The 57,671-nt window shown below is 34.2% G+C and carries 48 protein-coding genes, 4 pseudogenes, 1 riboswitch and 2 other annotated features (1 of these 55 running past the window's edge); of the genes and pseudogenes, 9 read left to right on the top strand and 43 right to left on the bottom strand.

What is annotated here, in order from left to right:
* The 3 genes and pseudogenes from BAQ49_RS12430 to BAQ49_RS12420 form a co-directional block, all read right to left on the bottom strand.
* Positions 1 to 803 carry the start of an FtsX-like permease family protein gene (locus BAQ49_RS12430; protein WP_071745565.1) on the bottom strand. It extends 1,081 nt beyond the left edge of the window, so 803 of the gene's 1,884 nt are visible here — the first part of the coding sequence; its start codon is at positions 801 to 803; its stop codon lies beyond the left edge, outside the window.
* Positions 804 to 817: 14 nt separating this feature from the next.
* A complete protein-coding gene (locus BAQ49_RS12425; RefSeq protein ID WP_071745564.1) occupies positions 818 to 1,585 on the bottom strand; it encodes an ABC transporter ATP-binding protein in 768 nt (255 codons plus the stop codon).
* A gap of 270 nt (positions 1,586 to 1,855) precedes the next feature.
* Positions 1,856 to 2,080, bottom strand: a pseudogene (locus tag BAQ49_RS12420) (IS3-like element ISBt2 family transposase); the annotation flags it as partial.
* Between the two features lie 201 nt (positions 2,081 to 2,281).
* Here BAQ49_RS12420 and BAQ49_RS12415 point away from each other — a divergent pair.
* A complete protein-coding gene (locus BAQ49_RS12415) occupies positions 2,282 to 2,698 on the top strand; it encodes a DUF1259 domain-containing protein (protein WP_071745563.1) in 417 nt (138 codons plus the stop codon).
* A 235-nt stretch (positions 2,699 to 2,933) separates the two neighbouring features.
* Here the strand turns inward: BAQ49_RS12415 and BAQ49_RS12410 are convergent, their stop codons facing one another.
* The 8 genes and pseudogenes from BAQ49_RS12410 to BAQ49_RS12380 all read right to left on the bottom strand — a co-directional run.
* Positions 2,934 to 3,215: a gamma-type small acid-soluble spore protein gene (locus BAQ49_RS12410; RefSeq protein WP_071745562.1), complete on the bottom strand. Its 282-nt coding sequence runs from the start codon at positions 3,213 to 3,215 to the stop codon at positions 2,934 to 2,936.
* A 278-nt stretch (positions 3,216 to 3,493) separates the two neighbouring features.
* Complete coding sequence (gene hblB / locus BAQ49_RS12405) at positions 3,494 to 4,894, bottom strand: hemolysin BL regulatory component HblB (RefSeq protein ID WP_071745561.1); 1,401 nt, start codon at positions 4,892 to 4,894, stop codon at positions 3,494 to 3,496.
* Positions 4,895 to 5,156: 262 nt separating this feature from the next.
* On the bottom strand, positions 5,157 to 6,284 hold the full coding sequence (gene hblA, locus BAQ49_RS12400; protein WP_071745560.1) for a hemolysin BL binding component B: 1,128 nt from the start codon (positions 6,282 to 6,284) through the stop codon (positions 5,157 to 5,159).
* 37 nt (positions 6,285 to 6,321) lie between these two features.
* Entirely contained in the window at positions 6,322 to 7,542 is a 1,221-nt protein-coding gene (gene hblD / locus BAQ49_RS12395; protein WP_071745559.1) for a hemolysin BL lytic component L1, read from the bottom strand.
* 66 nt (positions 7,543 to 7,608) lie between these two features.
* Positions 7,609 to 8,928, bottom strand: coding sequence for a hemolysin BL lytic component L2 (gene hblC / locus BAQ49_RS12390; RefSeq protein ID WP_071745558.1), 1,320 nt, complete (start codon positions 8,926 to 8,928; stop codon positions 7,609 to 7,611).
* A 140-nt stretch (positions 8,929 to 9,068) separates the two neighbouring features.
* Positions 9,069 to 9,224: a hypothetical protein gene (locus BAQ49_RS32910; protein WP_165616042.1), complete on the bottom strand. Its 156-nt coding sequence runs from the start codon at positions 9,222 to 9,224 to the stop codon at positions 9,069 to 9,071.
* Between the two features lie 983 nt (positions 9,225 to 10,207).
* Positions 10,208 to 10,522, bottom strand: coding sequence for a DUF2247 family protein (locus BAQ49_RS12385; RefSeq protein ID WP_414646250.1), 315 nt, complete (start codon positions 10,520 to 10,522; stop codon positions 10,208 to 10,210).
* Positions 10,523 to 10,548: 26 nt separating this feature from the next.
* Positions 10,549 to 10,694 (bottom strand): annotated as a pseudogene (locus BAQ49_RS12380) (TetR/AcrR family transcriptional regulator); the annotation flags it as partial.
* A 158-nt stretch (positions 10,695 to 10,852) separates the two neighbouring features.
* Here BAQ49_RS12380 and BAQ49_RS12375 point away from each other — a divergent pair.
* Positions 10,853 to 11,350 (top strand): DAPG hydrolase family protein, encoded by a 498-nt coding sequence (locus BAQ49_RS12375; protein ID WP_071745556.1) that lies wholly within the window; start codon positions 10,853 to 10,855, stop codon positions 11,348 to 11,350.
* A 268-nt stretch (positions 11,351 to 11,618) separates the two neighbouring features.
* Here BAQ49_RS12375 and thrS read toward each other — a convergent pair whose 3' ends face one another.
* The 9 genes and pseudogenes from thrS to BAQ49_RS12330 form a co-directional block, all read right to left on the bottom strand.
* On the bottom strand, positions 11,619 to 13,538 hold the full coding sequence (gene thrS, locus BAQ49_RS12370) for a threonine--tRNA ligase (RefSeq protein ID WP_071745555.1): 1,920 nt from the start codon (positions 13,536 to 13,538) through the stop codon (positions 11,619 to 11,621).
* 44 nt (positions 13,539 to 13,582) lie between these two features.
* Positions 13,583 to 13,804, bottom strand: a binding site (T-box leader).
* A gap of 35 nt (positions 13,805 to 13,839) precedes the next feature.
* Positions 13,840 to 14,061: a binding site (T-box leader), on the bottom strand.
* A gap of 122 nt (positions 14,062 to 14,183) precedes the next feature.
* A complete protein-coding gene (gene rluF, locus BAQ49_RS12365) occupies positions 14,184 to 14,891 on the bottom strand; it encodes a 23S rRNA pseudouridine(2604) synthase RluF (RefSeq protein WP_071745554.1) in 708 nt (235 codons plus the stop codon).
* Positions 14,892 to 15,335: 444 nt separating this feature from the next.
* Positions 15,336 to 15,701: pseudogene (locus BAQ49_RS12355) on the bottom strand (VOC family protein).
* Between the two features lie 93 nt (positions 15,702 to 15,794).
* Positions 15,795 to 16,430: a YdbC family protein gene (locus BAQ49_RS12350; protein WP_071745552.1), complete on the bottom strand. Its 636-nt coding sequence runs from the start codon at positions 16,428 to 16,430 to the stop codon at positions 15,795 to 15,797.
* Positions 16,431 to 16,432: 2 nt separating this feature from the next.
* The gene (locus BAQ49_RS33530; RefSeq protein ID WP_244159094.1) at positions 16,433 to 16,585 is read right to left on the bottom strand and encodes a hypothetical protein; all 153 of its coding nucleotides are present in this window, start codon (positions 16,583 to 16,585) and stop codon (positions 16,433 to 16,435) included.
* Positions 16,558 to 16,818 (bottom strand): PhzF family phenazine biosynthesis protein, encoded by a 261-nt coding sequence (locus BAQ49_RS12345; RefSeq protein ID WP_244159093.1) that lies wholly within the window; start codon positions 16,816 to 16,818, stop codon positions 16,558 to 16,560. Before BAQ49_RS12345 ends, BAQ49_RS33530 begins: the two co-directional genes overlap by 28 nt.
* A 60-nt stretch (positions 16,819 to 16,878) precedes the next feature.
* Positions 16,879 to 17,697, bottom strand: coding sequence for a nucleotidyltransferase (locus BAQ49_RS12340; protein ID WP_071745551.1), 819 nt, complete (start codon positions 17,695 to 17,697; stop codon positions 16,879 to 16,881).
* A 402-nt stretch (positions 17,698 to 18,099) separates the two neighbouring features.
* Positions 18,100 to 18,486, bottom strand: a complete 387-nt coding sequence (locus BAQ49_RS12335; protein WP_071745550.1) for a DUF4440 domain-containing protein — start codon at positions 18,484 to 18,486, stop codon at positions 18,100 to 18,102.
* A 149-nt stretch (positions 18,487 to 18,635) separates the two neighbouring features.
* On the bottom strand, positions 18,636 to 18,980 hold the full coding sequence (locus tag BAQ49_RS12330) for a hypothetical protein (protein WP_071745549.1): 345 nt from the start codon (positions 18,978 to 18,980) through the stop codon (positions 18,636 to 18,638).
* 131 nt (positions 18,981 to 19,111) lie between these two features.
* Between BAQ49_RS12330 and BAQ49_RS12325 the strand changes: the two genes are divergently transcribed.
* Together BAQ49_RS12325 and BAQ49_RS12320 are read left to right on the top strand one after the other, a co-directional pair.
* Positions 19,112 to 19,675: a hypothetical protein gene (locus tag BAQ49_RS12325; RefSeq protein WP_071745548.1), complete on the top strand. Its 564-nt coding sequence runs from the start codon at positions 19,112 to 19,114 to the stop codon at positions 19,673 to 19,675.
* A gap of 217 nt (positions 19,676 to 19,892) precedes the next feature.
* Positions 19,893 to 20,013: riboswitch (glycine riboswitch) on the top strand.
* Between the two features lie 107 nt (positions 20,014 to 20,120).
* Positions 20,121 to 21,488, top strand: coding sequence for an alanine/glycine:cation symporter family protein (locus BAQ49_RS12320; RefSeq protein ID WP_071745547.1), 1,368 nt, complete (start codon positions 20,121 to 20,123; stop codon positions 21,486 to 21,488).
* Between the two features lie 272 nt (positions 21,489 to 21,760).
* On the opposite strand, the pseudogene BAQ49_RS32240 reads toward BAQ49_RS12320, so the two are convergent.
* A pseudogene (locus tag BAQ49_RS32240) lies at positions 21,761 to 22,258 on the bottom strand (DinB family protein).
* 14 nt (positions 22,259 to 22,272) lie between these two features.
* Positions 22,273 to 23,040, bottom strand: coding sequence for a DUF3891 family protein (locus tag BAQ49_RS12305; RefSeq protein ID WP_071745546.1), 768 nt, complete (start codon positions 23,038 to 23,040; stop codon positions 22,273 to 22,275).
* A 203-nt stretch (positions 23,041 to 23,243) separates the two neighbouring features.
* Here BAQ49_RS12305 and BAQ49_RS12300 point away from each other — a divergent pair, with 203 nt between their 5' ends.
* Positions 23,244 to 23,516, top strand: a complete 273-nt coding sequence (locus BAQ49_RS12300; protein ID WP_071745545.1) for a non-specific DNA-binding protein Hbs — start codon at positions 23,244 to 23,246, stop codon at positions 23,514 to 23,516.
* A gap of 44 nt (positions 23,517 to 23,560) precedes the next feature.
* Here the strand turns inward: BAQ49_RS12300 and BAQ49_RS12295 are convergent, their stop codons facing one another.
* The 10 genes from BAQ49_RS12295 to BAQ49_RS12250 all read right to left on the bottom strand — a co-directional run bounded on the left by BAQ49_RS12295 (position 23,561) and on the right by BAQ49_RS12250 (position 40,355).
* Positions 23,561 to 24,103 (bottom strand): cold-shock protein, encoded by a 543-nt coding sequence (locus tag BAQ49_RS12295; RefSeq protein WP_071745544.1) that lies wholly within the window; start codon positions 24,101 to 24,103, stop codon positions 23,561 to 23,563.
* A gap of 29 nt (positions 24,104 to 24,132) precedes the next feature.
* Positions 24,133 to 24,888, bottom strand: coding sequence for a 4'-phosphopantetheinyl transferase Sfp (gene sfp / locus BAQ49_RS12290; RefSeq protein ID WP_071745543.1), 756 nt, complete (start codon positions 24,886 to 24,888; stop codon positions 24,133 to 24,135).
* A 64-nt stretch (positions 24,889 to 24,952) separates the two neighbouring features.
* Positions 24,953 to 26,395, bottom strand: a complete 1,443-nt coding sequence (locus tag BAQ49_RS12285; RefSeq protein WP_071745542.1) for an MDR family MFS transporter — start codon at positions 26,393 to 26,395, stop codon at positions 24,953 to 24,955.
* On the bottom strand, positions 26,395 to 26,619 hold the full coding sequence (locus BAQ49_RS12280; protein WP_071745541.1) for an MbtH family protein: 225 nt from the start codon (positions 26,617 to 26,619) through the stop codon (positions 26,395 to 26,397). Before BAQ49_RS12280 ends, BAQ49_RS12285 begins: the two co-directional genes overlap by 1 nt.
* Positions 26,616 to 33,776, bottom strand: a complete 7,161-nt coding sequence (locus tag BAQ49_RS12275; protein ID WP_071745540.1) for a non-ribosomal peptide synthetase — start codon at positions 33,774 to 33,776, stop codon at positions 26,616 to 26,618. Before BAQ49_RS12275 ends, BAQ49_RS12280 begins: the two co-directional genes overlap by 4 nt.
* A gap of 33 nt (positions 33,777 to 33,809) precedes the next feature.
* Positions 33,810 to 34,703, bottom strand: coding sequence for an isochorismatase family protein (locus BAQ49_RS12270; protein ID WP_071745539.1), 894 nt, complete (start codon positions 34,701 to 34,703; stop codon positions 33,810 to 33,812).
* A 31-nt stretch (positions 34,704 to 34,734) separates the two neighbouring features.
* Positions 34,735 to 36,351 (bottom strand): (2,3-dihydroxybenzoyl)adenylate synthase, encoded by a 1,617-nt coding sequence (locus BAQ49_RS12265; RefSeq protein WP_071745538.1) that lies wholly within the window; start codon positions 36,349 to 36,351, stop codon positions 34,735 to 34,737.
* 12 nt (positions 36,352 to 36,363) lie between these two features.
* Positions 36,364 to 37,563, bottom strand: coding sequence for an isochorismate synthase DhbC (dhbC, locus tag BAQ49_RS12260; RefSeq protein ID WP_071745537.1), 1,200 nt, complete (start codon positions 37,561 to 37,563; stop codon positions 36,364 to 36,366).
* Positions 37,564 to 37,740: 177 nt separating this feature from the next.
* Positions 37,741 to 38,526, bottom strand: a complete 786-nt coding sequence (gene dhbA, locus BAQ49_RS12255; RefSeq protein ID WP_071745536.1) for a 2,3-dihydro-2,3-dihydroxybenzoate dehydrogenase — start codon at positions 38,524 to 38,526, stop codon at positions 37,741 to 37,743.
* Between the two features lie 626 nt (positions 38,527 to 39,152).
* Positions 39,153 to 40,355, bottom strand: coding sequence for an L-lactate MFS transporter (locus tag BAQ49_RS12250; protein ID WP_071745535.1), 1,203 nt, complete (start codon positions 40,353 to 40,355; stop codon positions 39,153 to 39,155).
* Between the two features lie 646 nt (positions 40,356 to 41,001).
* On the opposite strand from BAQ49_RS12250, the gene BAQ49_RS12245 reads away from it, so the two are divergent.
* Complete coding sequence (locus BAQ49_RS12245) at positions 41,002 to 41,187, top strand: YkvS family protein (protein WP_000646796.1); 186 nt, start codon at positions 41,002 to 41,004, stop codon at positions 41,185 to 41,187.
* A 58-nt stretch (positions 41,188 to 41,245) separates the two neighbouring features.
* Here the strand turns inward: BAQ49_RS12245 and BAQ49_RS12240 are convergent, their stop codons facing one another.
* On the bottom strand, positions 41,246 to 41,545 hold the full coding sequence (locus BAQ49_RS12240; RefSeq protein ID WP_071745534.1) for an ArsR/SmtB family transcription factor: 300 nt from the start codon (positions 41,543 to 41,545) through the stop codon (positions 41,246 to 41,248).
* A 383-nt stretch (positions 41,546 to 41,928) separates the two neighbouring features.
* Between BAQ49_RS12240 and BAQ49_RS32905 the strand changes: the two genes are divergently transcribed.
* On the top strand, positions 41,929 to 42,102 hold the full coding sequence (locus BAQ49_RS32905; protein WP_071745533.1) for a hypothetical protein: 174 nt from the start codon (positions 41,929 to 41,931) through the stop codon (positions 42,100 to 42,102).
* A gap of 86 nt (positions 42,103 to 42,188) precedes the next feature.
* Here BAQ49_RS32905 and BAQ49_RS12230 read toward each other — a convergent pair whose 3' ends face one another.
* The 4 genes from BAQ49_RS12230 to BAQ49_RS12215 form a co-directional block, all read right to left on the bottom strand.
* Positions 42,189 to 45,278: an AAA family ATPase gene (locus tag BAQ49_RS12230; protein WP_071745532.1), complete on the bottom strand. Its 3,090-nt coding sequence runs from the start codon at positions 45,276 to 45,278 to the stop codon at positions 42,189 to 42,191.
* Positions 45,275 to 46,432 (bottom strand): exonuclease SbcCD subunit D, encoded by a 1,158-nt coding sequence (locus BAQ49_RS12225; RefSeq protein ID WP_071745531.1) that lies wholly within the window; start codon positions 46,430 to 46,432, stop codon positions 45,275 to 45,277. The genes BAQ49_RS12230 and BAQ49_RS12225 overlap by 4 nt, the downstream gene beginning before the upstream one ends.
* A 15-nt stretch (positions 46,433 to 46,447) precedes the next feature.
* Positions 46,448 to 46,687 (bottom strand): DUF2584 family protein, encoded by a 240-nt coding sequence (locus tag BAQ49_RS12220; protein ID WP_002085739.1) that lies wholly within the window; start codon positions 46,685 to 46,687, stop codon positions 46,448 to 46,450.
* Between the two features lie 182 nt (positions 46,688 to 46,869).
* Positions 46,870 to 47,127, bottom strand: a complete 258-nt coding sequence (locus BAQ49_RS12215; protein WP_001119412.1) for a hypothetical protein — start codon at positions 47,125 to 47,127, stop codon at positions 46,870 to 46,872.
* 359 nt (positions 47,128 to 47,486) lie between these two features.
* Here BAQ49_RS12215 and BAQ49_RS12210 point away from each other — a divergent pair, with 359 nt between their 5' ends.
* Complete coding sequence (locus BAQ49_RS12210) at positions 47,487 to 48,539, top strand: enoyl-CoA hydratase/isomerase family protein (protein WP_071745530.1); 1,053 nt, start codon at positions 47,487 to 47,489, stop codon at positions 48,537 to 48,539.
* A gap of 143 nt (positions 48,540 to 48,682) precedes the next feature.
* On the top strand, positions 48,683 to 49,315 hold the full coding sequence (locus BAQ49_RS12205; RefSeq protein WP_071745529.1) for a LysE family translocator: 633 nt from the start codon (positions 48,683 to 48,685) through the stop codon (positions 49,313 to 49,315).
* 70 nt (positions 49,316 to 49,385) lie between these two features.
* On the opposite strand, the gene BAQ49_RS12200 is transcribed toward BAQ49_RS12205, so the two are convergent.
* The 6 genes from BAQ49_RS12200 to mmgD all read right to left on the bottom strand — a co-directional run bounded on the left by BAQ49_RS12200 (position 49,386) and on the right by mmgD (position 57,238).
* Entirely contained in the window at positions 49,386 to 50,846 is a 1,461-nt protein-coding gene (locus BAQ49_RS12200) for a CoA-acylating methylmalonate-semialdehyde dehydrogenase (RefSeq protein WP_071745528.1), read from the bottom strand.
* Positions 50,847 to 50,882: 36 nt separating this feature from the next.
* Positions 50,883 to 51,773, bottom strand: a complete 891-nt coding sequence (locus BAQ49_RS12195) for an NAD(P)-dependent oxidoreductase (RefSeq protein ID WP_071745527.1) — start codon at positions 51,771 to 51,773, stop codon at positions 50,883 to 50,885.
* A gap of 16 nt (positions 51,774 to 51,789) precedes the next feature.
* A complete protein-coding gene (locus BAQ49_RS12190; protein ID WP_071745526.1) occupies positions 51,790 to 53,499 on the bottom strand; it encodes an acyl-CoA dehydrogenase FadE in 1,710 nt (569 codons plus the stop codon).
* Between the two features lie 155 nt (positions 53,500 to 53,654).
* A complete protein-coding gene (gene prpB / locus BAQ49_RS12185) occupies positions 53,655 to 54,563 on the bottom strand; it encodes a methylisocitrate lyase (RefSeq protein ID WP_071745525.1) in 909 nt (302 codons plus the stop codon).
* A gap of 18 nt (positions 54,564 to 54,581) precedes the next feature.
* Complete coding sequence (gene prpD, locus BAQ49_RS12180) at positions 54,582 to 56,018, bottom strand: 2-methylcitrate dehydratase (protein WP_071745524.1); 1,437 nt, start codon at positions 56,016 to 56,018, stop codon at positions 54,582 to 54,584.
* 98 nt (positions 56,019 to 56,116) lie between these two features.
* Positions 56,117 to 57,238 carry a citrate synthase gene (gene mmgD / locus BAQ49_RS12175; RefSeq protein ID WP_071745523.1) on the bottom strand — a complete coding sequence of 374 codons (1,122 nt, stop codon included), beginning with the start codon at positions 57,236 to 57,238 and terminating at the stop codon, positions 56,117 to 56,119.
* Positions 57,239 to 57,671: the final 433 nt, after the last annotated feature.

Below are 57,671 nucleotides of genomic sequence, written 5' to 3'. Positions count from 1 at the left end.
TTTAATCCCGTTTCATTTCGTTTTTTATTCCCCTTAATTTTCATTACAAAAAGTGGGAGTAACGAACTAAAAATGAAATACGTTCCTAATGTCGTAACAATTGTCGCTATTATAAAGCCTAGTTCAGCAAACATTTTTATATTTACCATAAAATAGTATCCTGTACTTACTAGCAATACACCTAGTACTGTCATAATAACTGTGCGAGTTTTACTTTTTTTCACTTCATCTTGTGTTTCATCTTCACGTATTAACTCTAATTCTGTTTTACGTAATAATCGGATACTATTCATTAGACCAGTAATGAAAAATAATATTAAGAAGAAAATAGATGTAACTAATATAGCTGGTGTGTACACAGATGCGTAATTACCTTTTGCTGAAATTTCCATTCCATTCATTAAAAAATTCCCTGCTACACTAGCAAGTAACATCCCTACTAAAATCCCAATAATAATACTGACAATACCCATACCAAAAGTCTCAATAAATAATAACTGTGCTACTTTTTTCTTTTTCGCGCCAAGCATCATGTACATACCAAGTTCTTTTCTTCTTAATGTGAGTAAGAAAGAATTGGCATATATGATGTAAAAAACTGTAATGAAAGCAAGCAATATTGCACCAACCCAGAAGACGAGTCTAATACTACTAATGAGACTATTATCTTTCGTAAATTCACTATTCATCGCCATCGTTTGGAACATGTAGAAGATACTAATACTAATAACGAGACCAATAAGTAAAACCATATAATCTTTTAACATCTTTTTCATACTATGACGTGATAATTTGAATAACATATAGTCTCGCCCCCTTACTTAGACTCAGTTGCTGAGCCCATATGAGCAAGCACACCTAAAATGTCTTGATAGAAACTTTCTCGTGTTCCTTGACGCTTTAATTCTTTATAAAGAAGACCATCTTGAATGAATAAAATACGTTCACAATAACTTGCACTAAATGCATCATGTGTAACCATCAAAATACTTACATTGTGATTTTCATGTAAATCTTGCATCGCTTCTAATAAGCTTTTTGCGTTTTTACTATCAAGTGCCCCAGTCGGTTCATCTGCTAATACGATTGCTGGATTATGTACTAAAGCTCGTGCTGCCGCTGTTCTTTGCTTTTGTCCTCCAGAAACAGCAGTCGGATATTTTGTTAAAATTTCAGTAATCCCTAATTTCTTTGCTACTCCATTTACCTTCCCAGTAATTTCACTTGACGGTACACCTTGCAGAGAAAGTGGTAAAGCGATATTTTCATAAATTGATAAATTCTCTAGTAAGTTAAAATCTTGAAAAATAAATCCTAATTTTTGAGAACGAAAATCTGATAATGCATTACCCTTCATAGAAGTAATATTTGTGCCAGCTATTGTTACACTTCCACCTGTCGCTTGATCAAGTGTACTAATTACATTTAGTAATGTCGTTTTTCCAGATCCAGAAGGACCCATAATCCCTACAAACTCCCCTTCTTTAATACTTAATGAAACACCCCTTAATGCTTTTGACTGATTCTCATTTCTTTTCCCATACGTTTTTTCTACACTTTCTACAGTAACTACATTTGTTGACATCTCTTTCACTCCATCCCTTTTGTATAGAATAAATTTCTCACATATTTCTTATCTTTTTGTCATATAAACCCTTAAATTTTTTAACTTTTCGAACTAAAAAGAAATATGAATTATATCACCCCTTAATATTCTCATCTTTCTAAAATCTGTTCATTCGATTTCTCTTACATTTACCTTACAATTTTGTAAGGTAAAAAAGAAAACACACCATTTTGAAGTTGAAGTGAACCAGAAAACGGGACACATATCAAAACACCTAAACCATCTGCCCAATTCGCTTAGCTCTTTCGGCCCATTTCCAAAAGGATATTGTTTTCCTACAGGTTGTTGAAAATAATAAGTTGGATCTGTACGATACCATTTCATCCATGTCTAAATTGGGGAAACATTTTTAATTTCGAGTATTTCCATAATGGTACGATTTGAATAGTCATCCTTTTTCAACTCAATCCCTTTCCACTTTACTTCTTCTGGGCAATGTACCCTTCCCTTCAAATAAAAAACACCTCCGTTGAATTTGCATACTTAGTATGCGAATTCAGAAGATGTTTTTTCATGTACCACTATTTGGGTTCACTTCATATATGGGTGTCTTTTCTTTATGGGAATTTCTTAAATTACTTATATAAAAGCTAATGGACGAGTATTAATATTTATGAAGTAACTTTTATCTGCTAAGAAAGGGGCATCAGATTTATGAACAACCTTAATTTCCTTTGTGAGCAATTTGCTAAAATTTTTAATGGAAAGAGCAACATAAATCAGGGTGTTTGTTCTGTCTCCTTGCGTCGTAATATTAAAGTGTTTGTTCAAGGACGACCAAGCACCTCTGTGATACCGGTTGGGATATCTTTTGAATCGTTAGATCAAAATGGCAATGCGTTGAACTTAGGGGAAATCGCTATTTTACAAGAAGAAATTCCTTTATTTATACAATCAATTGTTCAACAAGGGATTATTGTTAGCGCCTTACATAATCATTGGTTATATATGAAACCATTGATTATGTATATTCATATCCAATCTGTTGAACCACCATTAAGTTTTGCAAAAAAACTGGCAAATTCCTTTTCTGTTTTAAGTAGTTATCCAATTACTGATAACGGAGGCTAATGTTAAGTAGATCATATTTATTCATTTCTAGATACATTGAATTCCGATAATGAGAATTATGTAAATGAGCTGTCCATATGGGCGGCTTATTATATTTTTTGCTTAGCTTGTTTTTTCAAAAATGCTGGCGGTACCCCTTCAATAAAGGCTCAGACACAAAAATAGGCCGTGGAGAAGACTTTCTCCACGGTCTGAGAAAAGACTTCTCTTAAGATAGAGAAGTCTTTTTCCTTCATTATTGATTAGAACTAGAAGATTGGGATTTTTTTGCCTCAGCTTGTGCATTCGCTTGTTTCACTGCATGCACATCCGTTTCAGTTGCAAATTCTGTACCATAACTAGCATTCGCACTTTGTGCACCTGAAGCTTGTGCTTTCTTTGCCTCAGCCTGTGCATTCGCTTGTTTTACTGCTTGTACATTTGTTTCAGTTGCGAATTCTGTACCATAGCTAGCATTTGTACTTTGGATGCTAGCACCAGAAGTTGCCTTATTGTAACCTTGTTGTTTTTTGTTCACCTTTCTCACCTCCACAATCAATATTGTAGCCAATCCATTTAAAAGCTATCCTTAATTTTATTTTTAAACTTCCGTATATACGTCACTTTCAATAAGGCCTTCTGGACCTTTAGGCGTATATTTAAATGTTTTGCCTACGCGGTTTAAATATTCAATACTTCGACAAATTTTTCATCGACTTACTAAAATAGTAGTCTATTTACACGTCTATCAAATAAAAAAGTTGACAATTACTAAAGCAAAAAAAGCTCTTTCTTTTTGCTCATTCATTTTCAGGTTCAGTTCATTATATTTTCTACTTTGTCTTTATATACAACATATTCTTTTCCATCCACTACTGCTACCACCGCAAATTCATCTTTTAGATTAAATGAAAGCCAGTCAGCCCACATGCTTGTATTTGGTCCTCCACCCCACATATTATGAACCGTGTTTTTAGTTAAATTCATAACTTTATAAGACGCATTTGGTGCATTTGATCCGGTCTTTATTTCAAATGTATATGCGTTATGAATTTTTTTATAAAAGTAGGAAACGCTTGATGGACGAAGCTGATTCATAAAATCTTGTTCTTTTTTCTCTGCAATTTTTATCCCTTCTTGTAATGTGACAACATCTGTTCTTATTGTTTTCCAACTATCTTTTGCTGCATTCAAGTTAGGTACTAAGAATTTATATCTATTTTGATCAGCTTTTTGATTAGCTGTATCAATATGTCCCAGTACGCCCGAATATTGAGAGTCTAAATCATCCCATTGCGTGGACATAAAAGTAAGAGCAGTAATAGCACTATCAATCGCACTATGCATATCACTAATATTATGAAACGCAACTCCTACTACACGATTTAATGTTATCTTATAATCTACATTCTGACGTAATTTTGCTAATTCCGGCTCTAGCCAGCCTAACTTACCTCTTGCATCACCTATCATTATCCCACCAGCAATCAATGTTGGGAGAAAGGGGATCTTTACCATGTCTAAGCCCTTAGATTCTATGTCTTTCTGATAGTTTATTTGCCCTAAAAGGTCCTCTAAATGCTTTTGATCATCCTCAACCGCAGCTCCTTGGTTTTTTAAAATAGACTGCAAGGTCTCTTTATGGCTTCCAAATACTCTAACATCTTCTCCAATAGCATTTTTAAATTTAGTTAATTCTTCTATTAATACTTTTGCAGACTTTTGATTTTGTTGAATTCCCCCCCGTAAATCTGTAATCCTTTTTTTTAAAGTATCTCCATTCCCAGTATTGATCGCCTCTACTAATGTTTCATAATGATTTTCAAATTTTGTATCGTATTCAATAATACCTGTCAATGTATCTAAAAGCTGTTTTTTTACTTTCGTATTCCATGAAACTGCATGTGCTCTTGCATTGTTTTGATCTTGTACAATTTTACTAGGTAAATCTGCATACCCATTAATAGTAATTCCTTCAAAACTCACATCCGGATTATTCATTAACAAATAAGAATATTCATTCATAGATTTTACAAATAACCCAGCATCTTGCACAGTTTTTATCATCTGTTCTTCATTTGCTGAAAGAGACATATTTCCATTGTTAGTTTGTTCAATTTCACTTGCAAAAGCTGCTACCGGTGTAACTGCATAAGTTGTTGTCATAGTTAAAAATGTCGATACAGCGAGTATTTTATAAGGGATTTTTTTCATCATTTTATACTTCTCCTATATAGGTTTTGTTTTTTAATTCTATTCTTCTTTAAAAGCGACATCTTTCAAATTTTTTGAAAATCTGCAATACAGCACGGTTATCTTGGTATCTGGGTACAAATTTTATAAAGACGAAAGGCGAAGTCATTAATGAGACTCCGCCTTTCTGGTGTATAAGGATTTATTAATTGTCGCATTACTATTTAACAACGTAATCATAGATTCTCTATGTTTTAGGTGACTTTGCAACAGAATTAATGTTTCCTTATTTTTGCGGAGTAACAGGCTCCACTTTTAATTCTTTGATTCCTTCTTTTAAAGTGACCGCATCTGTGTGTAATGTTTTCCAACTGTCTTTCGCTGCATTCAAGTTAGGTTTTAAGAATTTAAATTTATTTTGATCCACTTTTTGAGATGCAGTTTCAATATGTCCAAGTACTCCCGAATATTGAGAATCCAAATCATGCCACTGCGTGGACATATAAGTAAGAGAATTAATAGCATCATCAAGCGCCTTATGCATTTCACTAATATTATTGTAAGCAACTCCAACTACACGATTTAATGTTACTTTATAATCTACAGTCTGACGTAATTGTGCTAATAAAGGCTCTAACTTGCCTAAATTATCTCTTGCTACACCCACTATAATACCGCCAATTAACGGTAGGCCCAAAATGGCACCCTTCATTACATCAAACCCATCAGATTCTAATTGTTTATAATAGTTTACTGATCCTAAAACTTCATCTAGACGCTTTTGATCAGCCTCAACATCTACACCTTGGTTTTTTAAAATCGACTGTAAGAGATCTTTATTGCTTCCAAATGCTCTAACATCTTGTCCAATAGAGTCTCTTAATTTAGTTAATTCTTCTATTAATTGTTGTGCATACTTTTGATTTTGTTGAATTTCACCTCGTAAATCTGTAATCCCTTCTTTTAAAGTATCTCCATCTCCTGTATTAATCGCATCTACCATTGTGTCATAATAATTGTCAAATGTTGTATCGTATTCAATAATACCCGTCAATGTATCTAAAAGCTGTTTTTTCACCTTCGTATCCCATGTAACAGCATGTGCCCTTGCATTCTTTTGATCTTGTACAATTCTACCAGGTAAATCTACATATCCATTAATAGTAATCCCTTCAAAGTTCACATCTGGATTTTTAATTAACATATAAGAATAAGCATTCATAGATTTTGCAAATAACCCAGCCTTTTGCAAAGTTTCTTTCATCTTCGCTTCATTTGCTGAAAGAGCCGTATCTCCATTGTTAGTTTGTTCAATTTCACTTGCAAAAGCTGCTACTGGTGAGACTATAGAAGTTGTTGTCATAGTTAAAAGAGCTGATGCAACGATTAGTTTGTACGGGATTTTTTTAATCATTTTATATTCCTCCAATATAGGTTATGATTATAAAATTCTATTCTTGTTTAAAAGCAATATCTTTCGAAATGAATTCTGCATCTTTATGAATATCATTCCAACTTTGTTTAGCAGCCTTTAAATCATCAGGTATCAACGAGAGTTTATGCTCTTGCATTTGGTCGATATTATCATACAAATCTGTATAATTAGCTCCCATTTTATTCCATTGTTGTTGAATATTCGTTAGAGACAGTATCGCTTGATCCACTGTCTGATACAGATATGCCAAAGTGTCTTTCGCGTTAGTAAGCGAAATAACAGCTTGGCTAGCGAGATCAGCTTTTGTACTTAATTGTCCCATTTTGTTAGAAATTTCGTTATAGGAGTCCATATGCTTAGATGCCGTGACACCAGCTGCTGTTCCTAAACCAATTCCAGCTGCACCAAGAGCTGTAAGGCCACCAACAACAGCTGGTGTTGCTGTACCGCCAGTCACAACAATCACTACCGCTCCTGCAATAGCGCCAATAACTAAAATGACTGCTCCTAATCCACCGCCAATTGACCATGCTAATACATTGTCAAAATGTTCTTTCTGAGTAGAATGTAGCTTCTCAATTTCAGCTTGAAGTTGTGGAATTAGCGCTTGTTGACCCGCTAATAGTGCCGTTAATCCACCTTTTCCATCTGGGCCGCCTACATTATTTTTAAAATCTGTAGAATTTGTATATAGTTTTGCTTTGAAGTCCTGTAACATCTTAATTACTTCTGTAACCTCTTTTGAATTTGTATTAATTGTAGTTATTAAATCATTTATACCCTCTTTTAAGCCTGCCTTATCTTTCTTTTGTACAGTATCTACTAATGTGTCGTAATAATTTTGAAATTGTTCATCGTAATTTACAATATTACGTGCTGTTTTTTGAATCTTTGGTTTCGCTGTATCTAGCCAATAATTAGCATTGATTCGCGACAGTTCCTGATTAAGGTGAATGTTTTTGATTAATTCTCCTCCTTCTGAACCTAAATCAATATTGGATAGATTTACATTCGGTTGTTTAATCATTGTTTTTGCGTATAAATCCATTACAAGAATATGAGATCCTGTTTCAGCCAATGCTTTCTTCAGTCCCTCAGGCCCTAATTTATAATTCTCTACTTTTTGTTCTTGAGCGGTCTTTTCTTGTGCAAATGCATGAATAGTGTTACCGGTAGTAGCAGTTATAACCGTTGCCAGAGTAGCTAAAGTTAACACTTTAAATGGAAATTTTTTCATAACTATTCTCCTTCTCATTCTTTCGCTAGATTCTTATAATCTTTTTAGATTCCCAAAAACATAATATTAAAATTTATAGACCTGTTCTTCAAGGTAACTTATTACATTTTTTAATTGTCTTAATGTATCTTTTTGAGACTGCTGGCTAGTTGTATCAACATTAGTAGATAATTTTGTAATGCTATTTTTTATTAGACCCAAATCTTCCTTATAACGTTTTAGTAGGTCAAGTTCTACATCTACTTGATATGCAAAGGTATGTAAATCATTTTGCATAATAAGAAGCATTGATTTTTGTAAATCTGCTATTTTTAGGTTCTTAGTTAAATCATAAAATTTTTGGTTTTGTGCCTCTAAATCTGCTAAATGTGTTCGCTGTTCTGCTGTTAATTTATTTACTTCAGCGAAAGCACTATATGTTTTCTTAATTTTTTCAGGGTCAATAGCTTTCGTAAGGTCATACTCTTTTGTTTTTGCAACTGCAGCTGCAGCTATTTCAGCTTGTTTGCTTTTCTCAATTGCTTCACGGGCTTCTTTTTTGGCAGCTTCAATCTCTAGAGCAGATTTACCCTTTTCTTTCGCTTCTTGCTCTGCTTTTTTCTCTGCTTCTATAATAGAGTTGTTAATTTCTTTACCTTTGTTATACGCTGCTACTGCAGTTTGAGCAGCAGGTTCAATGATATCTTTTGAAAGGTTATAGACTTCTTTGAATATAACAAACCCTTGTTCATTTAAAGCTCCTGGTAATAATGCTATTTGTTGTAAATCATTTTGAATTGATTTTTGGGTATTTTGTAATTCATTTTTTAGCTGATCTATTTTCCCTGTTCCGTCTGAACTTAGTACACCCTGTGCTTTTGCTACATCCATATCGAGATCTTGAAGTTTTTTATCCAGCTGTAATTTAAGATCTGTTAATTCATTAATCTGTCTTTGTACGTTTTCTTGATTCGTCATAGTCATATCTTGAAGAACCTCAAGTCTATCCAAAAACCCTTCTTTATCTTCTTTATTGTCTACAAACTCTTTTAATGCTGGGTAATAGTTATTAAATTTAGTTACAAACCCTTTACTTTTTGAATTTACTAGAATTAAATGTGGATAAAGTTCTGATGACCATTCCTTCATATCTTGCTTGATTAGGGATTGATTTGTATTTAAAGCTGGGACTTCTGCTAGCTGTACATTAGGGCTCATTAAACCTTGATCAATATATGTTTGGATTAATTTAGATTGTGCACCTAATTTTCGTAATGATGAGGAAATATCCATGCTTTCCTGTTGAGTTTCTGCATGAACGATTGGTGTTGCGAGAGTATTGATAGGAATAGTCGCCCCAGTTACAATTGATGTTATAAAAAATCCTGAAATTATTTTATTTTTCATTCCGTACGCCCCTTTACTATTGTCTATTTACAATCTTACACATACATCTTGAACGACCTAGCGCTAGGCTCTTTTTGTCACATGCTCTAGGAAGGAGAAATCTTTCGGATAGAGTGTTAAACCTCGTTATTATTTACTTCTCATAGAAAGTAAGGATATTCTTTTCTTTTAATTCGAATATTAAATTTTTCGGAAGTAAATAATAAAATTTCATCACCTATATTTGAATTAACTGCCCAATGATAAGTATAATATTTATTTTTCTCTTGAGTTGCTGCTACTGCTAACCCCGCCATGACCTTTTTGATAATAATTTCATAATATCTCTCCTAGTTTTGTCAACAGGGCCCTACAAGATTACAAAAGATGAATTTATACTGTACATTGCTTATACTTTTATTACGGAATAAAATCATTTTTGCTATGTAGAAACTTAAAACACTTTTTTCAAATGCTATACTTTCGAGATTCTAGCCCCTTTTAAAAGTGACATAATATTAAGATAATTAATTTCAACATAATGTTACTTGCAACTTTACTGCACATTTATTAGTGCAATCTTCTCCTCCCTTGAGTGGTCATACCATTTACACCTTTATTAAAACATTAAATTTTTAATACGTAAATAGTAGAATTTTGTCGATTGCATTCAATAATTTAACTATTAAGTATTAATACGAACGAAAATGTTATACTTATAAAATGATTTTTAAATTTTATTTAAGTAATTATAGCAGTTACAACTTGATATACTTAGTTAAATGGCGTCATTTTTAATATATATAAAATAACTAATATAATTTGAATTTTGTTTAATATAATTTAATCACACTCTGCATATCGATCCCCTTTATTTATATATGCATCATTACATATTTCTCCATAGATAAAAACAACAAATAAACAATAAATACAAGACGGATAAATAACAAATAACAACAAATAGAAGACAAATAAGCAACAAATAACAACATTTCTAAAAAACGTGTCGTTATTTGTTATTTTCCGTTATAAGAGATATAACGGAATATTAATTTTTAATAAATAATTGATTTGTTATTTAAGTCCCTACATTACAGTACATGTAAATCGATTTGGAAAGTAGCATATTGATTCAAATCGAAAACCACCCGAACTAGCATTGGATCTTTCATTCTCTTCAAAAAAAGTAGCTTTCACTTAAATAATGCATAATAAAAGCCGTAGGAGTATAACCTACGACTTTGTAAAGGAATCTCGATTTACTATAAAATATCCTCTAAAGGTTTATTCTTATGATTTAAACCTCCTGTAAAGCTTTCTGTTCACTTTGTAAGAATGAATCTAGTTTATCTATCAGTCGTCTAATATTTTCATTTTTGGTATACTTACTTGAATCATAGCCTTCATCCGGTTCTAAATAATAAATAAACCCTTTCATATCCTCTGGATAATTAAAATCACTATACAGGTTAGCTACATTCTCTAATAAAGTATCATAATCATTATTTTTTTCTCTCATAGACATTAAAATAGAGTACTTCCATTTTCGTTGCTCAATTTCACTATTCCAATGTATTGCTAAATCCATGACTATGGTTACTATTAATTCAATAGCTTTTTCTTTATCATATTTTCCCCATGTAAGTAAAATGTCCCTCGATTAATATTGGCCCTAGCTGTAATATCCTTAACCGTAATGGAATCAAACCCTTTTTCATTTATTAATTATCACGTATCGCTTCTTTAGTACGAGCTACGCGTAAATCAGCATATACACATTCCACTTTTTACCTCTTTAATTTTTTTAGACATATTTTTATATAATGTTCAGAATACAACAGATCAGCTATTTCTGTTTATTGAACACATAAGATACCCATACTATAATACTTAATACAAATAACCAACACCATGTTGGTTTAAAAAAACAGGAGGTATAGAAATGAAAAACCAAGTATCACTAGTAGTTGAACATAAATTGAATGACGTAACACCAGAAATGATTGACTGGTGGTGGGATAATATTGATAACCCTGAACGATATAAACTATGGCACCCAGAAGAACATGTTGATTTTAAGTGGTTAATTGACCCTAAAGTACATGGACACGTAGGAGCCATATCAGCTTCAATCGAATCTGCGGGGGATGGACTGGAATTCCCGCTAAGAATTAGATGGGAAGATCCTAAAGATTGCCCTATCAATATCCATTACAGCCATGTTTTAATGGGTTCATGTTTAGATGATGATGACGATGTCATTTCACAAGTAATACATCAATACGAACAATCTGATAACGGTACAGTAATGACTTCTACATTCATTTTCCCAAAAGGATTACCACCATTTATTAATCTAAGTGGTTTATATAAACACAATGTAGAAGAAATGAGTGAGTTCAGCAAATTTTTACCGAAACTTTTTGAAGAAAATTTGTAAGGCAAGTTAACAGCTTTACTTTTAATAAGTGAATAACTAGAAAACAAATCGGCCCCCAACATTTTAGATATGTCTACAATGTTGGGGGCCTTTCAATATCAAATCAATCACTTTCCACTTTACTTCATTCGGGTAATGTACTCTTCCCTTCAAATGAAAAACACCTCCGTTGAATTGACATACTTAGTATGCGAATTCAGGAGGTGTTTTTTTCATGTGCCATTATTCGAGTTCACTTCATTATAATGGCGTATTTTCTAATCAATTATTATTTTCTATTCTTTATTTCCTCTTCAATACTTGCCGCAAATACATCTAGCGAAACAACATCCGACTTCTCTTCCCCATATTTTCGTACATTTACAGCTTCGCTTTCCATTTCCTTATCCCCAATAACAAGAACATACGGAACTTTTTGCATTTGTGCTTCTCTAATTTTATACCCCAATTTTTCATCACGTATATCTTGTTCAACACGAATTCCGGCTTGTGCTAATTTATCTGCAATCCTATTTGCATATTGTTCGTGCACTGCATTCGAAACTGGAATTACTTTCACTTGAACTGGTGCCACCCACACTGGGAACGCGCCTCCAAAGTGCTCAATTAATATTGCTAAAAAGCGGTCTAAAGATCCTAAAACTGCTCGGTGAATGACAACTGGTCTTCTCTTTTCATTCTTCTCATCTATATAATTTAAATCGAATTTCTCTGGCATTTGGAAATCAAGCTGAATTGTACCGCACTGGTGACTTCTATTTAAAGCATCTTTAATATGGAAATCAATCTTCGGTCCGTAAAATGCACCGTCACCTTCATTTAGTCGATATTTATAATTCAATGAATGTAATACATTTTCTAATGCGGCTTCTGCTTGCTCCCATAACTTATCATCACCCATTGAATCTTCTGGACGAGTAGACAGCTCTACTTCATACTCAAATCCAAAAGTTTTATATACGTAATCAATTTGCGCCATTACGGATTTAATTTCATCTTCAATTTGTTCTGGTGTTACAAATAAATGAGCATCATCTTGGCAGAAAGTACGAACTCTTAATAATCCGTTTAATGCCCCGCTAAATTCATGTCGATGAACTTGACCGAACTCACACATGCGAATTGGTAATTCACGATAAGAATGCAATTTATTTTTAAACATAAGCATATGTCCTGGGCAGTTCATCGGTTTTAATGCAAAACTTTTATTGTCTACTTCTGAGAAATACATGTTGTCCTTGTAATGCCCCCAGTGTCCTGATTTCTCCCATAATTCTTGGTTCATCATAAACGGAGTGCGTACTTCTTGATAATTGTACTCTTTTTGAATTTCTCTTAAAAATGCTTCTAATTCATTGCGAATAATCTGTCCTTTCGGCAAGTAAAACGGCATTCCTGGAGCCTCTTCTGAAAACATAAATAACTCTAATTCACTACCTAACTTACGATGATTTCTCTTTGCTGCTTCCTCAACAAAATGTAAATATTCTTCTAATTCTTTTTGAGAAGAGAATGCAACACCATAAATACGCTGAAGCACTTGATTGTTACTATCGCCTCGCCAATATGCACCAGAAACATGAGTTAATTGGAAGGCTTTCAAATAGCCTGTTGACGGTAAATGTGGTCCTCTACATAAATCTACAAATTCACCTTGTTTATATAGTGTTACACTTTCCCCATTAGGAATTGCTTCTAAAAGTTCTAATTTCAGGTGATCGTTCATTTCTTTAAACAGTTTTTTTGCCTCTTCTCGCGAGACCTCAACTCGTTCTATTTTTACATTTTCATTTATAATCTTTTTCATTTCTTTTTCGATTTTCGGTAAATCTTCTACGTTTACACTACTCGGAAGATCCATATCATAATAAAATCCATTTTCAATAACAGGCCCTACCCCCAAGTTTATGTCACCATACATTCTTTTTACAGCTTGCGCTAAAATATGTGCAGCGGAGTGTCTTGCAATTTCTACACCTTCATTTGAATCTATAGTAATGATTTCTACTTCCACATTTTCTTCAATGTTTCGGCGTAAATCAAAAAGTTGATTGTTTACTTTTCCTGCAACTGCTTTCTTTTTTAAACTACTGCTAATAGATCCAGCAATTTCTTCTAAAGTAATGCCTTTCACAAATTCTTTAACGCTACCATCTGGAAATTTAATTTCAATCATCTTTTCTTTCATTTTTCATCTCTCCATTTCATAATAAAAAGCACACTCATCCCTAAAATAGGGACGAGCGTGCTTATACCCGTGGTTCCACCCAGATTCCCATCACAATATGCAATGGCTTCTTTTACGGTAACGTCGTTTACACGGCACTAGATACTTAATTTCCCCAGTGCAGCTCTAAGGTGGTAAGTTATTTTTCTGCGTTAGGAAGTTCTCAGCTTTCCTTCCTTCTCTGTATAACCGGGTAAAATAACTCGTGTCCTTTTCTTCGCTTATTATGAAATTGAATGCAAAAAAGCATATTCATCCCTAAAATAGGGACGAATATGCTTATATCCGTGGTTCCACCCAGATTCCCATCACAAAATGCAATGGCTTCCTTTGCGATAACGTCGCATACACGGCACTAGATACTTAGTTTCCCTAGTGCAGCTCTAAGGTGGTAAGTTATTTTTCTGCGTTAGGAAGTTCTCAGCTTTCCTTCCCTCTCTGTATAACCGGGTAAAATAACTCGTGTCCTTTTCTTTGCTTTTATAAAACATCCATTTATTGTTATTTAATATATCTTATTCATTTTATTTTTGCAAGTGTTAAATAATATTATTTATTTAATTTAAAAAAGTGAAACCAAAAAGAATTTGGTTTCACTTCTCAATTTTACCAATCTTGTGGTTCGTAATTTAAGTCTGAAAATAGACGTCTTTTCTCTTTCTTCGATAAATCTCTCCACTGCCCAACTGGTAAATTATTCAATTCTATATTCATAATTCTCGTACGTTTTAACGTGTATACTTGATAACCTAAAGCTTCACACATACGGCGAATTTGACGATTCAACCCTTGTGTTAAAATAATTTGGAATTCATATTTTGATAACTGTGTTACTTCACAAGGAAGTGTTTTTGTTCCTAAAATTTTAACACCCGCTGCCATTTTCTCTAAGAAATCAGGTGTAATCGGCTTATCTACTGAAACGATATATTCTTTTTCATGCTTGTTTTCAGCACGTAAAATCTCATTAACTATATCGCCATCATTCGTTAATAAAATTAAACCATCTGAGTCTTTATCGAGACGTCCAATATGACTAATTCGTAAAGGATGATTCACTAAATCGATAATATTACCTTTTACTGCTTTTTCACTTGTACATGTAATACCTACTGGTTTATTTAAAGCGATATACACATGGTCTCGAGCAATACGAAGTTGCTCTCCATTTACTCGTACGTCATCACCTGGATTTACTTGGTCACCAATTTTTGCAACCTTACCATTAATAATTACTTTTCTTTCGTTAATTAACTTATCTGCTCCACGTCGAGACGCTTTTCCAGCTTCACTAATAAATTTATTGATACGCAAGTTAGGCACATCCTTTTCATAAAAAATTTCAAGCTCACACTGCTTCTACCGTACAATACAAAAGGGTAAGCCTCCTATTATAACTTAAATATATTAACATGAAAGGGTATATGACGTCTTCACTTAATTACATGTTTACACGAAAATAATTGGTCTTCTTTTCCTTTTCACCTCAAACTGTTTAGCAGTCCATAGATTAACCCTTAAATATATCATCATTTATTTACTTTTTTCATAGATAATATACCGATATAAGTTTGATTAATGATGCCTAAATAACTCACAATATGTGAAAAACAAAAAAGAATCCTTTTGAAAATAATCAAAATGGATCCTTCTTCAGCTAAAATAATACTAGTTTTTATATACAATTTTTCAATAATTATAATCTTTGATAGAAAACATCGTTCAACAAACAAAATAATTTCGAAATCCCCTAATTTTTTACGCTTCAATATTTTCTTCACATACTCCAAAAAGAAGCCCTTGATTATCTATACAATAAGCAAAGTAACCCATATTAGGAATAGCAGTTTTAGGTACAACTACTTGTCCACCATTTTCAATGACTTTATTTATGTACTCATCAACTGAAGGTACTTCAATCGAATTAGTCGTCCTAGTAGCACCATCAGGTGATTTCATTAATCCACCATCAATACCAGGTCGATCCCTTTTCCCCGTTATAATGAACTAATAGTCATGTGACCCAGGCATTTTTTCAAACTTCCATCCAAAACTATTTGTATATAATTGAATAGCTTCTTCAGGGTTTGGGACTTGCAATTCAAATCTTAAAACTCTACTCATTTAAATATCTCCCCTCTTATTCTTGTACAAAGTAATTATATAAGAACAAATGTTCTATATTGAATTTTTCAAAACTAGCTACTTAAATATGTTCTAACTTAATTTAGAAGCGGCAACAGACCATTCTTCCTTCCGAATAACTCTCTTTCCATTTATATTTTCAACATACTCATTTACATTTGCTAACTGGTATAACGCAGGAAAAATTTCTTTCATATAACGTTCATGTGCTATTTCATCTTGCCAATACGTTAATACTATGTAACGATTTTCAGTCTTTAAAGACTTCCCTACAACTCCACCTAATATCCCTTTTGCATTTTCCATTCCTTTATTCCAAATTGTTTCTTGCGCATGTAAAAAGTATTTTTCTTTCCCTTCCCCCACATCGCAAATTGCAACTCTTACAAATGAACCTTGTGCAATTACGTCTTTCAAAGGAATTTCTGTTATATCATACAACGTTTGAAACATTTCAATATTGCAGGAAGTATATGTGCCTTCTTGATTACTATTAAAAAAAATTGTATCATGGGCGTCATTCATGAATGATTGATATGCATTTCTATCTTTCCATAAAGTATACACACATGCTTCATCTTCATTCCACCCACCAAATTGTCCATAGAATCCGTCTAAATACTGTAAATCACGCCATTTTTCTTGCGCATCAGAAAACAATTCCCTTTTCTCTTCTTCCACCTTGCAAAATATTGTTTTTAATAGCATTTCTATTCCCCCTTATGATATGATACGATCCATTTCCCACTTGCAATACTTTCTACTTTTCCGCCTACACTAACATTAATTTTACTCGCTACTTTTTCAGCTTGTATATGTATTAAAGAAGGCCTGTTTATTTCATATCCTTGTTCAACACGCATATCTGCCTTTTCTGTTCCAAAATATAACGATATTTTAGAAGATACGCTGCTAAACATTCGTTTGAGCTTCCTGTTGCCGTATCCTCTGGGATTCCATAGTAATCTGCAAAATTCATTTCTTTTGCTACTGTCTGCATTTCCTCACTGGAAACTTCCTGATTTTCCATAAACACTGCAAGTTGATTCCCTGTATACTTACCTCGTGAGAAGACATCTACAATATAAAAATCCAAATCCCTCACTCCTCTACTTTACTTCAATACCTTTTGTTTACATAACAAAATTATGATGAATTAAAAACGGATATTCTTCAAATAATCCACCGCTCTTTCTATCAACCAATTACCAAAGGTATCTAAAAACGATAAAATTTCTTCTATATCTTTTATAGGCTCAATTACATATTGTAATGCCTTCCTCATATTCTTTTTTTGCTCGGAAAAATGCTTACTAAATAGTGCATACGCTGGGTATAAGTCCCTGGAATAAAGCCCTTCTCTATCAATTGTTAATGCTAGACCGGCTCTGATTATTATTTTCATAATCCACCGACAGCAATCCTCTATATCATCCTCGTCTTGATTATGAATTAACTCTTTGTGTACTTGTTCAATTTGTTTCCGCAAATGAATGAGATGTTCATACGCTATCTCCTGACTTACTTTATATTTAGGTAAAAATAATTTTACGTCTTCACCCAATATACACACACTATGTGTTTGAATCATAAATCCTATAAAAGAAAAATCCTCTGAGTTTATTACTTCTTTTTCACTATAAAAACTTAACTCCACTCCTGATATACAAGTAAACTGCTGTGTAATTTGGACTTCTAGCTTCTTTCTCCAGCTTAAGTTTATTGCCTTAGGGTCCTTTTGAACTAAAATAATCATATCTACGTCTGCAATACCTTCTATTCCAATCCCTCTTGGAATAGAACCTCTTATATAAACACTATGCAAATCATCCCGTAACAATTGACAACAAGTATCCTTTATTTCTTGTATTACCTCCCAAAACACAGGCTGAATTTTATTCAAATGTGCATCGTTTATAATAAATCCTTGATCATCCACAGGACAAAAACGCCCTATTTTTTTTATTCTTGGCAATTTATCAACTCATTCCCCTTCAAAATATTGTTTTACTCCCCATATAACATATATTATAATTCGAATAATTCAGAATTATAAACAAAAAAATAGGACGTAAACACTCCTATAGGGTCGTTTACGTTCTATCTCTTTTATCATCATTCATTTTTCAAATACATAATAACTATTCTGTTCGGAATCATGTGATACAGTTATAACTTCATTATCCTGGTAAATATGTATTTCTGACATTGATATCAGAAATCCTTAAGCTACAGTAACTACAATAAAACTTACTAAAATAACTAATAGATATGTTAGTATTCGTAGGAGTGCACCACTTCAAGTTTAGATACGTAACAGATAGTTCAAGATACTACGTTTAAATTGATAATCTACATAAAATCAGCATCCTTCAAATTATTCCGTATATCTTTCCATATGCTGTCTATATAACTTCCACCCATCCATTTCTTTCTTAAAAACTTCCATCGCTAAAACAGATGCTATTTTTTTATCCTGCAAATAAAACTCTACAATAGCAGATAATATTAGTTCGTTCTCCATTCTTAAACTATGTGTTAAGTCTTTATATTTCCAATAAGGATTTTGTCCTTCATAACTTTTTAATGTTTCAATATTATCTTCTTTATATGTATCGCCTCGGTATACCTCATAGTCTCTATCACTGTAATACCCAAAGTAACCTATAAAATCATTTGATACCCAACTATTTATTTTTTCAATATTACCAGCATTTAAATCTTTACGATATTCCTCTACAGCATGTAAAGCTTCGTTCCTCATAGAATATATCTCCTTATATTTTCTTATATCATTTTTATATTCTCTTCTATATAAAATTCCCCTTCATAATATCGTTCAAACTTCAATTTTTAATATATAAAAAGCCATAAACAAATTAGGAAAGCCTCATTGTTTATGGCTCATTCTATTTACTTTTCAAATAAATAATAAGTAATCTCTCCCGGATAATGTAATACAGTTACTTTCCGATCCCCTTTTTTAAAACTAACAGTATGTCCGTTTTCCCCTAAGTTCTCCCATCCGGTTGCCTCCGTAATAGGCATAACACTTATATATTGATAATTCCCTTCATTATCATCATTAACATGTATTGCTGACATTGGTATTGGAAAATCTTCAATTTTGGATTCTTTGTTCATATATATGAGTGCAAGTAAACCAACTAATAACATGGCTGTTGAAATATTTGAAACTAGTTTTTTTCTGTTCATTTCCACTAAAAATCCCCTTTTCTCACATATTACTTTCAACATTTTACCTATTTTAATTTTTTATGTATATAAAAATTGTAATTCAAACCACTACTGCTTATATTCTCTACCTTCAATAACATTATTGTTGTATATTGTAATTATAAGTTTTTTATTTTTGGAGGCGTTGCACATTGAAGAAATTGTTTTTTAATAAATGGATGGTTGTAATTTCTATTTTTATCATTTTCTACACAATTAAAGATAAAAATAATAACAAAAAAGTAACCATAGAAACAGTTGATACAAAAGCATTCAAAACTAAATTACAACCTAAAATTAAGGAATTGACTACTAATTATAATGACATTATCGAAAAAGATTGGTTGCCTGCCTGGGAAGAGATTAACACGAACGGAGATTCAGTGGATAGAAATAAACTATTAATTACAATGAGTGCAGTTTCCAAACAATATGAAACAATTATGAACGAAATAGACACGATAAAAATCGAAGAAAACATAACGGATATACATATACAAAAACAACTAATCCAATTCAGAACTCAGTTTAAATCCGCATCAAATTACATGAAAAATGCAGCAGATTTAATTATTGATAAATACAATAATTCTACTCCAACCAATGAAATAATTGAAAATACAAAACAGGCTTTAGGGCTTGCCGATCAACATATTGTCATTGCTTTATCTACTTTAAATGAAGTTAAGGATAAATTAGGAATTTCTAAAAAATAAACTGTTTACTATTTCAAAATAAAAAATGATTGCATTTCACTAATTGTATATCTATAATGTTTTTATTGATTCTATACACAATCAATGCGTTTAAGTTTTGAATTTTATAATTCGGATGAACCATTCAGGAGAAGGTCTATTGATCTACCGACGGGGCAAAAAGTTGTAATACCAACTTTGAAACTCTCAGGTCTTGGTTACAAGTAGAACTGCATGGGGACGAATCTCTGGAGAGACTCCCTCTCGCTTTTAATAGCGCGGAGGAAAAAGAGCGCCGAAGGAGCAAATCCGCTAATCTAGCGGATAATCTCTCAGGTAAAAAGGACAGAGACAAGCGAAAGAAAATGCCGATTTGTATCGGTTTATTTTTCTATTCCTTGTTTCTCCAGAGACCATTTCATTTCCTTGAAGTGGTTTTTATTTTTTCTAAAAAAGGAGAATACAGATGGAGACAGTAAGTAAAGTATTAGAACAAATTAATCAGTATGTGTGGGGGTTACCAACTTTGTTGCTACTCGTTGGAACTGGTATTATTCTCACAGTGCGCTTAAAAGGTTTACAGTTTAGTAAACTAATATACGCTCACAAACTAGCTTTTAAAAAATCAGAGGATACATCATCTTCTGGAGATATTAGTCACTTTCAAGCACTGATGACAGCTATGGCTGCAACGATTGGTATGGGAAATATAGCGGGTGTCGCAACTGCTGTAACAATTGGTGGACCCGGCGCAATCTTTTGGATGTGGATTACTGCTTTATTCGGAATGGCAACAAAGTATGCCGAAGCAATCCTTGCGGTGAAATACCGTGTTAGTAATGAAAATGGTGAATACTCCGGTGGACCAATGTATTATTTAGAACGTGGTTTAGGGAAAAAGTGGCTGGCTGTTTTATTCGCTATATTCGGCACAGCTGCATCTTTCGGTATCGGTAATATGGTGCAATCTAATTCAGTTGCAGAGGCAATGCGAATCAACTTCTCTTTCCCCCCTGCTTTAACTGGTATATTCATGTCATTTTTAATCGCTATTGTTATTTTAGGCGGTGTAAAAAAAATCGGGAAAGTGACGGGATTTATCGTTCCTATTAAAGCTTTCTTTTATATAATTGCTGGTCTTATTATTATTTTCTATCACTTTGATCAAATTCCAGAAGCATTTTCACTTATTTTTTCTGGTGCATTTCAAGGTACAGCAGCCGCTGGTGGTTTTATTGGAGCGACAGTTGCATCAGCTATTCAAATAGGAATGGCGCGTGGTGTATTTGCGAACGAAGCTGGTTTAGGTAGTGCTCCTATTGCAGCGGCTGCAGCAAAAACAGATTCACCTGCAAAACAAGCTTTAGTTTCTATGACTGGTACTTTTCTTGATACATTTATCGTCTGTACAATTACAGGACTTGTATTAATTACAACAGGTGCATGGAAATCTGGTAAAACCGGAGTTGAAGCTACAACATTAGCATTCCAATCCGTATTCGGTACTGCTGGTAGTATGATTCTCGGTATCGCCATTATATTATTCGCCTACTCTACTATTTTAGGATGGTCGTATTACGGTGAGAAGTGTGTAGCTTATTTATTTGGACAAGGTGCTGTACGATATTATAAAGCAATCTTTATCGTTATGATTGCTATTGGAGCTAATTTAAAGTTAGGTGTTGTATGGACATTTGCCGATATCGCGAATGGGCTTATGGCGATTCCAAACTTAATTGGTCTAATTGGATTAAGTGGTGTAGTTGTCGCTGAAACAAATCGGTTTTTACAAGCGGAGAAATTAAAAAAACACAATAAAAAACAGGCAAGTTAATGTTTGCTTGAAATAAAATCAGTTCAAATTTCATTACAAATATCGATTGTATATAGAATAAACCCACATATTTTGAAAAATGATTGTTCAAAATATGTGGGTTTTAATTATTGTCCACTTAAACAAACACAACTGTTAGTTTAAGAATATCCCTTCATGATTAACATAAATAACACTTTCTTTAAACAGTATAACTTTATTTTAAAGTCACAGTTAATCTATCAAAAAAGGAATGACTCATATATAATGAGCATTCTTTTTTTCAAACTATATTACTCCCCATCCTTCTGAACCATATGTAAATAAAGTACAAAATCCATCATAGTTGACGAAGCATCGCTGTTATATTCCCTCTATGATATGTACAATGATTTACGACGTGTGGTACTAGCTCTAAAATTGAAGTTTCTAATTTCCCTACATAAGGGTTCTCAATAACAAATACAGCATTTACTTCTTTTAGTGTATTTAGAAATTTTTTATACTGATTTGCCATATTTATAAACATTTTTTCTAATTCATGTAACAACTTGTTTTTATAGTTTTTCACGATCTTGTATTGCCTCACTCATACTTTTACCATGTAATATGTGTAACCATACGTGATCGGTAATATAAATATGTAAAAAAGTATCCTTAATTGAGGAGAATACACTCTGTATCTGTTCATTAAAAATTGTCTCCTAGTTTGGTAACTCTTTTAGTCGGTTGAATAATCGTGTATTAGCTCAAGCATGGTAATCAAACTGTTTTAACATGTAATCTTTCAATCTAAATCGTCTCCTTATTGTATGAAATGAATGTTTTGCTTCTTCATTTCCGATTCTCTATCAGCTTTTACAATCCCTTTTTCATTCATTTCATGTTTATTTATAGTTTTATATTTTACATACGTATAAAATTCCGTTTTAAATGGAAACGGCGTAATTTGAATTGTTTCTTCATCCACCCATTCAGCTTGAATAGGCTTCTCCCCCTTACTATTAAACATTTCTGTTCCTTCAAAACCATCTTTAAATAAATCAATTTCATCTTTCTTTTTTACACCAGGTTTATTCATACATACATATAAAGAAAGTTCATCACACAACTTTAATAATCTATAATGTTTATCGAACATCGCATATCGTTCATTTGTTAGCGTTTTCAAAATTCTTTTTTGTCGTTCTAATTCATGTTTATAAAAAGACATCATCTCTTCATCTTCCTCATTTAATGGAAATGATAAAAAGTGCTTACTACAAAGTAGCGCCCCGTATGGATTAGAATCTTCAATTTCATTCAAACCAATCGTATAAAAAACAAAGCGTAATGAACTTGGACAATCCATAAATGTATATGGAATATTTTTAGCATCATTCAAAATTGGTACTTTATCAAGCTCTATCCATCCTCTGTCATGCTCATATATTGCATCAACTGTTTCTTTTAAATATGTTTTACCTTCAAAAAATTCTTCTTTTATATGCTTTGCAATCTCTCCAGCTAAAAAACCATGATCATGTTGACGAATTAATATACTTTGTTTCTCATTCTTTTCACGAAAAATCATCTGTATACTCCCCCTCATCTTCATATTATAGCTTGTCGTATGCATCAATTCTTAATAAATCCCTTTTAATTTGCAGGGATTCAGTTTCTTTCAACGAAATTAACATTAATATACAGCATTCTTTCTAATCACAAAGTTAGCCTTATCTTTACTATCCATTATACTAAAACATTCTTTCTAAAAAATTTTTATGAGGTGAAAACATGAATAAAACAGAATTAATTAAAAATGTGGCACAATCAGCTGATATTTCTCAAAAGGACGCTTCTGCAGCTGTACAATCTGTATTTGACTCAATTGCCACTGCATTACAATCTGGCGATAAAGTTCAACTGATTGGCTTTGGAACTTTTGAAGTGCGTGAAAGATCTGCTCGCACAGGTCGTAACCCGCAAACTGGAGAAGAAATTCAGATTGCAGCTGGTAAAGTTCCAGCATTTAAAGCAGGTAAAGAATTAAAAGAAGCTGTTAAATAAACAAGAAACCAGCCTATAAAATGGCTGGTTTTTTTGTTTATTTCTTATTTAAGTACTTCCTTTATATTCTCTGCATGATAAACTTCACAAATATAAAATATACATTTGCAATTACTTACAATTTGATATTTTCTAGTTGGATACACATTTGCCGCTACCGAGCATCCATCAAACAACTCGATAATATTTCCAGAAGGCTGATACCCTTCGTATAATACGTTTCTTCTTACTTCCATCTTTTCTATAAGCTTTTCAACTGGAATATTTTCACTCTCTAATTCACTCTTTATCGTGTCCGGTAAAAACGAAGTGTCCGCAAAAATTAGATTTTCAGATAACACCTTGCCTTTATAACTAACATTAGATACACGATAAAGAAATGTTCCGTTTTTATCAAAGAAATTCTTTGCTTCTTTCGGAATGTACTGCCTATCCATTACTTCTTGTTCTAGAACATCAAATTGAACTGTATCATTCAAAAGCTTTTCTAAAGCAAGAATAGATGATGTATCTCTAGAAAATAAAATATTTTTAATTGCTTGTACATTATAAGTTAATTCACTTTTTCTATTTTCCGCCACTAACATGAGGAACACCTCTTCTATAAAATATTTTATTAAATTGATTTATAATTTAATAGCGATACCGCGTCTAACTGCTTAATTTCAGTTACTTCTTTACTAAATATTGCAATGGAAGCCATATAATCTAAACTAGGTCTTACATCTTTCATCCGTGTATTTTCTGCTAACTCTTGTCTATCCTTAAAAACCAACAATTTAGGAGGATCATTTGGAGCTGATACAGTAATTTCTACTGGTGGAATCAATAGCCCTTCACCTGTCGCTTTCAGCACTGCTTCTTTTCGAGTCCAATATGTTAAAAATCCTTCTAGTCGCTGCTCATTAGGTAATTTCATAACTTGTGCTATTTCAATGTCTGTTAATACGCCCTCTGCCATTTTCATCACTTCTACATTTGGATTCATTTGTTCAATATCAACACCGACAGATGCAGATTTTGTAAATGCAACGACAACCCACTCACCCGAATGTGAAACTGATAATTGTGGCATACCTTCTGGTAATTGCGGCCTACCATGTTGTAACTTACATACTGGGCACATTCGATCAATCGGCACTTGAACTGGTGAAATGGAAAGTATCTTTCCAAGGACTAATCTACTAATTACGCAACCTATTATAAAACGTGCACGATCTGCCGAATGATGATATGAATTTGCTTTCTCTCGCTCTACATCATTTAGTAAATTGTAATGCCATGATTGTAAATCTGAAATTCTCGCCCACCATATTTGACAATCATTCTCATTCAAAGTTGGTATAGAATCTACAACTTTACTTTCTATCATGTAAACTCTCTCCTTTTAAATGCCAATATCACTTTATTTCAAAAGAGTATTGACATGCTACAACTTATTCATTTACAACTTCTTTCTCTTTTTGTAATACAGATAACGGCTTTTTATTCTTCTTTGACATTACTTCTTTATCAGAAATACGTAAAGAAAATAGTAATGCTAGAAGTAAAAATATTGCCGATCCAATTAATGCTGCTTGATATGGCAAGAAATCGGCTGGAGCATCATTTTGTACACTATTACTTCCAAATCCAGATAGTATACTAGCTAAAACAGCAACTCCTATTACAGATCCTAATCGATTTTGCACATTGAATATAGTAGTTGCTCTCCCCATAGAAGGTGGTGTGATATTGTTAAATGCAGAAAATTGAACTGCACCGACAGATTGACCTAAGAAAATACCTATGCCAAACAATAGTGCCCGTATTTGCCATGGATTCGTATCGTGATTTACAAAACTTAATAAAACAAATATAACCGCTGTACTTATTAATCCAATAGAGATTACCTTTCGAGCTCCTAATTTCTTATATGACCATGGCGTAATCTGTGAAGAAATCATTAATCCAATCGCCTCTGGGAATGTCGTAAGACCTGATTCCAGCGCGGAAACTCCGATTACATTTTGATACATAAGCGGGAAAACAAATAACATTCCTAGTAAACCAGCAGATGAAAACAAGGATATGAGACTCATTTTTCTAAAAACTGGTTCTTTTAATAAGCGTAAATCTAACATCGGTTGCTTTACTTTCAGTTCTACAATAATAAACAATGTAATGAACAGAATCCCAGCTATCCCAGTGCTTATTATTTCTGGAGAAATCCAACCTTTTGATGGTCCTTGGCTAAGTGCATAGATTAGCATCGCAAAACCTGGTGCTGAAAGAACAAAACCGAGAGAATCAAAACGACCAGCTGATTTTTCAATATGCTCTGCTAAAAATAGAAGTCCAAATAGCAACGCAATGATACCAAACGGCAGATTAATATAAAATGCCCAGCGCCAAGACATTTGATCTACAAAGAAACCACCAATAATTGGTCCGATCGCTGGTGCTACAGCAATTGGAAGTACAATGAACCGGGAAATCTTCGGTCTTTCCTCTGGTGAAAATGTTCGGAATAACATCGCCATTCCGACCGGTGTTAAAAGCCCTCCACCAGCACCTTGAATGATACGGAAAATATTTAATGAAGTAATATCGTTAGCCATTCCGCATAAAGCAGAGGCAATTGTAAATACGAAAAGAGCAATTAAAAATACTCTTTTCGTACCAAAGCGATCTCCTAACCAACCAGAAATCGGAAGGAAAACAGCTAAACTAACTAAATACCCAACATTTACTGTTCCCATTGCAGATGGGGGCACTTGCAGTTCTTTGCTTATCGTTTGCAGTGCTACATTCACAATCGTTGCATCCATCGCAGCCATAAACATCGCTGTTATATAAACGATGCTTACAACTACTTTTGGATTTATTTTTGCTTTCATTATCGTTTTCCTACTAATGTTTTTTCGCTAACTTGATTACTTTTTGGATTCAAATCTTTCCAGTTACATTCAACATATTCTAAGCAAACTTGTCTGCTAGCTTCTTCATGTACGACATTCCATCCAATAGGTACATCGAGAAAGGCCGGCCAGAGAGAATACTGGCCCTCCTCATTCATTAATACTTTATATGTGTAATTATCATTTTCAAATGGATTCGTCATACTCTACTTACCCCTTTCTTATTCTGCAAATATTTCGCTAGCACTTGTCCAATTTCTGTAAGCGGCCCTGGCTGACATAAATCCTTATGTCTACAATCAATATCATGTTGCACGATATCTCCATCTAAATAATTTAGCCATGTATTTGGAGAAATAGGATCAAACCAGTCTGGTATAATAGTAGATCTAAAGAATAAAATATCCCCGTTATAAACTTTCGGTACATATTTTCCTAACAACCCTACCGAATTTACATATGTTTCTTTCAAGTTCAAAATAGTCTCTTCTTCAAGACTTGCTAATGCACTTCCATCTTTACGAAGTATTGCAACCGCACTTTCCATAGTAAGTGGTTTACCCTCCATGTTATCTGGATCATATCCACCTAAAGCAAGTAATGCGATTAACGCTTCTTCTTCAGTAGGTGCTTCCGTATTCGGTAAGAAGTGACCAGGATAAGAATCGAGCATAACGAGTAATTCTACTTCTTCCCCTTCATTTTGTAGTCGCGCCGCCATTGCATGAACAACATTTCCTCCAAGCGACCATCCAAGTAAACGATATGGTCCGTGAGGCTGTACTTCACGAACATGTTTTAAATAATCCGCCGCCATTTCCTCTAAGCTTTTTGGAAGTTCTTCATTTTTAGCGATACCACGCGCTTGTACACCATAGATTGGATAATCTGTTCCTAAAGATTTCATAAGTCCTGCATAGCACCAACTTAATCCACCTGCTGGATGTACACAAAATAGTGGTAATTTATCTCCGCTTGCTCGTAATGGAAGTAACACATCAAGTGCACTTTGACTATTCCCCATTTCAAGTCTTTCAGCAAGCCCCGCAACAGTAGGTGCTGCAAATAAAGTTCCAATATTCAGTTCAACGCCAAGTGCCTCTTTCATGCGACTCATAAGCTGCACTGCAAGAAGTGAATGACCACCAAGATCAAAGAATCCGTCGTCAATTCCAATTTGAGACACACTTAAAACTTCTGTAAACAAGTCACATAACATTTCTTCTTGCGGTGTTCTCGGTCCGCGGCTAGAAGATGATGCAATAAATTCTGGAGCTGGCAATGCCTTTCTATCTAATTTACCGTTTGGAGTTAAAGGTAACTCATTTACTACTACAAAAGCGTATGGAACCATATAATCTGGCAAACTACCTCCAGCATGCTGACGCATTTCATTCGTATCAATCGTTTCATTATTTGATGCGACGATATAAGCAACTAATCGTTTATCCCCTGGTTGATCTTCTCGGACAATAGCGGCTACTTGTTCAACTTTATCGTGTTTCATTATGACCGCTTCTATTTCCCCTAATTCAATTCGGAATCCACGAATTTTAATTTGATGATCTGCACGTCCTATATAATCTAACGTCCCGTCTTGACGCCAGCGAGCTAAGTCTCCTGTACGATACATTCTTGTACCAGGTTTACCAAATGGATCTGCGATAAAGCGTTCAGCAGTTAATCCAGCTCTTCCTAAATATCCACGAGCTAGTCCAGCACCTGCAACATACATTTCTCCAACTACTCCTGGTGGCACTGGTTGTAAATAGTTATCTAATACGTATACTTTAAGATCTGGTATACTGCACCCGATTAAACTATTTGCTCGTAAAGAAACGATACTCTCATCTAACTCAATATAACTAACATGTACCGTCGTCTCCGTTATACCGTACATATTAATAAGTTTCGGTGCGTTATGAGGATGGCGACTATACCAATCCTCTAATCGACTTAGTTCAAGTGCTTCTCCGCCAAAAACAACATATCGTAAAGATAATTTTTGACCAATCTTTTCATTTTCACGATCTGCTTGCATCAATTGATAGAACGCTGATGGAGTTTGGTTTAAAACTGTAACCTTTTCCTTAACAAGAAGCTGTAAAAATTCTTTCGGCGAGCGACTTACAGTATGTGGTACTACAATTAAACGCCCTCCATATAATAAAGGTCCCCAAATTTCCCAAACCGAGAAATCAAAAGCATATGAATGGAACATCGTCCACACATCGTCTGCGTCAAATTGGAACCAATGATCAGTTGCTCCTAAAAGTCTTACTACATTTTGATGAGGTATCATAACCCCTTTCGGTCTACCTGTTGAGCCTGACGTATAAATAACGTAAGCAATATGTGAAGGAGATAACGGCTTCATACGCTCCATTTCATCAATATTGTCTTCACTATATTTCTCAATTTCTTCTATTACGTTCACATCATCAACTAAAATCTTTAGTGCCTCATCACATTCAATTTCCACATCTAAATTTGTTAAAACACATGATGGTTTCGCATCGTGAAGCATAAATGAAATACGATCTGACGGGTACTCTGGATCTAATGGAAGATAACCTGCTCCTGCTTTAAGAACCGCAAGTAAACTCACAACCATATTTAAAGATCTCGGCATCGCTAAAGCAACGAGTTGATCAGGACCGATTCCTTTTGCTATTAACGAACGAGCTATTTTATTCGCTTTTCTATTTAACTCTTCATAAGTTAGCTTTTCACCTTCAAAGACGACAGCAATAGAATTTGGATTTACATGAGCCTGCTTTTCAAATAATTGTGGCAATGTCATTTCAGGCACAATTTGAAAACCACCATTCCACTTTTCTAAAACTGTATTTCGCTCTGCTAAAGTTAATATTTCTAATCTACCAATTGATTGATCCGGATGTTTCGCTGCATCATCTAATAATAGAATGAATCGTTCTATTATTTTTTGAACCGTTTCACGTTTATATAAATCGGTACTAAACTCTAACAATCCGTGTAAGCCGTTTGGAGTAGCATCAACTCCATTACTCTCGCTAATTTCAAATGTTAAATCAAATTTTGCAGAACCAACACTTTGAATTTCAAGGCTCGCTTCTAAATCCGGGACATCAAACGTCGCTTCAGGCGTATTTTGGAAAGCTAACATAACTTGAAACAGCGGATGACTATTTCGGGTACGTACTGGGTTTAACACTTCAACGAGTCGTTCAAATGGAACATCTTGATTTTCATACGCTGCAAGATTTACCTGCTTTACTCTATTTAATAATTCTTTAAAACTTGGATCTCCTGATGTATTTGTACGTAACACTAATGTATTTACAAATAAACCCACTATATTTGATAGCGCATCGTCATTTCTTCCGGCAATCGGACTTCCAATTGGTATATCAGTTCCAGCACCTAATCTTGTAAATAGTGCACTAAGTCCCGCTTGCAGCACCATAAACAAACTAACTCCATTTTTACGACCAAGTTCTACTAACCTACTATGCATACCTTTATCTATATGAAAATGAATTGTTTCTCCGCGATAACTTGTTTCAATTGGACGCTGATAATCTGTAGGCAACTCCATTTGATCTGGTAAACCTTTTAGCTCTTCTTTCCAAAAATCTAATTGTGTTGAAATAAGGCTCTCTGGTGTAGATTCATCACCTAGTAGTTGCTGTTGCCAAAGTGAATAATCTGCGTATTGAACTGGAAGGGCTTCTAATTGAACACTATCACCTTGACATCGTGCTTTATAAGCTAGTGTAAAGTCTCTCGTTAACGGTTGTAATGACCATCCATCTCCTACAATATGATGTAAAAGAATTAGTAAAACATGTTCGTTGTCACTCACTTTAAAAAGTTGTAAACGAACTGCTGGCTCAACATCTAGGTTAAAGCTATATTTTACCGCCTCTGAAAGTACACTTTCTAATTCATCTTTACTTGTTTTTGTTATAATCATTTCTAGATTTAAGTCTTCCATATTTAAAATTTTCTGATATGAACTACCTAATACGTTAGGGAAAATTGTTCTAAGTGTTTCATGTTTCTTCACTACATCATAAAAGGCACCTTGCAGTGCTTCCTCATTCAATTTTCCAGACATACGAATGACTAACGGAATATTATAAGTAGGACTTGGACCTTCTAAACAATTTAAGAACCATAACCTGCGCTGTGCAAATGAAAGTGGAACTTCATTTGGCCTACTTACTTTCTTAATAGCTGGTCTTGCGCTTTTTGCACGATCTAATTGTTTCGCTAATTCAACAACAGTTGGTGATTCAAATAGCTTTCCGATCCCTAATTCTACACTTAACGTTTCACGAATTCTTGCCATTAAACGAGATGCAAGAAGCGAATGGCCACCCATTTCAAAGAAATTATCATCTATACTAATTCGCGAAACACCAAGTACTTCTGCAAATAAATCACATAGTATTTCTTCTTTCGGATTTCTAGCAACTCTCTCATTGTTCATTCCATTAAAATCAGGAGCAGGTAATTTCTTTCTATCAACCTTACCATTTGGTGTTAATGGTAATTCTTCTAGTGCAACAAATGCCGATGGTACCATATAATTCGCTAAACTTTCTGAAACATAAGAACGAATCTCTGAAAGATTAATTGGTTCCTTCTCTTCGGCAACGATATACGCAATGATTCGTTTATCATTTGGGCGATCTTCTCGTACCATTACTACCGCTTGTTGAATATTTTCATGTCGTTGTAATACCATTTCTATTTCAGCTAATTCAATTCGGAAACCACGAATTTTAATTTGATGATCTGCTCGGCTCACGTACTCTAGCACACCGTCGTTACGCCATTTCACAAGATCACCTGTGCGATACATACGCTTCCCTGGTTCTCCGTATGGATTTGCAACAAATCGTTCAGCCGTTAACTCCGGTTTTCCTAAATATCCGTTCGCAAGTCCTTCTCCTGCAATATATAATTCACCGATAACTTCAGGTGGAACAGGTTGTAACCCTGCATCCAAAACGTACACTTCTGTATTCCAAATTGGTCTTCCAATAGGAGGTATACCATTTTCACTGTCATCAATGTTCATGAAAGTAGACCAAATAGTCGTTTCAGTTGGTCCATATAAGTTAGTTATAGAGCAACCTAATTCTTTTAATGTATTTGCTAAATGTGCCGGAAGAGCTTCACCGCCAACGAGTACGTTTAGCCCTTGTATCCTCTCTGGATATTCATTTACTAACGCTTGCCACAACGTCGGTGTAGCTTGCATAATTGTCGCTCTTTCTTCTTGTAACAATGTGGTTAACGCAGAAGGCTCTTGGATTACCTCTTTTTGTGCAATTGTTAAACTTGCACCACTAATAAGAGGTAAATAAATTTCTAGAGCAGAAATATCAAACGCAAACGTTGTAACTGCTAATAAATGATCGTTTTCATTTAATGAAAACATATCTTTCATAGCTAATAAGAAGTTACTTAAACCTTTCATAGTAACAATTACACCTTTTGGATTTCCGGTTGATCCTGAAGTGTAAATTGTATACGCTGGGTTTAAAAGTGATTCATCATTTTTAAATGGTATATTCATATGAGAATATGTTTTTAACGCTATTTTCGTTTCTTCGCTATCTAATATAATTTTTTTAATATCATTTTCTATAACTAAAGTAGATGAAACAGATGAATGTGTTATGATACAAACTGGATTTGCATCATTTACTATATAATGAATTCGCTCGGCTGGATATTCTGGATCTATCGGTAAATACGCTGCACCAGCCTTTAGAACTGCTAGCATACTAACTACCATTTCTATTGATCTTGGAAATACTAAGGCTACAAACTGATTTGCTTGTATTCCTTCTTCTACTAAATAGGTTGCTAATTCATTCGCTCGTTCATTTAGCTCTTTATACGTAAGTTTTTTCCCGTTACAAGTAACCGCTATTTTATTCGGATTTTTTTGTACTTGTTTTTCAAATAATAAAGGTAGCTTGATTAGTTCTTCAGCTTCCTTCGTTTCATTCCATTCCAATAAAACTTTATGATTTTCTTCAGGAAGAGTAATGTTTATTTTTCCAATCGGCTCGTTTTTCTCATAATTATTTACTACTACTTCTAATAGATTCATAAATCTTTCTTTATGCAATGCTAGTTCCATATCGCTATATACTTCTGGATTCGCATCAAAATGAACCATTAACTCATTTTCATCGAAACGTTTATATACATTTATCGTTAAATCATCGACAGGTCCTGCTGATAAATTATGTGTAATACCTCGATTTCCAGCAAAGTTAAGTCCGTAATCAAAAGGCATAACATTCACTAACGGCCCAAACAACTTTTGATTTTCACCTAGTAACTTTAAGTCTCTCCTTAATTCCTCATGACGGTATTTATGATGACGACGTACGTCCCGAATTTCTTTAGAAACTTGCTGTATGAATTCCGCAAGAGTTATATTTGGAGTTATAGTGAGACGAAGTGGAACTAAATTCATTACCATGCTTGGTGTATGAATAGATACAGAACCAAGACGCCCCATCATCGGTAACCCTAAAACAATATCATTTGCACCTGTTAATTTATGCATGTAAATACTTGTTACGGCTACAATAAATTCGGGCCAACTCGTTAACGGAATATTAATATCTTCTAGTAAAGTTTTCGTACTAGCATTTGATAAATAAGCAGTTTCCCGTAAAAATCCATTTGATGTTCTCGGCGCTCGTTCTGCCAAACTTACAACTTCTGGTTCATCTGCAAACTTTTCTAACCAAAAAGTACGATCTTCCTGAAATTGTTTAGACTCACGATACTTATTATCTTCTTGTACAATTTTTGCAAGAGAACCAAATGGCTTTTCATTCTTGTTTGTTTCTTCTATAAGTGATGTATACTCATTCGCTACCTTTTGGCTAAGAAGTGAAAATCCATAGCCATCCATCACAATGTGATGGATGCGCTGATACCAAAAGTAACGATTATTTTCAACTTGAATAAGTACTTCGGTAAATAATTTATCCTCTTTTAAATCCACAGGCATAGATAAATCATTTTTCATCCATACTTTAGCAGCTTCTTCAGGATTTTTTTCTTTACGAACGTCAATAAAATGCATATGAAACTTTGACGATTCCTCAATAACTTGCCATGGGCCAATTTCATCCTCTTCGAAACGAACATGAAGTGCCTCTGCTTCCGTTATAACTTTACGTACAGCTAACTCGAAAATTTCTTGATTAATCGTTCCGTTTATTTCTACATATTCCCCAGTATTATAAATCGGATTAAGCGGATCTAATTGCTGCGCAAACCACATACCAGATTGTGCAGACGATAACGAATGACGAGTCTTTTGACAATTAGACATTCTTTACTACCCCTTTATTATGTAGTCTATTTGTTACAACATCTGTGCTGCTTGTGAAGATAGTAAACTGTACCAATCGGCAACAGTTGGACGTTCTGCTAAATCTGCAAAAGTGATTTCTTTCCCTTCGCGACGCCACTTCTCTACTAAACTCATAATTCTGACCGAATCAAGTCCTCTATTTAATAAATCTTCATCAACTTTAATACTCTCTACTGGCTCACGAAGTAGTTGTGCAACTAGTTCGTGCACTTCCTGTAAAGTGATCCCTTTACTCTCATCACCTTTTACACTTTGTAAATCTTTTAATATTAAGTTTGTTGATGTCGTTACTGCACATCGATTAGATGCATACTGCAATGCTTGTTTATGATGCTCTAGTGAAAAATCAGCTACTCCATCTGCTACAAAAAATGGCTCTATACCATCCATAAATGCTTCACAAGCTGTTAAAAGGCAGCCAATATGCGCATAAATACCGCAAATAATAAGTTGATCTCGTCCTTGTTCATTTAAAATTTCTAATAGATTCGTCTTTTTAAATGCACTATATCTCCATTTTGTTAGGAATATATCATCCTCATCAGGAGTAAGTTCATCGACAATTTTCTTTTTATCCGGTCCAGCGGGAATACCATCACCCCAAAAGTCTTGTAATAACCCTCGTTGTTCTAACGTTTGTCCACCAGGCTGTGCTGTATAAACAACTGGTATGCCAAGTTCCTTACATCTTTCTCTTATCACCTTAATATTTGAAATTAGTTCTACTTTTGGCGATTCTTTATCGCTATATGCATCAAGAAAATATTCTTGCATGTCATGGATTAGAAGAACCGCACGTTTCGGATCTGGCGTCCAATTCACTTTATTTTTTGGTAGTTCTGATTCAATTGGCATTTTATATACTGAAATAGATGGGATAGCCATCTAATCACTTCCTTCCGATTTTAATAGTTTTTTATCGTTTTACTGTAATAAGTTTTTCAGTAATTACTTTACGTAATTCTTTTTTGCTTACTTTTCCAACACCTGTTTGCGGGAATGATTCAATAAATTCAATTCGATCTGGAATCTTATAAGCCGCTATACCGCGTTCTCTTAAAAACGTTTTTAATTCACTTACAGTTGGAGCTTGTCCACGAGCTATAACAAAAGCGCAAGTACGTTCTCCTAAATAATCGTCAGGCATAGATACAATTGCTACATCATGTACTGCATCATGTGCTAATAGATGATTTTCAACCTCTTCCGCAGCAACCTTCTCACCACCACGATTAATTTGATCTTTGTCTCTTCCTTCTACAATGATGTAACCTTGTCCATTTACTTTTACAAGATCACCTGTGCGATAAAATCCATCCTTTGTAAATGATCGTGCATTATGCTCTTCTGCTTTATAATAACCACGAATTGTATATGGACCTCGTGTTAATAAACTACCTACTTCACCAGGTTTTACATCGTTATCATTTTCATCAACAACCCTTACTTCATCGAATGTAGACATCGGTCTACCTTGTGTATGAATAATGATTTCTTCAGGGTCATTTAGTCTTGTGTAATTTACTAACCCTTCTGCCATACCAAACACTTGCTGTAACGTACATCCAAATGTAGGGCGAATGCGCTTTGCAACTTCGGCACTAAATTTCGCACCGCCTACTTGAATAACCTCTAGGCTTGATAAATCGTCATTACGAGAAGATGCAGCATCAAGCCATATCATTGCTAATGGTGGAACGAGAGCGGTAATCGTAACTTTTTCTTTTTCTATAAGTGCAAATGCCTCATCTGGACTCCCTCCAGTTGCCAGCACTACTTTTCCACCCGCATAGAAAGTTCCAAATGTCCCTGGGGAACTCATCGGGTAATTGTGTGCTACTGGAAGAACTGCCATATAGACACTTTCTGCATTCAAATTACAAATTTCAGCGCTAACACGTAAACTATAAATATAGTCATCATGTGTTCTAGGAATTAATTTAGAAAGTCCTGTTGTTCCTCCTGATAATTGGAGAAATGCAACATCACTTGGCTGAACGTCTGGTAATAGAACTGGATCCATATAAAGTTCATTTATGTTCACAAATTCTTCTTCTTCTCCCACTACAATTACATGTTGTAAAGTAGGCACTTTTTCTTTTACTTCTCTTGCTAGTTTTCTGTAATCAAAGCCAAGAGCCTTATCTGAAATAACGTAAGCACTCGCCTCACCAAACTCGCAAAAATAACTAATTTCACTGCTTCGATGTGAAGGTAGTGCAAAAACAGGAAGCGCTCCAATTCGAAATAGCGCAAAACATATTTCGAAAAACTCTATAATATTAGGTAACTGGATTACAACACGGTCTTCTTTCTTTATTCCTAAATTCAGTAAACCTGAAGCTAAGCGATCTACCTTTTTATCAAATTCACTATACGTTATATGCGTATTACCGCTTACAACTGCAATCTGATCTCCATATTTTTCAGCACGTTCTCTTAACACTCCGCCAAATGTTTCACCAAGCCAACACCCTTCTCCTCGGTAACGATCGGTAAATTCTTTTGGCCATTCCGTATAACCTGTTAACATTCTTTCTTCCCCCTATTTTTCATTCAATGAATTATCTCTTAATCCTAAAGCCTTCAGCATCGTTTGGAATTTAGCTGACGTTTCTGCTAGCTCATCTTCTGGTTTTGACTCAGCAACAACTCCAGCTCCTGCATATAAACGAAGTGTATTCTCTTGCACTTCAGCACAACGAATTGTAACAATCCATTCGCCATCTCCATTTAGATCGCTCCACCCTAACATTCCTGTAAAGAATTCACGGTCAAATGGCTCAATTTTTTGAATAGCCTCTCTTGCTTCTTCCATTGGAGTTCCGCAAACTGCTGGCGTAGGATGAAGAGCAATTGCTAATTGTAAAGAAGTAGTATTCGGATCCTTAAGTTCACCTTTCACTTCTGTAGACAAATGCCACATTGCTTCACTATGAATAACTGATGGTTTTTCTGGCACATGCAATGTATGACAGCACGGACGAAGTGCAGCAGCAACCGCTTCAACTACTACCGCATGTTCATGTAAATCTTTTGGTGAAGAGAGTAATTCCTCTGCTCTTCTTTTATCTTCAGCTGGATCGTCACTTCTTGGTCTTGAACCAGCTAATGGATTAGAAACGACTTGCATACCACTACGTGAAACAAGCAATTCAGGGCTTGCTCCAATTAATGTCTTACTTTTCTCGTTTTCATCTTTCGGTAAATTCACAGCAAATGTATAACCGTGCTTATTATGTTCTGCTAATTCGCGAAGTAGTTTTTGTTTATCAATCTTCTCTGAAGATTTAACATCCAACGATCTAGATAGAACGATTTTATTTAAATCTCCGTCCTGAATTTTTTCAATCCCTTGCTTCACACCATTCATATAAACTTCAGGAGCTGGAACCGGTGTCATTTCAAATGTCAGTTTCTCATTTCGTTTTATCTCATTTGTTGTCTCCAACTGTAAACGCTCAGTAATTCTCCAATATTCCGGTACAATAAGTTGAACTTCTTTTCTACGATCAAAAGGCAAAGCACCAACAACGATAGGATTCGGATTTCCGGCTTGTTTTGCATTACTTAATACCGCTTGTACAAGTTCTGGAAAACTTTCAATTTCATGATGTTTTACTGTAGTAAACTCTCCTTCTGTCAATATCGTTCGAGTTGGTGAAGCGAAAAAGAACGAAGATTCAGTTTTATAATCTTCTAATAATTTTTCTGACAGTTTCTTTACGGCTGTAAGTTCATTCATAGTATGAAAACCTCCTGAATTTTTTATCCCGCATTAACGGGCAGTAAGATCCGCACCTCAAAATTCAGCGGAAGCAAAGAAGTTAGGTGGGGATCAACTGCCCGTAAAAGCCCGATTGGTTCAACTAATAATCAGTGGGGGATGAACAAAACCCCCACTAATTAAAGTTTCACTTTATTAAACTCCTAATGTAGCTCCGCCATCGACACATAAATTGTGCATTGTAATATGACTCGCTTTATCAGAAGCTAAAAACAATACTGCTTCAGCAATTTCTGAAGGTTGTGCAATTTTTTGTAACGGTATACCGAGTCTATATGTATTTTGAGAACCAGCAATTATATTTTTAGCTCCATTCTCATCAGCCCATAATAATCTTTGCATTTCAGTTTCAGTAGAACCTGGAGAAACTAAGTTGCAGCGAATATTGTATGCTGCAAGCTCTAATCCTAAACATTTCATGAACATGGTCGTTGCAGCTTTTGATGCAGCATACGCAGCCATTTCCATTCTCGGAGTATTTGCCGCATTTGAGCCAACTGTAACAATTGCCCCTGATTTTCTTACCATCATACGCTTACTTACCGCTCGGGACATATAGAAAACTCCTGTAGTATTTACAGAGAATGTTTTATTCCAATCTTCATCACTTAAAGAGTAAATCGCTCCCATACGTAAAACCCCTGCAACATTTACTAATATATCTATCGGTGCTATGTCATTTTCAATTCGGTTTACTACCTCTTCAACAGCAGTGCTATCACTCACATCTAAATGAAATGTCTTCATATGTGTTTCATATGATGCACAATGATTTAATAACATATTTAGCACTTCTTCATTTTGATCAACCGCAATAACTGTAGCTCCTCTTTCTAAAAACATTTTTGCTACAACACTACCTATACCTTGGGCTGCACCTGTTACTATAACGGTCTTCCCATCAAATTCCCCTAAATTCATTTCCTCTATCCTTTCATTTGAAAATTAATTTAATTAAACAATTAATGATAATGATTATCATTATCTATGTAAAAAATAATACACTTACTAAACTAATTGGTCAAGTGTACTTTTCATCAAAATAATATTTACTGATAATGTTTTTCATTTAATATTCTTACAACGAAATGATAATGTTTCTCAATAAACTTGTCAATCTTTTTTTATTTTTCAAATAAAACATTTTAAAGCCTCTTAATAAAATCATATCTAAAAGCATTAAAAGTACTTACATTATAAATTAAATTCAAACTCCTCTTTTTAAAATTGAAGAGAATAAACTGTATATACCTTCTTTTAAAATGCTTTATGAAAAACTCAAGTATATATTTTCTCAATATTTTTCTGAAAATATATATTGCAAATACCAATGAATGTCTTCTTTATTATTTAAGATTTATTACATATTTCGAATACGATATATCGATTTATTATATTCAAATATAATCCAAATGGATATTTCACTCACTTTTACACCTAAAAAAATTCCAAAAGTAATTTAACCTTGTTAAAATAACTCATAAAAAAAGCACCCTATTTAATAGGATGCTTTTTCGTAATCATAGTGCTATAGAAGATTTATACACTTATGCTACGCTGCGATACTCTTCTTCTTGTTCTTTTTTCTGTTTAGGTGCTTGAATTAAAATTGCGATAATAAATGACACGACACATAATACGCCGATAACCATGAAAGTTGGTTTAAATCCACCTAGAATTGCACCGATAAAGGAACCAGCAAGCGCTCCAAATCCAAATCCTTGATACACGATTCCGTAATTTTTACTATGATTTTTCATACCGAAGAAATCACCAACAATAGCCGGGAAAATAGTGATATTTCCACCAAAGCAAAACGCTACACTTGCTACACATACGAAGTAGATACCATAATTTAAATCTACGAAACTTAGAACTAAAACTGAAGCCGCCATAACAACAAAAGTACCAGTAACGATTTTTAAACGGCCGATTTTATCTGATAACGGTCCTAGAATAATACGACCTAATGTATTGAAGATTGCAACCATAGCCACCGCATTAGCTGCTGTCGCTGCGCTAAGCCCTACAAGTTGAACACCAATGTCTTTTACCATACCAATTAAGTATAAGCCACTCATACATGATGTAAATAACATAATAAATAATAAGTATACTTGTTTTGTGCCTAACATTTCTTTCGTTGTATATTCCTGAGTTTTTGTTTCATGAACTGCTCCTTGATCTGCAGCTTGATGGATTAAACAAGCGCCAATTACAATCATAGCTGTAACAATTAAACCCCAGTATATAAACGCTTGTGATACACCAACTGATTCAATCAACTGTGCGTTAATGTATTTAAAGATTAAGCTACCCGAACCATATGCAGAGACAGAAATACCAGCAATTAAACCTTTACGCTCTGGAAACCACTTTATTAAATTGGATAGTGAAGTAATATATGCTGTACCATCCGCGTAACCTACAACAACTCCTGCTAGTACATAAAGCAATATTAATGAAGAAGCTTGTGAACTAAGTATTAATCCTAGTCCTAACGCTAGTCCAGCTATCATAATAAGTTTACGAAGTCCCCATTTTTCTTGCAATTTACTCGCAAATAAAGTTGAAAATGCTAAGGAAAGACTAGTAATTGAGAAAGTTATTGCAACAGCGTTTAGACTCCAACCGTATTTACTAACTAAAGGCTGATTGAATAAACTCCATGTATATATCGTTCCAAGCCCCATTTGTACTATGACCGTGCCAAGGACAACAAGCCATGGATTAACAGTTGATTTTTTCATATCATTCCGCCTCCTCTTTCTATTTCAATGCTATTCTCTAAATATGCTTTTTTTATTTTCATTTTCGCCACCTCATTCGATTTAACAACTTCATTGTATAGGATGTTTCCGCTTATGTAAGCACTTACAAGATAGAGCGTCAAAAATATGGAATCAGTTACAGAAAACGACGGATGAAATACAAAAAACTACATATTAAATACGTAGCAGCTTTTATAATGTTTTACATCAATACGACTTATGTGTGTTTTCATATCCTCTTTTATAAAAAGTTATGTGCCCAGTTACACCATGGCTGGACTTCAAAATTTTGATTATCCTATACAAACAAAAAAACACCATATTCTTTTTAACTCTCCAGCTTTGTAACATGTTACGCCCGCACTCCTTGATACAAGTCATTTAATTGCCTTATAAACTTGCTTTTCGTTACAAGGCTTATGCTCAAAAATCCCACTCTTTTTGTATTTCCAATTTCGTACATAAAAATAGAAAATATATAATCTATTTACATAATGTTGCACTTTCAGTTTATTAAACAAAAAAATATTTTATTGATAAATAAAACTAAACATTCACTAATATATCTATACGTGGTTTAATATATATAATAAACAAACATTTCTGTCTTTTATAAGGAGGTACTATGAAAGCAAACGTAGGGGATACTATACTATTTCAACGAAGTAACTTAAAGATTACAGGATCTGTACTAAAACTATACACTGAATCGGTCTTAGTTGAAGTTACAGATGTGAGCGGTGGTACTTTTGAATTTGACCGAACAATTGTAAATCATAAAAACTATAAAATTTTAAATGCAAATAAATAAAACAATACAAAATGGCCCCTGCTTAACAGCAGAGGCTATTTTGTATAACAACACTTCATTAATTTATGTATCCTAAAACACTAACAATCTTGCTTGCTTTTAAATTATTAATGTAATAATAAATTTCTAACCCTCTTCTCTCAGCTCTTAACACTTTACCTTTCATTTTTGATAAATGCTGCGAAACAGTCGATTGAGGAATATTTAATATTTCTGTTAATTGTGTTACATTACAAGTTTTGCGTGCACTTAATTCATTTACGATTTGCAATCGTATTGGATGCGCCATTATTTTTAAAATATCCACATCTTCTTCAGTTACTAAACTTTTTTTTATCTCGCTCGTATGTGTTGTCATAAGACATTCCCCTTTTATTTAAATTCCTTTTTATTTATAACTGCTTCTACATAAAATGATATCTCTAACATACAATTAAGACCCTTATATAGGAATAATTGGATTTTCATTATTTAAAAACAGCAATGTTATAAAATTTTATTTATTTAGTACATATACATAATATAATTTCAATTTGTGCTGTATGTGAAGTTCGCATAAATTTAGGGTGAAGATTTTTCAAATAATTAAAACGTTTTTTGATACTATATGATTCATATAACTTTCTATATTTTTTATAGAACTAATAATTCTACCTATAATTAACTATCTAGCGTTTTTAACACATGTTAGGCGTTTGTATATACTATTACAAAACACATTTTTATTAGGAGGAAATTTATATGCCTACACCGTTACAAGAACAAGTTGAAGAAGCTCGTGAGACGTATGTCAGTCGTATTATTTTAGTCGGTGGATCAGCCTTATTTTTAACAGGTGGTGTAATATCAGCAATTTCTGCTTTTAAAAGTTTTAATCGTTTGGCTAATACACCACCTTCTTCAGATAACTCATAGTTGCTTACTTCATACAAACGCCGCCTCCAATAAGGAGACGGCGTTTTATTTATTATTTTACTAAAATCCTCAGCAATTTGATCTTGTTACTTCACCACAAACCTAGTCTGACTACACCCATCCTTCTGCTTCGTTACTTCTAATACAGCTGGCATTGCGTTTTTCAGCTCTTGAACGTGTGAAATGACACCGATAAAGCGGCCTGATTTTTGTAAGTCGATTAGGGCGTCAACTGCCTTCGTTAATGACTCTTCATCTAATGAGCCGAATCCTTCATCGATAAACATCGTTTCGATGGAAATACCACCTTCATACGCTTGAATTACGTCTGCCATTCCAAGTGCTAAGCAAAGTGATGCGTTAAATTTCTCACCGCCAGATAATGTTTTTACATCTCGGGTTTGACCTGTGTATGCGTCATATACATCTAAGCCTAATCCACTTTGACGGTTTCTCTTTTCAACTCGCTCACTTCGTTTTAAATAAAATTGGCCATTTGATAATTTACGTAATCGTTCGTTTGCGATTTGAACGATTTGTTCTAGATACTCAATTAAGATGTAACGTTCAAAGGATATACGACTATCGTTATCCCCTTTCATTACTTCATATAAATCAACAAGTTCTTGGAATGCTTTTTCTTCCTCATGAATTTGTTCATCAATTCGTTTAATGTTTTCATGTAAATCCGTAATATATGTTACCGCATTTTGCGCACGTTGACGTTTTTCTTTTATTATATCAAGATTAATTTGTAATTCTGTTATGTGTTCACCTAATGCCGTAATATCCATGTACTCTTTATCTTTTAATTCAGCATGTAACTCTTCAATTTGTTTTGCAAGCACTTCAAGAGATGAATAATAACTTTGAATTTCTTTTTGTAACATCTCCATCTCGATATCATTTAATTTAGCTTCTTTATACATGATTTGATCTGTAAATCCGCTCTGTTCAAGCTCTTTCATAAAGCGTGTAAACGTCTCTTCTTTCTTCAATTTTGTACTTTCAAATTGATTAGAAGCACTTTCCTGTTCTGCTTGAATACGTATATTTTCATTTTGCCAATGTTGATACGCTTCCTGCACTTTCTTCCATTCGTCTTCCATTAATCTGAGTTCATGCATAGCTTGGTCAAACTGAAGTTTCCAAGCTTGTACAGTTTGTAAGCTTTCAGGAATACTTTTCTTATCATGTTCATATGACGTACGAAGCTGCATACACTCCATTTCTATACGGTGCTGCTCTATTTCTACCTCACGCTTTTGTTTCTGAAGTCCATCTACTTTTTCTTCTACGCTTTTTATATTCACAGCAGTTTGCTTACGAGTTTCTTCGCTTGCTTTTAACGTATTCACTTTAGTTGCTAATTGTTTTCCCTTTTGAACCAGCGCCCTGTATGTTTCAACTAATTCTTCCGAGCGATAGCCTCGCTTCTTAACCTCTTCTATTACCTGTTCATATTGAATATGATAGAAATTCCATTTCTCCTCTAATTGAACATGTAATTTTTCAGCAACATTCTTCTTGTCTCTTAAATCATTTAACTCTTTCTCATCGATCGCATCACTTTGCTCTGTAGCTTTTTTCGGATGGTTCGTACTACCACATACTGGACAAGATTCACCATCATGTAAATGAAGAGCTAATATACCAGCTTGTTCACTTAACCAGCGACGTTCCATATTTTCATATGCGTTAACTGCCAATTGCATCTTATTATATGCTGATTCTTTTTCTTGCTCGCATTTTTGTTTTTCTTGCCATACATCATATGCCTCCTTTAATACTTTTGCATCTTCTCGCATTTTCGTTAATTCTTCTACTTTAGCTACATATTGTTCAAGCGCTACTTCTAATTGCTGTAATTCATCAGACATTAGCTGTTTTTGATTTGTATGCTCCTCTAATTGTCGATCTAAGTTTTGCATACTTTCTTTTAATTTCTCTACTTGAATTTCTGTATCTTGTAAATTCAACTGTTTCTCAGCTAATGATGCAATGATCGGTTGTAACTCTTCTAATCTTTGAACGAGTTTTTTTGCATTTTCTCTCTCAGGTTCTTTATTCTTTACTGCTTCATATTTCTCCTGAGCAAGTTCAAAGTTATTCGTTATATTTTCTTTTTTGGCGATTATCTGTTTTAACAAACTTTCAGCCTTCTGCTCATTTTGCATTGCTTCTTCGTACCATTGTTCAAATGGTAATAAGCGCTTCGCTTGTTCCGCACGCTTAAAAGATTTTTCTTTCATTTCAATAACTGTACGGTTCTCTTGTAAAGTATTATATTTCTCATTCTTTTGTTGTAAATCTATAAATTTCTCATTTACAGATTTCGCTGCATGAAAACGTGTTTCAGCATCCTTTAATTGCTTCGTTTGAACATTTTGTTCTACTTGTAATTGCTCAACCTCTGCCTTATACGCAGCTGTTTCTTGTTCTAATACTTCTACTACTTGATGCGTATTTACATGTTCTTGTTCCACTAATGTCTCTAATAATGCTCCATCACGTATTGGCAATTTAAAAACATTACGGAAATATAGCTCTCGTTCTTTTTGTTTTTCTTGTAAGACGTCTTTCCATTGTTTGCGTTTTTGGTCTAGTAACTCACGCATTAACTTATAACGATCTGTTTTAAAAATACGACGTAAAATCTCTTCTTTATTTTCTGTTTCAGACGTTAATAGCTTTCGGAACTCTCCTTGCGGTAACATTACTATTTGGCTAAATTGATGTTTACTTAATCCAATTAAATCTTCAACTTTATTATTTACATCCGTTACATGAAAACGATCGACACAAGGAACTTTTTCTTCATTAATTACTTCATATAATTCAACTGCATGTCCTGTAATTGTTTTATTCCCTTGTTTTTTATGACCAAGTTGTCGCTTTATTTCATATCTTTTCCCTTTTAATTGAAAGGTTAATTCCACACTTGTATAAACATTATCATCAGCAAATTGACTACGGAGCATGCTTGTATCACTACGCTCTTCCCCACTAGCTTCTCCATATAACACATAACAAATCGCATCAAAAATCGTTGTTTTGCCGGCCCCTGTATTTCCAGAAATAGCGAAAATACGATGTTCGCCAAGATCATTAAAATCGATTACTTCTTTCTGTTTATATGGACCAAATGCCGTCATAATAAGCTCAATCGGTCTCATCCTCGCTCACCTTCCCGTTCTTGCACTGTTTGCAACACATCTAAGAATAGACGTTCTTTCTCTTCTGATAACTCTAACCCTTTCATTTCTTTGTAAAAAGCTTTTAAAAGAGATAAATCATCCGTTTTATGTCTTGAAATAGTTACTTCATTTTCATCTGTGAACTCTCGTCTTTGAATAGATCTTTCAACATGCATTGCATTTGGGTATACAGAACGTATTTTTTCCATTGGCTGCAAGACTGGATTTTCGTCTAATAATTTCACAAATACATAATCTTCATTTACTGGATGATGTAATAAATCGTCTATTTTTGCTTCTACTGTACGCATTTTACGACGTGGTGTAAGTAAACGTTTTTCAATTTTTGTTTCACCTTTTTCATCCAGTTCCACAATATAATATCCTTTTTTATGTTTTTCTTCAGAGATAGAATAGGCAAGTGGCGAACCTGAATAACGAATTGTCTCATTACGTACAAAATGCGCTTGATGTAAATGACCAAGCGCCGTGTAATGAAACTTATCAAAATAATGGCTATTTACATATTCAGCACCACCAATTGAAAGTGGTCGTTCCGCATCACTTGTATTTCCCTCTGCCTCTCCTGAAGAAGTTACAAATGCATGTCCTACAAATACATGTCTCGCTTCTTTATCCATCGTTTCAGAAAGTTCATTCATAAAAATACGCATCGCATCATCATGAGAACGAACATCTTCATTTTTCAATATATGTCTAACAATACTTGGATCCGCATACGGAATGAGATGGAAATGAACCTCTCCGTATTCATCATTTAAAACAACAGGATTATATGGAAACTGGAATTGTCCAACAATATGTAATCCTTGTTTTTTCATTAAATTACTACCAAAATGTATACGGTCCGGACTATCGTGATTTCCTGCAACTGCGATTACTGGTGTTTGTAACTCAATAACTATCTTTTGTAATACATCATTTAATAAGTCTACTGCTTCTGTAGGTGGAATTGCTCGGTCATATAAATCTCCTGCAATAATTACAGCATCCGGTTTTTCTTCTTCAACAGCTTGTACAAACTGATCTAACACAATTTTTTGATCTTCAGTCATATATACACCATGAACAAGCTTACCTAAATGCCAATCCGCTGTATGAAAAAACTTCATATTACCCTTCTCCTTTTAGTTTACTGATTGTAGTGAAACAAGCTGATAGTTTAGTGTAGTTTTTCCGTTCTCCCATTCTAACTTTTGGACAATTGCACTACCGATTCTTTCTTCGTTTGATTTATATAAAGGTAATATTTCTTGAATAGTAAATAGATGATAACCATCTAAAATTAATTGAAATAAATTATCTTCTATATGTAATCTCACTTCTTTTTCATTTGAAATAATTTTTGTGTGCATCTCAAATTTCATGCTAGATACAACCCCTTTTTTCTAATCTCTACATTTTAATAGTATAGTGGTCATGCAAGATTGACAAGTAAATACACTACGATGTACACACTTTTTTAATTATAAGTATTTTATGTTTTTTACATAAAATACGGTATGTGAAATTATCAATCTACAAAAATAAAAATGCCATTCAGGCATCCTTATTTTTGTAAGTACTCTTTCATAACGTAGTACAATACAGTTATTAAGACAATCGCTACAAAAAACGCAAATACAGCCACTACATACCCATCTTTATTGAGTAAAAAACATATGGAAATAGATATTATAAAAATCGGAAACACGAGACGCACCTTATCCTTCACTTCTTCTGTCGTATCTGTATGATGAAAATACTGTGTAATTCCTACCATAAGAGATGACAAAATAATTACCGACAATAGTAAAGGTCCTGGCATTCCGATCTCTCCTTTCTCTATTTCTAATTATATACAAACCCCACTGCCTTTAAAAGTTAGACAATTCAGCTTTTTGATTTTTTCTACATCCACTCTTTAATAGATTGTTACGCCACGCATAATAACTCAATATAAGTTATACATATAATAGCGCCTTCAACACTATAATTCCAAATAATTGCGCTTACAGTAATGTTGTAATATTCCTCTTCCTTCTTCAGAATCCTGCAAATATAACTCGTCAAAATATGCGGAGTACATATTAATCCTTATAGCGCCAATATTAGACAAATTTATAAAGGACATTTCATCATGTATCAAGAAATAAGAATAGGAAGATATGTAAGGGAGGATTTATAATGACTGAACACGTTTTATTTTCTGTTAGCGAAAACGGCGTTGCATCTATTACTTTAAACCGTCCAAAAGCACTTAATTCTTTATCCTATGACATGTTAAAACCAATTGGACAAAAACTTAAAGAATGGGAACAAGATGATCAGATTACAGTTATCGTTTTAAAAGGAGCTGGAACGAAAGGTTTTTGTGCAGGTGGCGACATTAAAACGCTATACGAAGCACGTTCAAATGAGATTGCATTACAGCATGCAGAACAATTTTTTGAAGAAGAATATGAAATTGATACATTTATTTATCAATATAAAAAACCAATTATCGCCTGTTTAGATGGAATCGTAATGGGCGGTGGTGTTGGTCTGACAAATGGAGCTAAATATCGAATAGTAACAGAACGTACGAAGTGGGCGATGCCTGAAATGAACATCGGTTTCTTCCCAGATGTCGGTGCTGCTTATTTCTTAAATAAAGCTCCAGGATCTACTGGCCGATATGTCGCTTTAACAGCATCCATATTAAAAGCTCCTGATGTATTATATATAAACGCTGCTGATTATTTTATGACATCCGATTCATTACCAAATTTCCTTACCGCACTTGAAAATATAAATTGGAATAAAGAAGATGTACATACTCATTTAAAAGAAGTTATTCGTACATTTGCAACTGCTCCAAACTTAGAAAGCGAGCTTGCTCCTTCTTTAGAAGTAATCAATTCACATTTTGCATTCGATACAATTGAAGAAATCATCCACTCGTTGGAGAAAGCCCAAAGTTCATTTGTACTAAAAACGAAAGAAACGCTATTATCAAAATCACCTGTTTCACTAAAAGTAACATTAAAACAGTTTATTGATGGACAAGATAAGTCCGTTGAAGAATGTTTCGCTACGGACCTTATACTAGCTAAAAATTTTATGAGACATGAAGATTTCTTCGAAGGAGTACGCTCCGTTGTCGTTGATAAAGATCAAAATCCGAATTATAAATATAAACAGTTAAGTGATGTTTCAGAAGAAGACGTAAATCGTTTCTTTAATTTACTTAATGCATAACAAAAAGGCTATATTTGTAGTGTATGCAACATTACAAATATAGCCTTTTTTATTTAATATTTTTAAATACAATTTAATTTAACCAAAATGTGTGCTACACTAGCTTTAATCGAATTTTCTAAAAATAAAAAGGAGGACAATTTATGATAGAAAATTATCTTCTTTTCATCATTATGTCAATTTGTCTTATCATTTTACCCGGTCCAGATACAGCAATGGCTACGAAAAACACATTGGTTGCTGGAAAAATCGGCGGCGTAAAAACTGTTTTTGGTACTTGTGTTGCGCTTTTAATTCACACTTTAGCTGCTGTAATTGGTCTTTCGGCACTTATTGTAAAGTCTGCTCTTTTATTTTCTATTTTTAAATATGTTGGTGCTGTATATTTAGTCTATATTGGTATTAAAGCCCTTTTAGCAGTCAGAAACACATCGGACTTAAATACAAATGAAGTTCCAATAAATAATGAAAATAAACATACTTCTTGCTTTCGCCAAGGTTTCCTTACAAATTTACTAAACCCTAAGATTGCAGTCTTCTTTTTAACTTTTTTACCACAGTTTTTAAATCCAAATCATAATACATTTATACAACTTCTCGTTATGGGACTTACTTATCTCATTTTGACAGTCATTTGGTTTGCTTTTTATATATTTTTAATTGATAAAATTAGTGCCTTTATGAAGAAACCGAAGACGCAACGTTATATTCAAGGATTAACGGGAATCGTTTTAATTGGGTTTGGTATTAAACTAGCTTTTGAAAGAAATAATTAACAAGACGAAAACCACCACTATTAATAGTGGTGGTTTTCATTTAATAACTGATTTGGCTGTTTACTCTATATTAAAACCAGCGCTCAGTTACAACTTTTTTGCGTGTATAAAATTGAACGCCATCCGTACCATTTGTACCAAGATCTCCAAAGAATGAAGCTTTGTTTCCTGCAAATGCGAAGAATGCCATTGGTGCCGGAACGTTTACGTTTACACCAATCATACCAGCATCGATGTTATCACGGAACGTTTGAGCATGCTTACCATTTGAAGTATAAATAACAGCACCATTCGCAAATTTCGATTGATTTGTCAGCTTAATACCTTCTTCTAAATCTTTTACTCTTACAATACTTAATACTGGAGCGAAAATTTCATCTTGCCAAATTTTCATTTCTTGATTTACACCATCAAAGATCGTTGCACCAACAAAGTAACCTTCCCCAACTTCTTCATTGATTTTACGGCCATCGACTAGTAAAGTTGCTCCATCTGCTACGCCGCTATTAATATAGCCTAAAACACGTTCTTTATGCGATTCACGGATTAATGGTCCGACGTAATTATCTTCGTTGAAACCATCGCCTACTTTTAATTTTTTCGTCTCTGCTACTAATACGTCAATGAATTCATCCGCAATTTCATCTACTACTGCTACAACAGAACATGCCATGCAGCGCTCTCCACTACTTGCGAACGCAGATCCAATTACACCTTGTACTGTTTTTTCAAGATTGCAATCTGGCATTACAATCGCATGGTTTTTCGCACCTGCTAACGCTTGTACACGTTTTCCATGTTTCGTACCTGTTTCATATACGTAACGAGCTACCGGCTCAGATCCAACGAATGAAACAGCTTGAATATCTTTATTTTCCAAAATGCTATTTACAACATCTTTTCCGCCTTGTACTAAATTTAATACACCTTTTGGGAAACCAGCTTCATAGAATAACTCTACAAGTCGCTCTGCTAAAAGTGGCGTTCTTTCAGATGTTTTTAATACGAATGTATTACCGCAAGCAATTGCAAGTGGGAACATCCATAATGGAATCATCATTGGGAAGTTAAACGGTGTAATACCAGCAACAACACCGATTGGATAGCGCCAAATCGATCCATCAATTCCACTAGCAATATTCGGAAGAGCTTGTCCCATCATTAAATTTGGTGCTGATGTTGCAAGTTCTACTGCTTCAATACCACGCTGCACTTCACCAGTTGCATCTGTTAGTGTTTTACCGTTTTCTAGCGTAATGATTTTTGCAAGCTCTTCTTTGTTTTCTTGTAAAAGCTGTAAATATTTATACAATTGTCTTGAACGATTCGGAACTGGTACTTTAGACCATTTTTCGTATGCCGCTTTTGCAGCTTCAACAGCTTTTTCAACATCTTCTTTCGGAGATAGCGGAACGTAAGCGATAATTTTTCCAGTTGCTGGATTTGGAACTACTTCTACTTCTGTACCAGTAGACTCTACCCACTCACCATTAATATGATTTTTTACTCGTTTAATTTCAGTTGTAATCATTATATTCTCTCCTTTTTTATGATGTATATAAGTCTATTATTTTTGATTAGAAATTAATTGTTCGCTAACTTTCTTATATAAAGCAGCCATATCGTTTTCACCATATCCTGCTTTACTCGCTTCTTCATATACGTTTAATAGCATTTCGCTTACTGGTAAGTGGAGTTCACTTTCCTTAGCTAAATCAACTGCAAATCCCAAATCTTTCTTTAATAAATTCACAGTAAAGCCTGGCTCGTAGTTTTCGGATGCAATGAAACTTTTATAATTACGCTCATAAATTCTACTTTGACCGTAACTTACATTTAAAATATCAAACATTTTATCTAAATCCATATTGTTCTTTTTCGCTAATGTTAAAGCTTCACTCACACCAGCTGTATAAAAACCAATTAATAGATTGTTAATTAATTTAACAGTCGTACCGCTATCAATTTGTTCACTAACGTGGAAAATATTCGCCCCTAACGCTGCCATGATAGATTCAGTTTTATCATATACGTCTTTTGATCCACCAACCATAAACGTTAATGTACGATTTTCTGCTCCAATTACCCCACCGCTAACAGGCGCTGCTAAAAAGTCTACTTTCTTTTCCTTCGCCGACTCCTCTAACAGTTTATTTAACTGTGGAGATACAGTACTTGTATCAATTAATACAACATTCGAGTGGCTATTTTCAAATAATCCTTCTTCCCCAAAATATACCGCTTCAACAGCACGAGGTGAAGGTAAACTTGTAAAAATCACATCGCATGTCTCTGCTAGTTTTGAGATTGATAAGCCAATAATTCCTCCTTCTTTTTCAAAGGAAGCTTCAGCCTCTTTGTTTAAGTCCACTCCATATACTGTGTAACTTGATTTAACTAAATTTTTAGACATCGGAAGACCCATGTTACCTAAGCCGATAAAACCAATCTTTTTCATATCGCTTTCCTCCTATTTACACAATATATTTCCCACGATTTATAATAGCTTTCGCAATTTCTCTCTTTTTCGTAAATACGTTCGTGTATAAAGGCACTAATAATTGACGGATTTCAGCTAACATTACGTGTCTATCTTGTTCTTCTGTGACAGCCGCTGAAAGTATTGAAATCGTCGATTCTTCTACTTTACGATAGCCTTCTTCACAAATAACATCCGTTATCATTTGTTTCGTACGCTCTTTTTCTTCACCATTTTTACTAATTGCTTTACTCGTACGTAAAAATGCTGATTCCATGACGTACACGTCCGTCAACATATTTGATAATACACGTGAATATTCTTGCTCTTGATCAATTTTTAATCCTGGAGTTTTAGAGAGCGTTTTCAAAGATTGTTTCAACAATTTTTTCGCTAATAAAATGTAACGATGGTTTCTTTCTACATTTGCTACATCAATTTCTACTTCAGCATCTTCTATTTGCTCGATTTGCTTCATTAACATTTTTGCAACTGTTAATCTATTAATTTCATTCGTTCCTTCAAAAATACGACTAATTCTAGCATCACGATATAAACGTTCTACCTCGTACTCTTGCATATAGCCGTACCCGCCATGAATTTGTACAGCTTCGTCTACGATATAAGCAAGTGTTTCAGAAGCGTTTACTTTATTCAGTGCACATTCAATTGCAAATTGGGACATTTTTTTCATAAGATCTTCATCACTCTCATGAATTGCTTCATCAATTACACCTGCTGTACGGTAAGCTGCACTTTCTGCTCCATATGTAGCAATGATCATATTTGCAATTTTCTCTTGAATCATCGTAAAGTCTACTAATTCCGTTTGGAACTGTTTTCGCTCTTTTCCATATTGAACCGACAAACCGATTGCTTGTTTTGCTGTTCCAATATTTCCAAAAGCAAGTTTTAGTCTAGCAAAGTTAAGAATATTAAGGGCTACGTGATGCCCTTTCCCAACTTCTCCTAAAACATTTTCAGCAGGGATAACTACATCTTCTAAAATAAGCGTCGCCGTTGAAGAACCTTTAATCCCCATTTTCTTTTCTTCTAATCCAATAGATACACCTTCACATGTTCTTTCGACAATAAACGCTGTCATCCCTTTATTTGTCTTCGCAAAAACAACGTATACATCTGCCATATGAGCATTTGTAATCCACTGCTTCTCACCATTCAACTTCCAAGCTGTACCCTCTTCATTCAAAACTGCACTCGTTTTTGCACTTAATGCATCAGAACCAGCATTGGGCTCAGTTAAAGCATAAGCACCAATCCATTCTCCGGATGCGATTTTCGGCAAGTACTTTTCTTTTTGTTCTTTCGTTCCGTAATATATGTAAGGCAATGTACCTACACCAGCGTGTATATTAAATGAAACGCTAAATGCACCAGCGTAACCCATTTTCTCTGCTACAAGACCTGAGACAGCCTTTCCTAATTCGAACCCACCGTATTCTTCTGGTACCTCAATGCCTAATAATCCAAGTTCCCCAGCTTTCTCAAATAATTGACGAGAAACGTTATAGTTATGTTGTTCAATGTTCTCAATTTGCGGAACAATTTCTTGTTTTACAAATTGTTCTGTCGTTTTTGCAATTAAATCTTCATCCCCTGAAAAATCTTCTGGTGTAAAGAAAGTATTGTTCACATCTTTATTGAGTGAAAAGAATTCATCCCAAGGTAACTTCGTTTTCTCCATCTGAATCCCCCTATCATTTCGGCCTTCATTGCTCTTTGCATATGCTCGTCTACGATGAGTGGAATATCTTATTATTGAAAACAGAAGGCGATGATTTTTCACATCAAGCAGTTCGTTTTGCCAAAGATGTATTCTCATCGCCTTCGTTGTTTTATCTATTGATCTTCTGATAATACTGTTTTTGCAATTCCAGTATCTAATTCTTCAAAGTCATGATATGAAATTGTTTCATATAACTCACTTCTCGTTTGCATATTAGAAAGTGCATCTTTTTGAGAACCTGTTTCCTTAATTAAAGTAAACACATTTTCATACGCTTTCGCGGCAACTCGAAGTGAAGTTACAGGGTAAATCACCATTTGGAAGCCCATATTTGCAAATTCCTCTGCACTATAATATGGAGTTTTTCCGAATTCAGTCATATTCGCAAGTAAAGGTGCATTTACCTTACTATTAAATAGACGGAACTCCTCTTCTGATTGAAGCGCTTCAGGGAAAATTGCATCTGCCCCTGCTTTAACATATGCATTCGCTCTTTCAATCGCTGCATCTAATCCTTCCACGCCACGAGCATCTGTGCGTGCTACAATATATAAGCTTGGCGCAACTTCTTTAATCGCTTTAATCTTTTGAACTAATTCTTCTGTTGTAACAAGTTTCTTGCCATTTAAATGTCCACATTTCTTTGGTAATTGTTGATCTTCAATTTGAACAGCCGCTACTTTCGCTTCCAGCATTTCTACAGCTGTTCTTGCTACGTTTAGTACTCCACCAAACCCTGTATCAATGTCAACAAGAACTGGTAAATCTGTAGCTCTTACTAGATCCTTTGCTCTATCTGCTACTTCAGTAGACGTCACGATACCTAAATCTGGTAGACCTTTACTTGCAGTGTAAGCAGCTCCCGATAAATAAAGAGCTGAAAAACCTGTATTTTTCGCAACAAGAGCCGCCATTGCATCATGAGCACCTGGAATTTGCAAAATTTCATTTGCTTCTACTAAAATTCGAAAGCGATTCGCAAGCTCCTCTTGTGTTGACTGTTTATTCACAACCCAAGCCATTCTAAATTCCCCCTATTATTAAATTAAGAATAGATCTACAAATTCGTTTACATTCATATTTTCTAGTTTTTCCTCATTTAAACAAACTTCATGAATTTGTTCTTGTTGCTTACTAGAATAATGACCTGCCATATTTGCAGTGAATTTTTGAACAACTTTTGGAATCGCTTCGTCTCTACGGAAACGGTGACCAAGTGGGTATTCACATTCCACATTTTCTGTTACAGTACCATCTTTAAAGTGAACTTGAACAGCGTTGGCGATTGAGCGCTTGTTCGGCTCAAGATAATCTAAACTGTACTGTTTGTTTTCAACAACAACCATCTTATTACGTAATTCATCTACACGTGGATCATTTGCTACTACATCCTCATAATCGTCCGCAACGATATCTCCTTTTAATAAACCAATTGCCGTAATGTATTGTAAACAATGATCACGATCAGCTGGGTTATTTAATGGACCTTCTTTATCGATAATACGAATTGCTGATTCATGAGTTGTAATTGTAATACGATCAATTTCATCTAATCTTTCTTTAATTTCCGGATGTAACTTCACTGCACATTCTGCAGCTGTTTGTGCATGGAATTCTGCTGGGTATGATACTTTAAATAATACATTTTCCATTACATAAGACTCTAATGGTCTAGCTAATTTTAATTCTTGCTTGTTAAATAATACATCTTGGAATCCCCATCCTGGCGCAGATAATGCTGTTGGATAACCCATTTCACCTTTTAGAGCAGTCATTGCAAGATGAACACCGCGACTCGTCGCATCACCTGCTGCCCATGATTTACGTGAGCCAGTATTTGGAGCATGACGATATGTACGAAGACTAGAATTATCAATCCACGCATGTGATAATGCATTAAAGATTTCGTCACGTGTTCCGCCAAGCATTTTCGCAACTACAGCAGTTGTTGCTACTTTTACGTATAATACATGGTCAAGTCCAACGCGGTTTAAGCTGTTTTCTAAAGCAAGCACGCCTTGAATTTCATGTGCTTTAATCATCATTTCTAGTACTTCACGTACTTTTAATGGTTCTTTTCCCTCTGAAATGCGAACACGGCTAATATAATCTGCAACTGCTAAAATTCCGCCTAAGTTATCAGATGGATGTCCCCATTCTGCTGCAAGCCAAGTATCGTTATAGTCTAACCAACGGATCATACATCCGATATTAAATGCACCTTTTACTGGATCTAGCACATAAGATGTTCCTGGTACACGTGTACCATTTGGCACGATTGTTCCTGGTACAACTGGTCCTAGTAATTTCGTACACTCTGGATATTGTAGTGCTAAAATTCCACATCCAAGTGTATCAAGTAATACGTAGCGAGCAGTACTGAATGCTTCCGCACTTGTAACCTCTTTATTTAATACATAATCTGTAATTTCTTCTAATAATGCATCTTTTTGTTTAATTTCATTTGTTTTAATCATGCTAATCTTCCCTTTCTGTCGAAAATTCGTTATTATTAATGATGGGTGTCGGTCAAACACCCATCTGGCGGGCGGCGCTAACAACTCCCCAGTTGTTTTTATTTACTAAATGCATGTCGCTCGCCTATATACTTTACGCGTGGACGGAACAAACGATTATTTGCATGTTGCTCAATAACGTGCGCACATAATCCTACTGTTCTAGAGCTAAAGAAGATTGGTGTGTACAGTTGAATTGGAATACCAAGCATCCAATATACTGGAGCTGCATAATAATCAAGATTCGGATAAATTCCTTTTTCCTTCTCCATAATCTTTTCTCCAGCTTCACACATTTCATATAGTGTATAATCACCTTTTACATCACATAACTGCTTTAAAGCTTCCTTCATCATAAGTGCTCTTGGATCCATCTTCTTCATATAAACACGGTGTCCAAAGCCCATAATTTTTTCTTTGTTATAAAGTTTCTTCTGTAATAGTTCTTCAAATTTCTCAATATTTCCAGCTTCTAAAAGCATGTACATAACCGCTTCATTTGCACCGCCATGTAAGCTTCCTTTTAAAGATGCAACTGCACCTGTTAAAGCACCGTATAAATCCGATTGCGTTGATGCAATTACGCGAGCTGTAAACGTAGAGTTTGGCATTTCATGTTCACTATATAAAACAAGGGAACGATCAAAGATCTTTTCCTCAAGTTCAGTTGGTTTTTTACCAGTTAACATATAGAAGAAATTCGCACTATATGACAATTCCTGAAGGGGCTGAATTGGCTCCTCATTATTTAAAATATGATAGCTATTCGCTACAATATTTGGCACTTTACTTAAAAGCTTGTACCCTCGACTTTTATTCACTTCTAACGAGCGGTTTTCGATATCACTATCGTAACCAGCTAATGCAGACACACCTGTACGTAACCCATCCATAGGATGCGTTTCCTTAGGCAATGCCTTTAGCACGTTGAATACACCTTCTGGCACTGCATATTCTTCTTTTAATTTCTTTTCAATTGTTGCTTTTTCATCTTCATTCGGTAGATGTTCTTCTAATAAAAGGTGCACAATGTCTAAATACTCTTTTGTTTTTGAGAGTTCGATTAAATCATACCCTTGAATTACAATTTCACCTTTTACTGTGTCAAGAAACGAAATTTTCGTCTCCGCTGCTACTATACCATCTAATCCCGGGGAAAATTTTTCTTCAGCTTTCATCATTATTTCCTCCAATCCTAATAGATCTTCGTGCACATAACTGTAAGCCTTTACAATACTGTGAAACTACATTTCTATTTCAATGTATCAGAGTTTTTAGAAGATTTCAATTTATTTTATAATGATAAGTTTCCTATACTTTTTCTGCTGTAATAATACAATTTTTCAAAAATAGCTTTCATATTTTATAAGGAAAGGGCATACATCCTTTTACGATTTTTTAAAACGAAATATAACAATCATCCATATAATCCCACTAAATATACCTTTACTCTCTTTTTATTTAACAAATATAAAAAAACGAGCTGCATTCATGCACAGCTCGTTTTTAATAATATTAATTTCATATTCTCATAAATATAATTCTTATATAAAATTTATTTATTTTTAATAAAGTTATTATTTTACATAATTAAATTGAATTTCTTCCGTTTCT

Origin of the sequence: Bacillus proteolyticus, assembly GCF_001884065.1 — a bacterium.
GTDB classification, from domain to species: Bacteria; Bacillota; Bacilli; order Bacillales; family Bacillaceae_G; genus Bacillus_A; species Bacillus_A proteolyticus.
This window is presented reverse-complemented; position numbering and strand designations above follow the sequence as displayed.

Coding starts and splice junctions, on each gene's coding strand:
- BAQ49_RS12265 (WP_071745538.1), bottom strand. CDS start 36,351: ATGTTAACAGGTTATACGGAATGGCCAAAAGAATTTACCGATCGTTAC.
- BAQ49_RS12295 (WP_071745544.1), bottom strand. CDS start 24,103: ATGTTAGTGGCGGAAAATAGAAAAAGTGAATTAACTTATAATGTACAA.
- BAQ49_RS12200 (WP_071745528.1), bottom strand. CDS start 50,846: ATGATTACAACTGAAATTAAACGAGTAAAAAATCATATTAATGGTGAG.
- BAQ49_RS12415 (WP_071745563.1), top strand. CDS start 2,282: ATGAACAACCTTAATTTCCTTTGTGAGCAATTTGCTAAAATTTTTAAT.
- BAQ49_RS12275 (WP_071745540.1), bottom strand. CDS start 33,776: ATGTCTAATTGTCAAAAGACTCGTCATTCGTTATCGTCTGCACAATCT.
- BAQ49_RS12280 (WP_071745541.1), bottom strand. CDS start 26,619: ATGACGAATCCATTTGAAAATGATAATTACACATATAAAGTATTAATG.
- BAQ49_RS12245 (WP_000646796.1), top strand. CDS start 41,002: ATGAAAGCAAACGTAGGGGATACTATACTATTTCAACGAAGTAACTTA.
- BAQ49_RS12195 (WP_071745527.1), bottom strand. CDS start 51,773: ATGAAAAAGATTGGTTTTATCGGCTTAGGTAACATGGGTCTTCCGATG.
- BAQ49_RS12225 (WP_071745531.1), bottom strand. CDS start 46,432: ATGAAGTTTTTTCATACAGCGGATTGGCATTTAGGTAAGCTTGTTCAT.
- hblC (WP_071745558.1), bottom strand. CDS start 8,928: ATGAAAAATAAAATAATTTCAGGATTTTTTATAACATCAATTGTAACT.
- BAQ49_RS12425 (WP_071745564.1), bottom strand. CDS start 1,585: ATGTCAACAAATGTAGTTACTGTAGAAAGTGTAGAAAAAACGTATGGG.
- BAQ49_RS12190 (WP_071745526.1), bottom strand. CDS start 53,499: ATGGAGAAAACGAAGTTACCTTGGGATGAATTCTTTTCACTCAATAAA.
- prpD (WP_071745524.1), bottom strand. CDS start 56,018: ATGATTAAAACAAATGAAATTAAACAAAAAGATGCATTATTAGAAGAA.
- BAQ49_RS12330 (WP_071745549.1), bottom strand. CDS start 18,980: ATGTTGAAAGTAATATGTGAGAAAAGGGGATTTTTAGTGGAAATGAAC.
- BAQ49_RS12300 (WP_071745545.1), top strand. CDS start 23,244: ATGAATAAAACAGAATTAATTAAAAATGTGGCACAATCAGCTGATATT.
- thrS (WP_071745555.1), bottom strand. CDS start 13,538: ATGAAAGAAAAGATGATTGAAATTAAATTTCCAGATGGTAGCGTTAAA.
- BAQ49_RS12350 (WP_071745552.1), bottom strand. CDS start 16,430: ATGCTATTAAAAACAATATTTTGCAAGGTGGAAGAAGAGAAAAGGGAA.
- dhbC (WP_071745537.1), bottom strand. CDS start 37,563: ATGAATGAACTTACAGCCGTAAAGAAACTGTCAGAAAAATTATTAGAA.
- BAQ49_RS12285 (WP_071745542.1), bottom strand. CDS start 26,395: ATGAAAGCAAAAATAAATCCAAAAGTAGTTGTAAGCATCGTTTATATA.
- hblA (WP_071745560.1), bottom strand. CDS start 6,284: ATGATTAAAAAAATCCCGTACAAACTAATCGTTGCATCAGCTCTTTTA.
- BAQ49_RS32905 (WP_071745533.1), top strand. CDS start 41,929: ATGCCTACACCGTTACAAGAACAAGTTGAAGAAGCTCGTGAGACGTAT.
- BAQ49_RS12210 (WP_071745530.1), top strand. CDS start 47,487: ATGACTGAACACGTTTTATTTTCTGTTAGCGAAAACGGCGTTGCATCT.
- BAQ49_RS12250 (WP_071745535.1), bottom strand. CDS start 40,355: ATGAAAAAATCAACTGTTAATCCATGGCTTGTTGTCCTTGGCACGGTC.
- BAQ49_RS12320 (WP_071745547.1), top strand. CDS start 20,121: ATGGAGACAGTAAGTAAAGTATTAGAACAAATTAATCAGTATGTGTGG.
- hblB (WP_071745561.1), bottom strand. CDS start 4,894: ATGATGAAAAAAATCCCTTATAAAATACTCGCTGTATCGACATTTTTA.
- BAQ49_RS12305 (WP_071745546.1), bottom strand. CDS start 23,040: ATGATTTTTCGTGAAAAGAATGAGAAACAAAGTATATTAATTCGTCAA.
- dhbA (WP_071745536.1), bottom strand. CDS start 38,526: ATGAATTTAGGGGAATTTGATGGGAAGACCGTTATAGTAACAGGTGCA.
- BAQ49_RS32910 (WP_165616042.1), bottom strand. CDS start 9,224: ATGGCGGGGTTAGCAGTAGCAGCAACTCAAGAGAAAAATAAATATTAT.
- sfp (WP_071745543.1), bottom strand. CDS start 24,888: ATGATAGAAAGTAAAGTTGTAGATTCTATACCAACTTTGAATGAGAAT.
- BAQ49_RS12230 (WP_071745532.1), bottom strand. CDS start 45,278: ATGAGACCGATTGAGCTTATTATGACGGCATTTGGTCCATATAAACAG.
- prpB (WP_071745525.1), bottom strand. CDS start 54,563: ATGGCTTGGGTTGTGAATAAACAGTCAACACAAGAGGAGCTTGCGAAT.
- BAQ49_RS12220 (WP_002085739.1), bottom strand. CDS start 46,687: ATGAAATTTGAGATGCACACAAAAATTATTTCAAATGAAAAAGAAGTG.
- BAQ49_RS12215 (WP_001119412.1), bottom strand. CDS start 47,127: ATGCCAGGACCTTTACTATTGTCGGTAATTATTTTGTCATCTCTTATG.
- BAQ49_RS12270 (WP_071745539.1), bottom strand. CDS start 34,703: ATGGCTATCCCATCTATTTCAGTATATAAAATGCCAATTGAATCAGAA.
- mmgD (WP_071745523.1), bottom strand. CDS start 57,238: ATGATGAAAGCTGAAGAAAAATTTTCCCCGGGATTAGATGGTATAGTA.
- hblD (WP_071745559.1), bottom strand. CDS start 7,542: ATGAAAAAATTTCCATTTAAAGTGTTAACTTTAGCTACTCTGGCAACG.
- BAQ49_RS12375 (WP_071745556.1), top strand. CDS start 10,853: ATGAAAAACCAAGTATCACTAGTAGTTGAACATAAATTGAATGACGTA.
- BAQ49_RS12205 (WP_071745529.1), top strand. CDS start 48,683: ATGATAGAAAATTATCTTCTTTTCATCATTATGTCAATTTGTCTTATC.
- BAQ49_RS12335 (WP_071745550.1), bottom strand. CDS start 18,486: ATGAGGAACGAAGCTTTACATGCTGTAGAGGAATATCGTAAAGATTTA.
- BAQ49_RS12240 (WP_071745534.1), bottom strand. CDS start 41,545: ATGACAACACATACGAGCGAGATAAAAAAAAGTTTAGTAACTGAAGAA.
- BAQ49_RS33530 (WP_244159094.1), bottom strand. CDS start 16,585: ATGCGTGTTGAACAAGGATATGAAATAAACAGGCCTTCTTTAATACAT.